Raw genomic sequence first — 51,767 nt, 5'->3', positions numbered from 1 at the left:
GGCCCGGACGCACCATTACGTTGGATAATATACAGTCTGCGGCAGGGTTGGTTGAGGGGTACCTATTCTTAATGCTATCACCTGAGCATCAGCTACATTGGAGTTCATCCAACGTAACTCAGCTCCATTGCCGGCTATTGCGCATAATGTTGGATTCTATCCAGTAACTTTCGCCACAATAAGCTACTTTCAGATAAATAAGCTGATTCTGCTGGAGGAATTCCAATGTAACTTTAGCTACTCGGCCCGGACGCACCATTACGTTGGATAATATACAGTCTGCGGTGGGAGTGAGGAGGATTTAACCTCAAATAAAAAAGAGCTGTCTCAACAGTCATAACTAATGACTGTTGAGACAGCTCTTATTGTTTATTTCAAGTTAATCGTGACCTGCTGCGACTCCGAAGAGCGGCGGCAGATCATTCGATACGGAATCGTCATGCGCACTGGCAGCGAGTATTGACCATCCAAGTAGTCGAGCAGCAGCTTTACAGCGTACATCCCCATCTCGATCTTCGGAACATGAACCGTTGTCAGCGGAGGTGATGTGAATTCAGAGATCTCGATATTATCAATGCCAACGACGGCAATATCCTCCGGAATACGAAGCCCCCGCTCCGAAGCCGCACGCATGGCAGCGATCGCCATCATATCGCTGGCTGCAAATATAGCAGTTGGCGAATAACCTTTTTTCTCGAACGCCTGCTTGGTCAGCTCATAGCTGAGAGATACATCCCACTTCACATCAATAATCCAGTTGTCATTCAGCTCAAGGCCCGCTTCATGCATCGCACTCTTGTAGCCAAGGAACCGCTTCTCCATACGGAAAGGATCATTCAGCTCCGGGCCGCCGATATATCCGATCTGTTTATGACCTTGCTTGATCAGATGCTGCACAGCTTCCTTCGCCGCAGCCTCACGGTCATAGCAGACAACCGGAATACTCCGATCCGCCAAATCTACACCAACAATAGCTCTTACATTTTGCTTGATCCACTGGTAAGCATCCGCATCAATTCGCTCGACAATAATCATGCCGTCAATCCGATGCTCCTTCACCAGCGCTTGCAGCTGCTGAATATCCGCCTGGTTCTCGATACTGTATACAAACTCCAGCCGGAGGCCGGTTTCCGTCAATGCTTTCTCAATGCCTTCCAGAATAACCGAGAAATAAGGATTATTATATTTATTCTGAGGAATAGCAACGACGCAGCCGATATGAACCATCAGCTTGGCATCGGATTTGCTGCTTTTCTCGGAACGGTTCGCCTTGTAGCCGAGCTTCTCCGCAGCTTCCCAAATTCTTCTGCGGGTCTCTTCGCTCACGGAACGGGTCGAATCATTCTTCATTACTCGCGATACCGTCGAGATCGATACCCCAACCTGCTCTGCAATGTCCTTCAACTTGGCCATCATACGTTCCTCTCTATTCCTATATCGAATATATGCTCTATATAATTGCGGCAACTCTCAAAAAGTTGCGAAAAGTTGCGGCAAATCCATTGTATAGCGCTATCCTTCAATAGTCAAGAAACACCGCCGTTTCAAGCTTCTTAGCTTAAGCAAAAAAGGGAAAGAAGCGATCAAAACGCCTCTTCCCCTGTTGTACCATGTACCTGGTTTATTTCAGTTTCGACTCTAGATCCTTGATAGCCGCATCCACGTCACCGTCGCCTGCAAGCGGATTTTTGAGCGATTGCTCACCGTATGTCCATACCAGATCCGTTTTCTTCACAGTAAACGGAGAGATGATACCGAACTGCTGCGCATCAAGGAAGATTTTATTTGCTTCGCCTACTTTAGCAATGTAAGCATCGGACGCTGCTTTATTCGCTGGGATCGAATAACCTTGCTTCGCAAGCTCCGATTGACCTTCTGGACCAGCGAGCCATGCGAGCAGTGTGTAAGCCGCTTCTTCATGCTTCGTATTATGCGAGATCGCCATGCCGGCTGGCTGTACAACCGTTTTATTTTCTTTGAACTTCGGCAGGTACGTAATACCGTAATCCACTTTTGCTTCTTGGAAGTTGGTTGTGTTCCAGCTGCCGCCTGGGTTCATCGCTACTTTGCCTGTAGTAATACCCAGGTTTACTTGACCACCAAGACCCTCGATCTGTGCTGGGGTCGTATTGATATGTTTCTTCGTTGCATCAATAAAGAAGTCCAGTACTTCACGGGCTTCAGGAGTATTAAGAGCAAGGGAACCATCATCGTTCACAAGCTTCGCTCCATTCGACCACAGCTCTGGCTCAAGGAACCAATCCATCGTCGAACCAGGTGATACGGACATACCCCATTGCACGACATTGTCGGCATCAAAGCCGTCTTCACCAGGGTTTTTGCCGTTTTTGTCCAGGGTCATCTTCGTTGCAATGTCCAGGATTTCAGTCCAAGTTGGCTCAAGGGAAGGAACTGCTGCACCTTTTGGATTTTTCGCCGGATCGGCAAACATCGCTTTATCGTAGTACCAGACAATCACGTTTGCATCAATCGGAAGAGATACCTGCTTGCCGCCATATTTATGTAATCCAAGTAAGCTTTCGTCAATATTGCTCAGTTCAAAGCCGTTGTCCGCAAGTAAACCGTCCAGCTCTTTGAAGATGCCAAGCTCAGCGTATTTCTCAATAAACGCATAGCTCGTTTTGAATACGTCAGGCAATGTACCGCCAGCTGCATTTGCCGTCAAGCCGTCCCAGTAGCTGCCCCAGTCTTTGCCTTCCAGCTTCACGGTAATGTTCGGATTAGCCTCCATGAATTTGTTCAGTAGCTCCTGCGTCCGTTGCAGCTCTTCCGCTGTTCCCCACTGCGAGTAGGTAATGGTCACGGGCTCTGCAGGCTTCTCTGTCTGCTCAGCGCTGCCGTTATCGCTCTTCTCTGCGTTTGCCGCTGTGCTTGGGCTTGCATTAGAGTTACTATTATTGTTGCTGCCGCAGCCGGAAATGATAAATACCATTGATAATACCAGCGTAAAAAGACCCAATAACCATTTTCTGTTCGTTTTCATATCCAGTTCCCCTTTAGATTAATTTGAAAACAGCAGTCACTGATCATCTTATGTCTACCCATGCAGTTCGCCTAACCCTTCGAACCCGTGAGCACCACCCCTTCCACGATGTAGCGTTGTGCGAACAGGAACAAGAGACCAATCGGCACAATGCTGATGAATGCCCCTGCGGCAAGCGCAGGGAAATCCTGGCTCGTCTGGCCGATAAGCATCTGCAGACCAACGCTGAGGGTGAACATATCATTACTCTTGATGTAAAGGAATGGTCCAAGAAAATCGAGCCATGAATTCACAAAAGCAAAGATAACGGTTGTAACAACAATGGGTTTGGACAGCGGCATAATGACTCTCGTAAACACCGTCCAGCGGTTCCCTCCGTCAAGGTAAGTCGCTTCATCCAGCTCCTGCGGGATCGTCATGAAAAATTGCCGGAACAAGAAGATGTAGTACGCGCCGCCGAGCCATGCTGGAACGATAAGCGGCAGCCAAGTATCTACCCAATGCAACTTCGTAAATAACACGTAAGACGGGATCATCAGGATAGACGGCGGAATCATTAGCGTCATTAAGACGATTGGGAATAGCCGATCTTTGTATTTGGTCGAAAAGCGCGAGAAACCGTAAGCTACAATGGAGCTCGACAGTACCGCACCAATAACAATAAGAGCTGATATAGTGAAGGAATTTTGGATCCATCTCCACATAAGCGGCTGTACATCAAACAATCTCTGGAAAGCTTCGAAGTTAAGCGACTCCGGCAAAATCGTTGGAGGAACCTTATACGTCTCAGCCTTTGTCTTCATCATTGTTGACAGCATCCATACGAGTGGTCCAGCGAACAACACCAAGGCGGCTGTAAGCAGGACGTATTTGCCAGTTTGCTTCACTATACGGTTAGACTGACTCATCGTGATCCCCCCCTTATTTCTCGCCTTCATAGTAGACAAACCGTTTGGACAACTTCATAAGCACAAAGGTGACAAGTGAGATCAGCGCAAACAGGAAGATCGATTGCGTCATCGCCATGCTGAATTTCAAATCCGTAAATGCTGACTTGTAGATGTTGTAGACAAAGGTGTAGGCCGCATAATTGGGTCCGCCCTTCGTCAGCAGCAGCGCTTCGGTAAACATCTGGAAGTTATACATCGTTTGAATAATGACAACGAATAGGATAGAAGGGCTGATCATCGGCAGCGTCACACGGAAGAAGGACTGAACCTTGTTCGCTCCATCGATGAGCACCGCTTCATACAGATGTTTTGGCACATTTTTCAGAGCCGCCAGGAAGATTAGCACCCCACTCCCCGATATCCACACCTGCAGCAAAATGATAACCGGCTTAATTAACCCCTCACTCCCCATCCAATCGGTCTTGCCAATTCCAAGCTTCGCAAGGCCTGCATTCAGAATGCCGAATTCCGAGTTGAACACGAGCCGCCATATAATGACGGTTGCCACAATCGGTACAAGGGTAGGTAAGTAATAGAAGGTCCGGTAAAGGGCGATGCCTTTGACGTTCATATTAAGCAGTAAAGCTATCAGCAGCATTCCGGCCGTTACGACGGGCACACCAACAATAACGAAATAGCCGGTGTTTTGAAGGCTTTTGCTGAAGATCGGATTGTTGAACATATCCACAAAGTTAGATAACCCAACGAAGTTGTAGTCCACCGCTCCCGGCAGCCTGGCATCAGTAAACGCATAAAACACAGAAGTACCAAAAGGAACAAGAAAAAAGAGCGAGAAACCGATTATCCAAGGGGATATAAATAAGAAGAAAACGAGTGTATCATACTGTCTCAGCTTGTTTTTCATCCCGGCACCCCTTACTTCATTAGTTCATTCACATATACATAGCGTTCTTCTACAATCGATTTCTCTGCCGCCAATGCAATCAGCAGTGCATCTCGGCCTATATAAGCGGAAGCAAAAGGCTGCGAGCCTTCTTTAACACTCTTAACAAATTCAATTCGCTGCGTCTGACCGCCGGTATGTCCTCCCATAATCGAATCGGAAGTTACATCGATATCCAGATGATCACGGGTGAAATTCTGCCCGCCGACAATATCGATCGTCTTATCATTCTTCGCAACCATCTGGCCGCCATTTTCCCCGATTAGTCCAATCTCCAGGCCGTCCCCCATCAAATTGCGGGGCTTCAGGTACATGCACAACCCCAGATTCGCCTTGCTTCCATTCTCATATTCAATGGTTACCCAGGCATGATCCACGATCGAGACATCTTCAATTGGCTTAGGCGGATAATGGCTGTACGAATTTGTAATCATATTCGGCTGACCCTGCTTCATCACATGCTGTCCGCCAGTTGCGAACACCCGAAGCGGCTTCGAACCAATCATCCAGTTGAAAATATCAAAGTGATGGCAATCCTTCTCAACCAGCGCACCGCCCGACTTGTTCTTGTCATAAAACCATTCCGTTGGGGGGAACGGATCGCGGAATTCTTTGCACCACATCAGCTTCACATCGCCAAGACGTCCCCGTTCCAGCTCCTCAGCCATTCTGCGATAAACATTGGAGTAGCGATAGACGAGACCGATCTGCAGGATCCGGTTATTCGCTTCGGCTGCTTCAATAATGGCATTACAATCTTCCAAAGTGTGTGCAACCGGCTTCTCCAGGAACACATGCTTGCCAGCTTCGAGGAAAGCAACTGCCACCTCCCGGTGCATGTAATTCGGTACGCTGATCACAACCGCATCAATATCTTCTTTATGTAAAAGCTCCTTATAGTCAGTCAGGATAACCGGACTGCTGTTCTTCAGTTCCGCCAGCGTACGGTCAACGTTCGCCTGGTTCATATCGCAGATATAGTTCACTTTGCAATCCGGCAGCAGATCAAAGCCGATACAATGATGCGAGCCCATATCTCCAACGCCGATAAATGCCATTCTCAGTTTCTCCATGTCTACACTCTCCATCAATAATTTTGCGCCAAATATGCTCCAATTCATTACCGGTATGGGGAGCAATCGTTTTACATGATCTGATAATAACGCAGCCTTCACAACAAGTCAACAATTTTTGGGTAAAATATTTTATTATTTTGCGCCAAATATTTTGATTTGAGTTTTTTCAGTTATAACGCGGGTTAACAGTATTTTTCATTCGGGTTTTAGCTAATAAGAATTGGCAATTAGGCATATTTGTTTAAAGTTTTTAATAAAATATTTGCGCCAAAATTAAATCAAATAGATCAAATAAATTACTGGATTTTCCTTACATTAAACTTTAAGGCAAAAAAAGAGACTGCCTGGCATCCCAGACAGTCTCCCGCCAACCTTTATTTCGGCAGTAATCCCAATAACCGAACCACCATAACCGCAGCTTCCGCACGTGATACACTGTCCTGCGGACGGAAACTGCCTTTGGTGTCACCAAGCAGCAAACCAAGCTGACGGGCCTGACGTACACCATCCTCTGCCCAACCACTAATGCTGTCGTTATCTGTATATGGTTCTGCGTTACCCTCACCGTTCAGTTCCAAAACAATGCCAGCTTCTGCCGCCGCCTTCTCAACGGCTCGAACAGCCAAGACAGCAAGCTCCTCGCGTGTAATCCCTGCTTCCGGCTTGAAGGTATCACCATAACCATTAATCAAACCAGCAGCTAATACATCAGCCAACTCCTGCGTATACCAGGCATTAGCCGGAACATCCTTAAACGGAATAACCACATCACTTCCTTCACTTACCCCAATTCCCGGTATTCTGGCCAAAATAGCGGCGAATTCCGCACGCGTGACGGAGCGGTTTGGTGCAAACCGATCCGCATCAACGCCATTCATAATCTTCTTCGCAGCCAGCTCCTGAATCGCCTTGGCTGCCCAATGGCTGCTTGGCACATCCGTATATGTCTTGTGGTTTGGCACACTGTTATCTTCTGGAACCGGCGTTGGCTTTGAAGGCGTACTGCCGTTTCCACCGCTCGATGTAGAACCAGTTACGTTCAAACTGCCTACTTCATACCGGCCATCAGAGCGCTCCCCATCAATCGCCAGCTTCATTCCAGGTGCATTCGTTGCTGGATCAATTACAGCAATCAGCAGTTTATAGCTGCCTGCAGCAAGTGAATTAGGCACATTAATTTTGTTGCTAAGAACATACCTGCCCGGCAGCAGCGTGCGTAAATCCGTATCCTGCTGCTGTTTGTACACAACGGTTCCATCCGTCGCAGCAAGGCTGTATTCCAGCTTCCAATCTTGATAGAACGGTGCAACACCTTTATTATTTATAACGGTTTCCACATCGGCTGATGCACCACGCGGAACCGATCCCACATGCTTAATCGCTTCTATAACATAGCGGTAGCCCATCATTTTTTGCATCGTCTCGATATTGGATTGAATCTCTGTGCCATACGCCGTACGTGCTGGTGAAGATGGCCCAAGCCATGACGTATGGCTGACCCTCAACTGGCGCAGCGACTCCATAATCGCATCATCCGTCAGCCAGCTCTCCGGATTACCATTGGCAAATTCGCCGCCCGAATACGCATACTTCCAGAAGTCCGGCATAGCAGATGCAGCCTGCTGGGCTGCAGCATCTGCCGGATTATCCAGGGACTCGCCAATACCCGCCCAGCCATTTTGGGTCCAGCCAACCCATTCATCCGTGCTGGATTTGATGCCAAACACATCGTTAAACAACCCCGTTTGCTGCTCGCTTGCGATCGGGAACGGCTTTCTCATGCCAATCTGCTTGTGGGTGAAAGCATTCAAATAATGCTGAACATATTGATCCGATATACTCAGCTTAGGGAATACGCCCGAGCCGCTTGGCCAAGTATGCCACTCTCCCCAGTGACCTAGACTTCCGAGCTGAACGTAAGCAATCCGCTCATCTGTGTCGTAGCGCTGCGCAACCTTAGCGATCATCCGCTCATGTTCAGCAAGAAGCGTTGAACTATTGTAGTTTGGACTAAAGCCCGAGCCTACTTCTTGCGTATCATACCAGGTTCCGGCATCCCCCTCGGCAGCCAGCTCATCATACAGCCAATCCGGAATATCCTTATGCGCTGGATCTGAAGTTGGCGTATCCAGCACAATTCGCAGATTGATCCGTTTGCCCTGCGAAGCCCAATAGTTGAATTGATACTTCTGTTCAATGGCTTCCCAGTCAAACTGACCTTTCACCGGTTCCAGCTCACGCCATGTTATACCCGCGTACACCAGACTGTGCTGCTGAGGATATGGCGTTCCATCCGGCTTCGATGAATCCTTCGCCCAAGCTACCCAACCCATATAAGGGTTATTCAACAGCTCGAAGCTTTGTCGCGGATAAAACACACCAGAATCCGCATGCGTTTGAACCGTCTTATCTACGGTCAGCGGTGAAGTACCGCCAAGCGGGAGCTGAAGCATCTCACGGTTTACGAAGCCCAGCTTAATTGGGGCTGGCGCAGCAAGACCCATCTCATCCAGATAAACATTAATTTCGAGGGAGTCGTCCGATGCGGCCAAATAGACCGGTCCCTTCTCTTCCCAATCTCCATCCTGCTGCTGGTATTTATACAAGTTGCCACGGTCGATTTTGTAATCAAAGCCTTCTTCAGCCCACAGACCAGCCGTCGCACCAGTTGCTGCATCTCCGTCTGTATTCAAATAATAAACGCTGCGCAAATCCAGGTTCTGCCCCTTCACCCGGATATACAGCTTCTGTTCATCCTGAACAGCATCCAGCAGGTACGGCGCACCACTTGCAGAGGCACCAATCTCCACCTCACTCCAATCGCTGTCATCTCCGTCAACGGTAATAATAGAATCACTGCTGCGCAAAGGGATAACAGCAGGATCACCATTCGCTTCAGGGGAGACATAGCTGTTACTCAGGAATCCGGCATGAATGGACTGCTCATCATCAATGCCAAGCCTACTCAGCGGCACCGACCATTCGATCACTTTATGATCGCCTGTTCCGGTGCTGATATAAGGAAATACGGTATCGGTCTGATCCCAGCTGCCGCTTCCATTCGAAGCATATAGGATAGCGGTCTGCACCAAATATTCAGCACCAAGCTTACCTGCCCAAGCCCAGCTGGAGGTGCCGGTAGCAGGATTCTTATCGGTATCGAGGAACAGATGCTCCCACAAACTTGGAAACTCCGCATTATCAATTCGGCCATCAATGAGTGCATACAACTGCCCATCCGCCACATAAGTCTTCACTGTAGTCAGCCCGTCAGCCGTTACCGTAAGCGGCTGAATACCGGCCCAATCCGATGTGTCGCCATCAACGGATAATTGTGGCTTCGCAACAAGACTGATCTCAGCGGGATCACCTGCTGGATCTGGCATGGCGTAATTATTGCTCAGGAAAGCAACGTGAACGGCTTTCGTATCCTCTACACCTAAATCCGCAAGCGGCAGACTCCATTCAATCGTTTTGGCATCTCCTGTTCCTGAACGGGCATAACTTAAATCGGTAACCGCCTCCTGCCAGCCGCCGCTGCCATTCGCCTGATAGAGTAAACCTGACTGAACGAGGTATTCCGAGCCAAGCGTGTTTGCCCATGCCCACATGGCCGTTCCAGTTGCCGGTTTACGGTCGACATCAATCAGCAGATGCTCCCACAAATCAGGGAACTCGCCATTATCGATACGCCCCTCAATCAGCATATGTAAAGCATCCGCTGACACCGCATATTTCACTGTTGTTTTCCCATCCGCGCTGCGCAGCAGCTCGGGCACATCCACCCATTCGGCACCATTCCCATCAATCGCCAGATCAGCCGGCGCAGGGGGAGCTTCCTGTACTGCCCCGCCAGATGAGGATGGCTGCACAGCAACCATAAGCTCTCCAAGCTCCGGCAGCATCGCACCATCTGACAACAATCCAACCTTGATCTTGCCAGCAGGATCAGCCGCAGCGAGTGCTGCTAGATCAATCTCATATTCCGCAACTGTATCACTGTCCTGCAACGACACCTGACCCTTCTGTACCCAATCCCCATTCTCGAAAGCATACACATCGCGCTCTTCAATCTTGTAGTCGATTCCAGCTGAATCCTTCCATCCCGCGATATTTGCTCCTGTCGACGTATCATTATCGGCATTCAAATACAGCGTCTTGGAGCGATCCATCTCCTGTCCGCTTGCCATGACATAGAGCTTTCCATCCCGATTAACCGCCTTAATCCGTTCCATCCGATTAGTTGCTTCTGCCTGATTCGTAACTCCGCCATCCCAATCCTCGAAATTACCGTACGAACTTGCATCAGATGCCGCTGCTGTCACAGTCGGTATTCCTGCATTTGGCAGCACCCCAATCATCAGCGCCATTGCAGCCAAGGCTGTCTTTCTCCCCACAGTCCAACCATTGCCCATCGTTTCCCCATCCCTTCTTATATCGCTTGCCTTTGAAGTGATACCTGGAATGAACTCCCCTGAACATGACCCTTTGCAGATACTGCCTCCTTCTTCCGTTTAAGCGCGAGGCGCTCATTGTCACATATTCTAGTTAATGTTTACGCAAAATTCAATATAATTTAGGAAAATATTTAAATATATTTGCGGCAAATTAAATCACAGGATTCCCTTTGTCCCTAAAATAATTAACCTCCTTAATCCTTTTCTTAAATCATTTAGCTTCTAGTGAAAGTCGAAAACTTCTTGTTGTATTCGCTATTACGCTGGATTATAATGGCGTCGTTGGCGTAATGCGTTTGTTTACTATTTGATTATATATACATAAAATTTGCGCCAAATATATCAGACCTTAAGGTGGTGAATATTCGGAATTTTCTGATCTGATTAAGCATTTAATGAGAAAAGGGAGTGACTATTTTGCCTACAGCCTTTTATCGTTTGGCTAGACGAATGCTCGCTGTTTCACTCGTACTTCTACTGCTATTTCCCGCCTTCAAAGTCCCATCTCTTACGCCAACCGCTCATGCGGCAATAGGAAAAGATCCGCTGTACGGAAAGGTACCCGGACTGAGCGAATACAGCCGGGTAATGATCTGGTACGGCACTAACACCGCCACCCAGACACAGCTGGATTCCTTGAAAACCTATGATCTTGTTATCCTTGAGCCGACCATCCGCATTATTAACGTCGCGAATAATCAGTTCTACTTCGAGACGTTTACCCCAAATCAAGTGAACGAAGTAAAACGAGGTGTTGACGGCATCCTTGGCACCACTGATGATGTGATCGTGCTCGCTTATATGTCAGTCGGGGAACTCGCCACCTCCAGCGTATTCACTGGTTTTACCGGTGACATGACGATCCAGAACGGCAAGGATGTTGGCTTGCTTCCAGCGAATTACAGCGGACCAAGTGGACCTTTGCATGGCCCTAATCCATGGAACTACAACAGCTCCGGCAGCTATATTAACGTCGAGGGTGGAGCAACACCGGATGGGACTGCTAATTCCGGATACAACAGTTATACCGGTATATCTATTGCAAACGATTATTCCTCCACAGGCAATCTGCTCAGTTGGAGTAATAACGGTCTTATGCCCTGGTATCTGGATCAGCAAGGGACGTGGATCAACGATACCCGTTATATGTACGGCGGGTATTGGAAGAACGGAGATGGCGTTCCTGACAAGAACAAAACCTACGGGGGCGGCTATATTAACGGTGGAGACCCAACGTGGAAAAAACTCATTACTTTTATGACCGATAAGCTGGAGCATGATGCCGGATATGACGGCGTATTCCTCGACACCGTTGATACACCTGATCCCATTGGCGGCGCCGGTCCAACAACCTCCTGGGGACCACGCGGCAACTTTGGTTTTACGGCCAAAGGGATGGTCGAGCTGGTTGAAGCGGTAAAAGCCGTTGACCCGACTAAAATCGTGGCTGCAAACCGCGGCTACTGGTATTTCAACCCGGATGAAGGAACCTCCCAATTCGCCGAGCGCTACCGGCATGCGATTAACATTTTCCTGACAGAATCCTGGTATTTTAACCCCTACATTACTTCAGGCTCCAAGTTCTATGATGAGAACCCGGCTTTCGCAGACAACTGGAATACTAACCCCGCCTCACCTACTTACCGCAGCCGTGACAACTTCGGAGGCTTCTGGAAAGACTACATGAACGCTCAGGCGAATCAGTCGGACGGCTTCAACATCATCATTTGTGACTTTACAATCCCATCAACGAGCACAAACAAATGGATGAACGAAATTGTAAGCAACAGCCACTACATGGGCTATGATGTCAGCGGCGCTACTGCTTTCTCCACTATGTACCACGACGCTAAGAATTGGTTAGATGCCAGCGGCCAGCCTTCTTCCTCCCTCACCGGTATGCACCCAACCGATTTGTACGGCGGATTCAACATTGACGGCCAGTTCAACGACTGGGCAAGTGAAACGCCAATCTACAGCGATCCTGCCGGCAGCAACGCCAAAGGGATTACGAAGGTATACACCAAGTTTGCTGGTGACAAATTCCTCATGAAGATCGATTCGTTATCCGCATTAAATATGCAGGGCGAAATGCTCTATTTCGATTATGACAAAAAAGGGACTACAGGCTGGCAAGGCGTATCCTGGCCAATTACCCCTGATTCCCGCATCTACTTCGAGAACATGAACAAAGTGTATCTTGCCCCACATGTAAGCGGGCAGGGCGATGTGTTCAAGTTCCCAACTACAACAGTCGGCAACAACGGCTGGCCGGTCATTGCGAAACAGTCCGGTAACTCGGTAGAGCTAATGTTTGACTCGGATTATATTTTCGGAGGTGCGCTAGCCGGGCAAGAAATATGGATGTGGTTCCGGACAGCCAACTTTGGCGGTCAGTCCATCAAGTTCACCGTTCCAGGCGCACCTGCGGTCCCAAGTACGCCAAGTGGTCTAACTGCATCGCCGGGCAATGGGCAGGCCCTTTTAAGCTGGGGCCCAAATTCAGAGACTAATCTCGCAGGCTATAACGTTTACCGGGGTGGAACGAAGATCAACAGCTCGCTCGTCACAAGCCCTTCTTATACGGCAACAGGACTAACAAATGGCACCAGCTACAGCTTCCAGGTTGCTGCCGTCAATACGAGCGGCGTCCAGTCGTCACTAAGCACAGCTGTATCTGTGACACCTGCCGCACCTGTTGCGCCACCAGCGCCAACTGGACTTACGGCCACTGCTGGCAGCGGCCAAGCAGCACTGAACTGGACAGCTAGTACAGGCGCCAATATTTCAGGGTATAACGTATACCGGAATGGTGTGAAGGTTAATGGTGCTTTAATTACCGGAACCTCCTACACCAATACCGGATTAACGAACGGTACAGCTTATAGCTTCCAGGTATCCGCTGTGAACAGTGCCGGTTTGGAATCTTCACTAAGCTCTTCCGTGTCCGTCACCCCAACAGGTACGTCCACAACTGTCATAACGATCGATGGATCAGCTTCTGATTGGAACGGCGTCACCGCTCTTGCTACCAGTACTTCCGATGTTCAGGCTTTGAAAGCAGCCAATACAACAAGCCAGTTGTATCTGCTTGTCCAAGGCAATAACCTGAACGTCAAGGGACAGCTGTTCCTCGACACGGATAACAATAGATTGACCGGTTACAACGCCGCAGGCTGGACTGCTTCCGGTGTTGAAAGCGGCGCCGAATACATGATCGAGAACAATATTGTGTACCACAATACGGGGGCAGGCTGGTCGTGGACCAACGTCCGTACGCTCAGCACCTCCGAATTCCAGCGGAACAACAATGTCGTCGAGCTGTCTATCCCTCTTTCCACGCTGAGTCTCACGAATGGCAGCACGATTCGTGCAGGCTATATCAGTAACGACTCGACAGTTAATAGATTGCCTGGCAGCGGAGGCATATTGCCAAGCTATACACTAGGCAGTAGCGGAACAGGTGGAGGCGGAACAACACCGGATACGACGCCACCAGCTGTACCAACGGGACTAACTGCATCCGCAGGGAGCAGTCAGGTTACCCTTTCCTGGTCGGCTAACACCGATTCCGACCTGCAGGGCTATAACCTTTACCGAGGAACAACGAAGCTAAATACAACGCTTATCTCAGGGACTACCTACACAGCAACAGGATTGACCAACGGCACCTCTTATTCGTTCCAGGTTAGTGCCGTTGATACAAGCAGCAATGAATCTGCTAAAACAACTGCCGTCAACGCCACCCCACAAGCGTCTACCACGATCACCATTGATGGCAGCGCAAGCGATTGGGGAGCAGTATCGGCGTTGAACAGTAGTGCAGGCGGAACGATCACTGCTATGAAAGCAAAGAACGACAGCACTAATCTGTACCTGCTTATTCAAGGCAGTGGCCTCAATACCAAAAGCCAATTCTACTTGAATACAGACAACAACACCTCGACAGGCTACAATCCAGCCAACTGGGCAGCCGGCGGTGTTGATACCATGCTCGAAAATCAAAACTTATTCGCGTACAGCGGAATAAACAACGGCTGGACTTGGAGCCTTGCCTCTACGATTACCACAGCCCAGTTCATCCGCAATGATACGGTTATCGAGCTCGCGATTCCACTGTCTTCGCTGGGCTTAAGCTCGGGCAGTACGATCCGGCTAGGCTTTATTACGAATGATTCAACGGCTAACCGGCTTCCAGCAGCAAACGGATCATTACTAAGCTTTACTTTGTCTTAACGCAAATCTCATCCGCCGCTGAAGTATGGCTTGGGAATGGAGGCAACCATCCTAAGTTAGTTAGTATCATTGAGCGGCAGTCAGATGACTGCCGCTCATTACTGCTCTAATGGGCCGTTAATTCACACATTTCTACAGGCTTAGGCAATGGATCACGGAATGAATTCCAGTCCCGCTTCATCTCCGAGTCGGTCAACAGACAATCATCAAGACAAGCTGTCATCCTCTCCTGGTCCATCTGAATACCGATAAACACCACTTTATTGATCCGGTCTCCAAATTCCGGCGACCAGCCCGCTAATAATTCAGGCTCCTCTTGCAGGTACAGCTTCTGTTCATCCGGCGGCAGTGCGGCAATCCAGTAACCTGAAGGTCCAAACTGGATAGATGGTCCTGCTTGACTGATACTATGACCGATATCGTTACGCGTAGCGATCCACATGATTCCTTTTGCACGAACCACTTCAATGGGCCAATCCTTAAACCACTTCATCAACCGGCTCGGATGGAACGGTCTGCTTCTTTCGTAGACGAATGAAGCAATCCCGTACTCTTCCGTCTCCGGAGTATGAACCGGCTTGTCCAATTCCTTCAGCCATCCCGCGGATTGACTTGCTTCATCAAAGTTGAACAAACCGGTATTTAAGATTTCTACAGGATCAACCTGACCCTTCACCGTCTTGATCAGCTTGGCTCGGGGCTGCAGCTTCCTAATGACTGCCTCCAACTGCCCAAGCTCATCCGGGTCAATCATGTCGCATTTATTAAGCAGCAGCACATCACAGAATTCAATCTGATCGATGAGCAGATCGGCAACTTCGCGTGTATCGTCTTCGCCAACTGCCTGGCTTCTTGCCAGCAAAGAATCCCCCGAGGAGAAGTCATGCCAGAACCGATAAGCATCAACAACCGTTACCATACAGTCAAGCCTGCACATCCTCGATAAGTCGATGCCCTGCTCTTCGTCGATGTATGTAAAGGTTTGTGCAACAGGAACCGGTTCTCCTACACCTGTCGACTCGATCAGAATATAATCAAACCGGCCATCTTCAGCCAGCCTCTCGACCTCACGAAGCAAATCCTCTCGCAGCGTACAGCAGATACAGCCATTAGACATCTCTACGAGCTTCTCATCTGTCCGCGAGAGTCCTCCTCCATCCTTAATAAGCGCCGCATCGATATTAACCTCGCTCAAGTCATTAACGATAACAGCAACCTTCAAGCCCTGCCGGTTATTCAGCACATGGTTCAGCACCGTTGTTTTGCCTGCTCCCAAATAACCGCTCAATACCGTTACCGGAATTTTAGTCATACTCATCTTATTCCCTCACTTCCTTTAATCGTAATCATTACGTTTAAGAAGCATAACAGAATCTATTTTTTCAGTCAAATCTAAAAACTAAATTTTTTTTCGGAACCTGTCGATTTCGTTAATTCCCGTTCGTTGTCCTTATAGAGACTGAGTTAACAGTCCAATTCAAGTGATGAGAGGATGTTAGGAAGATGGCTAGACACACTACTTATTTGATTTCAGAGGATGCAAGAGCTCAAGCGGAGTTCTACACAGAGGCGCTCGGCGGGGAGATTTTATCAATTATGACGCATGGACAGCTTCCCGAAGCGAACGAACAATTGAAGGACAAAGTCGTAAACCTAAGTATGATCGCCGGAGGAGTTACCTTCCTCATGTCCGATGCTGTATTCGAGCCGGTGATCCGGGGGAATGCCATTAATTTGAGTCTAGAATTTGGGACGGAAGCCGAAGCCCGTGATGCTTTCAATAAGCTGGCCGAAGGCGGCGTTGTAAAATGTCCGTTAGAGCCAGCGTTCTGGGGAGCCCTCTTCGGACAAATCGAAGATAAATTCGGCATTATGTGGATGATTACTACCGCTGCTTAGATTACAAAAAGGATAGTTACATCCTATAAGACCCTGCCAGGGCTTTATATAGTGATCGTTAGATAAAACTAGTATTAATAAGACCTTGCGAGGGTTTTATTTTTTTAATATTGGTAGAAAACTAAGCTGCTTTGAACACCTAGAGGTGCAATAAGACCCTGCTGGGGCTTTATACAGTGGTAGTTCAGTGAAATCATTAATCATAAGACCCTGTGAGGGTCTTATCGTTGTAAATAATATAAAGGAGCTGCCCCATAGTCATTTAAATGACTTATGGGACAGCTCCCTTCTTTTTCTTCAGGACTTTCGTCTCGACCAAATAATGACCGGTATAAGCAACAATGCAAGTGCTCCACCGCCAAGCGACAGCGTTGCATAGCTGGTAGATGATACAACCATGCCAGACAGCACTCCACCTGAGGCGCCGGACAAGGCAACGAGTACATCGATTGTTCCTTGCGTTTTGGCACGGGTGACCGGATCTGCTGAATCAACGATGATCGCCGTCCCGCTAATTAGGCCAAAGTTCCAGCCAAGCCCAAGCAAAGCTAAAGCAATAATAAGTACAACCATCGAATCTGGAGGAGCCGCGGCGGCAACAAGACCTGCTGAGAGCAGTACTACGCCAGAAGCAATGGACATCGCTGTACGGCCCATTTTATCCGCAAGAACACCTGTAATCAGAGAAGGAAAATACATGAATCCAATATGAATGCCAATGACTAATCCTACATCACCCAAGCTATGTCCGTGATGCTTCATATGAATAGGTGTCATCGTCATAATGGCAACCATCACAATTTGAGTCAGAATCATAACAGCCGCTCCAACAATCAAGCCTTTATTGCTGCCTTTACGAATCTTATTAGCCTCATTAACAGCCTGACCCTGAGCGACGGATTGGGCATCGTGTATGGCTTTGGCCACTATAAACGGATCTGGGCGGAGGAAAATAAAGAAGACCAAGCCCGCAAGAATAAAAGCTGCTGCCCCCAGCATAAATGGACCCGCGAGTGCCGGTACGCCAACGGAAGTTGCAAAATCACCCGTTACATCTACCAGATTAGGACCGGCCACGGCTCCTAAAGTAGTAGAGACCATAGCAATACTAATCGACTTGGCCCGCTGATCCGGCCTCGCCAAATCTGTTCCCGCATAACGAGCCTGCAGGTTGGTTGCCGTTCCCGCTCCATAAATAACAAAAGAGATAAACAAGAGCCACACACTATTATTAACTGCTGCTAATATAACACCAAGTGCTCCTATCCCTCCTGTAAAAAAACCAGCAGAAAGTCCAAGCCTCCGCCCGTATTGCTGCGAAAGACGCCCAACCAGCATGGCAGCTGCTGCTGAACCAAGAGTGAATAAAGCGGAAGGAACACCAGCAAGACTTTCCGATCCCAGCATATCCTGCGCTAGAAGCGCCCCGACAGTCACACCTGCGGCAAGTCCTGCACCACCAAAGATTTGCGACAGTACAACGATGAGTAGCGACCTTTTATATAGCTTTTGCTGCATATCCACAGAAGCAGCGTATGGACTCAACCTGCTGTCTGTATTCAATTGCGGTTCATGCGTCATCGCTTAGAACCACCTTTCTATTTTCCATTGTTGATGCGTGCACCATAGAACTAAACTATTTTATCATCTGTTGCTATGTAATGGTTATAGATTTGTTTTGCCATGTTTTTCACCCTGTCAGCTACTAATACAGGCTCCAGCACCTGAACATCCGGTCCATAGCTTAACAGCATGCCATACGTCCAGTGATTATCCGGATAGCTGACTCTCACCAGCAGAGATCCGTCCACCAGGTTCTCGACCTTATCCAGTCCAAAAGCCTCCTCTGCCCGTACTCTCATTCGAGATGTGAATCGTAATAATAGATGCAGCAAAGGACCTGACTCCTTATTCCCCCAACGAGCATCAAGCTCTTCCATACGAATTCCCCGGCTTTTAAATAGCTCTAAAAGAATCCTCAGACCACTCATTCTGGAGAGCCTAAATGTCCGGTAATCGCCTCTCAGCTGGCAATAAGCGTATAAATACCAGGCATAACCCTTCCACGCCAGCCCTATTGGCTCAACCTCCCGCTGTTCACCTATTCCTTCTGAATTGGTATAGAGAAAAGTGACGACATTCCGGTTTTTGGCCGCCTGCCGAAGCGAAGTAAGCATAGACTTATCCTTTAATCCTCCGCCATGCCAAAGATTTGTATCGAACATCAAGGTATCACCAAGCTCTTCCATCTGATGCTGCTCAGATCTTGCTACTAATGCTTTAATCTTGGTTAACAAGCTATCCATCTCTCTATCATCTAATGAGGCCTGAACGCCTCTTAAAGCAATCAGAATAGACTGCAGATCTTCAAAGGTTACGATTTGCCGATCGATTCGGAACTGCTCCATAATCTCATAGCCCCCATCTGTGCCGGTGTAGGACACGATAGGAATTCCTGCCGTATTAATCGTCTCCAGATCGCGATAAATGGTCCGCAGCGAGACTTCAAATTTATCCGCCAAAGTCTGAGCGTTAACCCGCCGCTGGCTTAATAAGATCATCGTAATCCCAAGTAAACGTTCTATTTTCAACTGCTCTCCCCCGCTTCCTTTGACCAAAATTTTACAGGTTATAGAAAAAGAAGTCGAACAATTTTTATTTCCGTCTCTGTAGGTGGCCTCATTGTAAACGAATAAAAACCCCAGCAAATAGGATCATTTGCTGGGGCCTTCACCTCTTAACTCTTATAACTCAATCGATCGCTTTTCCTCGCTTGAGCGAATGACCGCATCGAGCACCTCTTGATTGCGGTAGCCGTCCATGAAGCCCGGAAGGCTCTCCGCAGCTGTGCCATCAAGCAGCGACAAGAAGTCGCCGTACTGGGATACTTTGCACCGCTCCGGTACGTCGATGACTACTTTCGCCAACTGGCCCGGCGCTTCCTCGCGGATCCAAATAATCTGATCCGGATTCAGCGTTGACGCGTGCAGCGTCCCCGCATCACCGTAGATCGATACTTCATGCTGATTGCCTGAGCCAATTGCATTACGGGATGATTGGAAGATACCAACCTCATCCCCAGACATTCTTGCTTGGAAGCTAACGAAATCGTCAACCTCGATCTTCACCATTTGGCCAGTCGCCGGATCCGGACGCTCAGGAACGAGCGTGCGCATTTGTGCCGACAGCTCCTTAAACTCTCCGAAAAGGAACCGAGCCAAGTCGATCATATGTGAGCCTAGATCACCAAGCGTACCTGTACCGGTAATGTCTTTATTAAACCGCCAAATATAAGGCGTATGGTTTGATACCGCTCCCCAGCCCTGCAAGTATTGGATCGAGAAGCTTCGCACCATGCCAAGCCTTCCCTCCCGCACTAGCTCCCGAGCATAGCGGAAAGCCGGTGTGTAGCGGTAGCTGAATCCGACCATGCCGCTTACCGGCTGCTGTTCATACAGCCCCAGCAGCTCGGATGCCTCCTCGAAGACACGGGTAAACGGTTTCTCCGCTAGAAACGGCTTTCCTGCATGCAGACAGGCGCGAACGATATCCGCGTGAACGTTATTTGGCGTCACCGATACGACTGCATCTACGTCTGGATCACCAATTAGCTGGACGAAATCGCCGTATCTTTTGCCAGTCGGAATGCCGAGCTGCTCGCCTCTTTCCGTTAATGCCGCCTCATTCACATCGCTTACCGCAACAATCTCATAACGGCCTTCTTCCGCCATCCACCTGATATGCGAATGCGACATACCGCCAAGACCAATCAATCCGATTCGAAACTTTTTCATATATCCCCAACTCTCCCTATGACTCTACTAAGCTCGCTACCAGCCCCTTATCTTATAGCAGCACCAATCTGCTCAAGTGGCTGCACATTCCCGCGAATAGGAAGCTCCCGCTTCACAGGCTGCGCCCACTTCGCTGCGTTTACGATGACGCGCTGAATTGCCGGGTTATGATAGGTTGGGTATGTTTCATGGCCGGGTCTGAAATAGAACACCTTGCCGCTGCCACGTGTATACGCACAGCCGCTGCGGAAGATCTCGCCACCCTCGAACCAGCTTGTGAAGATTAGCTCATCCGGCGCAGGAATATCAAAATGCTCGCCGTACATTTCCTCTTCAGGCAGTTCAATATATTCGCCGATTCCTTCAGCAATCGGATGACTTGGCGCAACAACCCAGAGGCGCTCCTTCTCATCGGCTTCCCGCCATTTCAAGCTGCAGCTCGTTCCCATCAGTGCTTTGAATATTTTAGAATAATGACCGGAGTGAAGAACAATTAGCCCCATGCCATCCAGCACACGCTGCTGCACCTTGCTGACGATCTCATCCTGCACTTCGTCGTGAGCGAGATGCCCCCACCAAATAAGCACATCCGTACTCGCCAGCTTCTCATCGGTCAAGCCATGCTCTGGTTCATCAAGTGTCGCCGTCCCAGCATCCATTCCCGCTTCTGTTAAGAAACGTGCGATCGCTTTATGGATACCGTCCGGATAAATCTCCTTCGCCTTCGGATTCGTCTGCTCATGGCGGTTCTCATTCCATACCGTTACTCGTAAATGGTTATTCATATTTGGTTCCTCCTAAAAAGAATTAGTGCGTTCTTTGCGATAATTCTTACTTCGTAAGCATACGCCTAGAATCCCATGCTGTTATTGAACGTTCATATAGCGGTTGTATGCGTCATCGTAGATTTTGATCAGCTTAGCAAGGCCCATATCGTTCAGCTTCTTCACATAAGCATCCCACTCTTGGTCGATGCCGCCCTTGGTCACCCATTTGGCGCGTGTACTCTTAATGTAGCTTTCGATATCTGTAAGGAGTGTCGGCAGCTCGGCATACTCCTCAACCGTATACATTACATCCGGGAATGGCGTAGTGACATAGTCCTTGCCTAGGCTGTCGAGCTGCAGCTTCAGACCATCGCCGCTTGCAGGATCCAGCTTGATACTCTTCTCGAATTCAGGACTTGCGTATTTTGGTCCAAAATCCCGTAGAGAGCCATCCCAGTACCATGCGTCTGCGCTTGTGCCGTCCGGCGGATCCATAAGGGTATAGGTGCCGTCGGCGTTTTTCTCAATCGTAGTGCCAATTGCTCCCCAGAAGTTCTGGATACTCGCTTCGCCGGTGTAGAACTCATCTGCCCAACGTGCAGCTACCTCAGGATGTTCGTTAGAGGTTGTAATCAGCACCTCATTGCGGCGGAAGCTCATGCCATTCGGATCGCCAATCTGATATTTCTTCCCGTCCGGTCCAGTAATCGGTGCGATCGTCTCATATTGCTTGCTCCATTGGCCAAATACAGCGTCCGGTGTCCATTGATACGAGAACCCGATCAGAGCAGCGTCCGGATTTTGTCGTTTCGCTGTCAGCATCGTATCGTCCTGTGTGAACGTTTCTTTATCAATCAAGCCTTCCGAATACAATTTATTCGTCCATGCGATCCCCTCTTTATATTCTTCCGATGTTGGGAAGTACTCCGGCTTACCGTCCTTCAGCACCATATGGTTGCCGCGGATATCCGTAATGCCGAATGGGGCAAGCAGATTCATATCTATATCCTTCGAATCTGCATAAGGAATTTCATCGGCCTTGCCGTTGCCGTTCGGATCTTTTTCCTTGAATGCTTTCAGAACGTTGTACAGCTCATCCAGTGTTTCCGGCGCCTTCAGTCCCAATTTGTCCAGCCACTGTTTGTTAATGACCGGCTGCACAGAGGAGTAAGGACGTGATGGCAGTCTTGCAGGCAGCGAATAGATCTTGCCGTCCGGGAACGTGCTCAGCTTCTTCAGCTCCGGCGTCTCAGCCATAGCCGCCTTCAGATTCGGCATATATTTATCAATGTAATCGTCCAGCGGACGGAAAATACTAAGGTTGTTCACGATATCAGAATCCCCAAATGCAATGTCACCAATAATCATATCCGGCAGCTTGCCGCTTGCCAGCATAACCGATTTCTGAGCATCCCAATCACTGGAGGATATGATCTGCCAATTGATCTTCACGTTCGAGTTTTTCTCCAGCTCCTGCAGCCAAGTGTTCTTCGTAAAAGTGTCACCCATGTTACCCCAACGAATGGTCAGGACGTCCAACGTCACCGGCTTGTCGACGATCGGCATGCCTTCCTGATGGAAGTTGCTGTCTGATGCGGCATTCCCCGTGCTATTAGAAGGTGCATTAGTGTTATCCTTATCACTGCTGCAGCCTGCAAGCACCGTTGTGCCCAATATGGAAACCAAGGCCAGGCTCGACAGCATTTTTCTCGTATAGCTCTTCGAATTGATATTCATTGTCATGTCTAACTCCCCTTATAACATGATAAGTGCATTAACTTGACGATCCCGCAGCAACAGCTATTCCTTCACGGCGCCGATCATCACCCCCTTATTAAAGTGCTTTTGCACAAACGGGTAGATGCACATGATCGGAACCGTAGCGACGATAATAACGGAATAGCGAAGCAAGTTGGCAAGCCGCAATGCGATTTGAGCAGCTTCTCCCGTCCCAAGCGCGGTCTGCATCTGATTTGTCACCAGTATATCCCTTAGAATCAACTGCAGTGGATACAGATTCTTGTTCTGCAAATAGATAAGCGCATTGAAGTAAGAATTCCATTGGCCAACTGCAAACCATAATGCCAGCACAGCAATAATAGGCTTCGAGAGCGGCAATACCATTTGAGCATAAAAGCGAAGATTACCGCAGCCATCAATTTGCGCCGCTTCCCATAATTCCGTCGGAATTCCCGTCCGGAAGAACGTACGCGCCACGATAATATCGAACACGGCAACGGAGAATGGCAGTACCATAACCCAAAATGTATCATACATATGGAAATCACGAATGGTCAGGAATGTTGGTACAAGCCCCCCATTGAAGAACATTGTGAAGATGAAGAATAGCGATAAAAACTTACGTCCGACAAGATCCTTCCTCGACAAGGCATAGCCGGCAGAAATGTTGACGACAAGCCCGATCAAGGTGCCAACAACCGTATAGATGATCGTGTTTCGGTAGCCGACCCAAATATTCGAATGATTCAGTAATTCCTTATAACCATCGAGTGTAAACCCTTTCGGGATGACCCATACCTGCCCGCTTCCGACAGCCGAAGGATCACTGAAGGATGCGATAATAATAAAGTAAAGCGGATATAAGACAATAATAAGTACAAGAATAGCCCAAATGTAGAGCATCGTCTCCATGATCTTATCGCTGTTGCCTAATTTCTTCGGTTGCAGAGTTAATTTCGTTGCAGCCTCCATAGCTGTTTGACCTCCTTTTAAAATGAATTGCGTAGCAATTCATACTTCGTAAGCATTTGCTTACCAGAGACTGTTCTCGGAATACTTTTTCGATATATAGTTGACCAGAATCAGCAGTGTGAAATTAATAACGGTATTAAATAGATTAATTGCCGCTGAGAAGCTGTATTGGGAGCTGAGTAATCCGATCTTATACACATAGGTCGAGATAACCTCGCTGCCGGATATATTCAAATTGTTTTGCAGCAGGTATGCCTTTTCGAAGCCTACACCAAGCAATCCGCCGATTCGCAGAATCAATAACGTTACAGCTGTCGGAATAAGCATCGGAATATCGATGTACCGGATTTTCTGCCACCGGCTTGCCCCATCGACTGTTGCTGCTTCATACAAGCTTGGACTTACCGAAGCAAGAGCCGCGAGATAAATAATGCTGTCCCATCCGGTATGCTGCCAAACATCAGACCATACATACAGACTGCTGAACATGCTGGCCGATCCCATCAGGTTAGGCGCTTCAGCGCCAAACAAGCGGTAGATGCTGCCGATCAGCCCGTTCCCAGGCGACAGCAGAATCATCATAAGTCCAACAATAACGATGGTAGAAATGAAATGCGGCATATAGGTGACCGTCTGGAACACCCGTTTGAACCGGTTCGCCCGCAGCTGATTCACAAGAATCGCGAATATAATCGGAAGCGGAAACGTTACGAAGCTGTACAAGCTGATAAATATCGTGTTCTTAATGGTGACCGAGAATTGGTAGGAGTGAAAAAACTTTTCGAAGTATTTGAAGCCTACCCATGGACTGTCCATAATACCAAGCGCCGGCTTGAAATCTTTAAACGCGATAATAACCCCGTACATCGGCTTATAAGTAAAACAAAGCAGCAGAACGACAGCCGGCAAGAGGAGCAGGTACAAGCCCCAGTTTCTGCTGATTCGATGCATTTGACGCTGCAAGTTGCTGCTAGATGAACTGTTTATCAAGAATTTGAACCTCCCTAAAAGAATTGTGAAGCAATTCTTGCTTCGTAAGCATTAGCTTAGCTGTGTAGCTAATCTTACAGTTCCTTGCTTTCTCTTCTAACGACTTCAGTATACTTGCAGCAAGCGATGCGATTTGGACATCCTGAATCACACATTCCGGACTTTTCGATGGCGAATGTCGGGATTCTCTCTCGATCCAAACGGAATGACATACAATCCAGACTTTCTGCTGTCACATTCCAGACATTCGGTTTATTTGAGGCATGCAATCGGTTGCATTTTCATAATGCGGCATTATAATTATCAGACATGGATTTCGAATACTAGAGGCTGATAGCGAGGAGTTACGGGGGCACATGGCCAAACAAGCGGAAAACAAGCTCTATCCGATCCAGCATTACGTCAAAATCATTCTCGTCATTTCCTTTTCCGCGCTTATTCTGGATTTCATCATCAGCTTCGCGTCGATCACAATCGTCAAGCAGCAGTCTGCAAGGGATTTGCGTGACACCGCTTATTTGTACATTAATCGGATCAACAGCGACTTCTCCTATATCAATCATTTCATGGGCTGGACGCTGGCGAACGACGAGAATGTAAAGATCATGGATATGCATGATACGAACGAGACCGAATTTATGAAAGCGAATGATACGATATACCGGCGGTTCGTCGAGCTTCAGAAAAGCTATAATCCCAGCTATAATTTCTTCCTCTTCTTTAATAAGAAAAAACTGATGCTCAACATTGCACCTATGGCGGTCACGTACAAGGTATACCGGGAGCTTCAGAAACAGATCAATGTCTATATTGAAGATAAAGTCATTTATGAGCAGTTCTATTCCCGATGGTCTACCATCCAGCTGGCCGGAAAATTTTATATCGTTAATATCGTTCCTTACCACGACAGCTACATGATTTGCTTGATCTCGGCAGATGATCTTATCCGCCCGCTTCGCCAGATTAATCTCGGTGAGAACGGCTATGCCTCCTTGCGTGCCGAAGACGGCAGTCTTGTCACTAGTCCGATCTCGAATAAAGGGAAGCTGCTTAACATTGAGCATGAACAGAACCAATCCTCTCTCTTGAACCCGCTCCAGACGAAAACAACGGTCAACGGAGAGTTCGACAATGCTTCGTTCTTCGTTAAACTCGTCATTCAATTCGGCGCCTTCGAGAAAATCATGATCGTCCAGCTGCTGATTATGCTGCTCGCCGTCATCGTCGCCTGCAGCCTGAGCTTCATTATGCTTTATTTCAAGAACAAGGTGCTGCAGCCAATCAAGAGCTTCTCCTATAACCTCGCCTTCTGGACGGAGGATGGCGAACCCATTGATAGTACAAGCAGCAAGATTGTGGAGCTTGAGAAGGCCAACAAGCAGTTTGCACAACTGGTAACGCAGATCAAAACCTATAAGATCGATATTTACGAGCGCGAGCTCGAGAAACAGCAAATTCAGCTGGATTATATGAAGCTGCAGATCAAGCCGCATTTTTTCCTGAACTGCCTGACAACCATTCACAGCATGGCACAGATGGATATGACCGAGGAAATTCAACAGATGGCTTTATCGACATCCGTCTACTTCCGGTATATTTTCCAGAATGGTCAAGACTTCGTACGCATGGAGGACGAAATTGAGCATGTCCGTGTTTATCTCGAAATTCAGAGGAATAGGTATCAAGGCTCCTTCCTCTATCGAATTGAGCAAACCGAACTAACGAGGGACACTCCAATTCCGCCGCTTGTGCTCCAAACCTTTATCGAGAATGCAATCAAATACGCGGTATCAAGGGACAAGCAAGTACTGATCGAGCTGACTGTCGAAGAGCAGCTTATCGAGGACGAGACAATGACTGTCATCCAGATTACGGATACCGGCCCGGGCTTCCCGCCTGATGTCCTGGAGAAGCTGCAGCAAGGACAACCGCTCGACCAGACGAATGGCACGCAGATTGGAATCATGAATACAGCTTCGCGGCTTGAATATTTGTACGGTGAACGAGCGGTGATCCGATTCTCAAATCGGGAAAACGGTGGCGCATGCGTCACCCTATATCTGCCGGAGCTTCCGGTAAGTCCAATCGAGAATGGAGTGCAGAGACGATGAATGTATTACTCGTAGATGACGACTACTTTGTCGTGACCGCGCTGGAGAAGAAGATCGACTGGATATCGCTTGGCATTGAGTCAGTCTATACCGCACATAATGTCGCCCAAGCGCGCGAAATTCTGATAAACCACAAGGTCCAAATTCTTATATCCGATATCGAAATGCCGCAAGGCAGTGGTCTGGAGCTGCTAGCGTGGATTCGTGAGGAGAACTACAACGTGCAGGCGATCTTCTTAACCAACTACGCAGATTTCAACTATGCACAGAAAGCAATTGAGCTGCGCAGCTTTGAATATTTCCTAAAACCCATTCAGTTCGATAAGCTGATGCTCATTATCCGGAAGGCCGTTGAGCGTGCGAAAGAACAGCAGCAGCAAGAGAAAGCGATTCAGGAGGGCTATTACTGGCAGCGCAATCAAGCGAAAATTCTTGAGCATTTCTGGCGCAAGCTGATCAGCAGCAGCGTCTCCTTCCCTCTTAAGCCATCGGACATCTCGCGAGCTGTCGAGGAACAGCATCTATCGTACGGCATGACTGACCTTATTCAGCCCGTGCTGCTTAATCTGTTCCCTCACGACGGTAGTATGGGCATCGAAGAAAAAAATCTGTTCGACTTCGCGCTGCTCAATGTCCTTTATGAGCTGTTTCAGCATCCGCAGTTTACGGTGGAAACTGTGCTCGAATACAGTGTCCATAACTGGATCGCCGTCTTGAAATGGAAAGGAGCGCCTGACTCTCAGACGCTTGATGAGTTATGTGCCGCCTTCATCCAACAGGCGAACCGCTCACTGAAAAGCGATGCGTGCTGTATTGTGGCTATGTCAGGCAAGCTTGAAGGCATCAGTCCAATCATCCGGCAATTACTGCAGCTGAATCAGGACATCACCAAGCGACGCAATCAAATTTTCTTCGCAGAGCATGGTCTTAAGTCCGCTGATGATTCTTACAGACCACCAGATCTGGCGCAGCTGGAGGAGCTTCTGGAGCGGAACCTGCCGGAAGAGTTTTTACGTGAAACGACAGCGTATTTGAATGATTCTGTACAGCAGAACCATTGCTCCACCTCTGAGCTTGGCCTATTCCGTCTCGACCTTATGCAGCTTGTCTACTCCTTTCTCAAGTCGAAAGGCATTCAGGCTCATCAGCTGTACAAAGGAAAGTCCAATGAACGACTGCTCGCCCATTCCTTGCACTCGATTGAGGATATGGAAGCATACATGCGATACCTGGTACATACGGCCATGTCGTATCGTGATTTCGCCGAGCAGCCCAAATCTGTTGCGGAGGAAATCAAGCAATATATCCATGCACATTACGGAGAAGACCTCACCCGACTCAGTCTGGCTGAAGTTGTCTATCTCCATCCCGACTACCTGGCCCGGTTGTTCAAGAAAGAAACAGGGGTATCGCTTGGTAACTATGTGATTGGAGCGCGAATCGAGGCTGCTAAGCAGCTTCTCCGATCGACGCAGCTGTCGGTGTTCGCCGTGGCGAAGAAGGTTGGTTACGCCAACTATTCCTACTTCGCAAAAATTTTCAAGCAAGAGGTTGGTATGACGCCAAATGAATATAAACAAGGTGAGGCAGCGAATCCAATGTAAAGCAATCCTTTAACTTTGAGGCTACACTGGATTATATACAGCATAATTCTGTTCAAGCGCCCCTTAGCTCAAGCTAAGTTGGATTCGATACAGTATAATCAACTCAGTTTAAGCAATATAGCCTAATTCCGTGAAATGTATTGGAAGAAATCCAATATAGCTACTGCCTCGTCACTTAGTCCTTGATAATACTGGAGAAAATCCAACGTAGGCCAGCTGCAGCAGGAGCCTAGAATAAAACAGGGGCTGCCCTCATAAGTCATCTTGAATGACTTATGAGGGCAGCCCCTTCTTTTCTTCGAAAGTACTATTCCTTCACGCCTCCAAGCGCTACACCCGCGATAATATAACGGGACAACAGGAAGTAAATCACAAACAGCGGTAATGCCGTCAGGGCCAGCCCCATATAGATCGAGCCAAACTCCGTCTTGTAAATATCACCACGAAGCAAACTTACCATTACCGGCAGTGTATATTTAGATTTATCCGTCAGCAGAATCAGCGGCATGAACAAATTGTTCCAGCTGCCAACAAAAGCAAAGATAGCTTGCGTTGCCACAGCCGGCATCATGATTGGCATGATGATCTTGTTGAAGGTAGCGAACTCACCGGAGCCGTCTACACGAGCTGCCTCTACGATCTCAAGCGAAAGTGTCGCAAGCAGGTATTGGCGCATGAAGAATACAATGGCCGGCGCTGCAATCGAAGGCAGAATCAGCGGCAGGAAGCTGTTCGTCCAGTGCATTTGATACATGAACTGATAGAAGCCAATCGCACTTGCCTGTGCCGGTATCAGCATCACACACATAATAAAAGTGAAGAACGGCTGACGCCATTTCCAGTTGTACACGACAAGCCCGTAAGCTGTTAATGATGAGAAATAAACCGCGCAGATGGTCGAAGCACCAGAGATGGTCATCGAGTTCAGGAAACCTTTTAAGGGATCAAAGCTCTTGCTGACGAGAACATCCCAGTTGGTCATGAAGTGTGTAGATGGCAGCAGGGATAGACCACTTTGAATTTCCGCCGTAGAACGTGTGGCATTGACGAACATAATCCAGAACGGAAGGATACTAAGCAGCGACAGGCCTATGCAGACGATGTAGATAATCGTCTTGTTAATGCCCCGGGATGTTTTCTCAATATTAATATTCGCCATGAATTACATCCCCCTTGCCGCTGCTTTTGCAGCTTTATTGATCATCTTTTGTTGTTTCTTAAGCTTTGCCTCACTGCGATCACGCATCAGGTAGAACACTATGAGGGACAGTACAGCTGCAATGATGAACATAATCATACTAGCTGCTGCGGCCTTATTATACATATAGCTGCCCTTAAATGCCTGCCCGTAGATAAACACGGAGGTGGTAAGAGTAGCATTGTCTGGTCCACCAGCTGGAGTGATGAATAGCTGCGGAATATCAAACATTTGCAGACCACCAATCATCGACGTAATCAGCGAGTAAAGTAAGATCGTGCGAAGACTCGGCAGCGTAACGCGGAAAAAGGTTTGAATTCCGTTGGCACCGTCAATGGAAGCCGCCTCGAAGAGCGCTGGGTTAATACCCATAACACCTGCAATAAGGACAATCATCGTATTACCGTACCACATCCAGAATTGGATGAAAGAAACAATACCCCGCGCGGTATTTTTGTCCTGAAGGAATTGGATCGGTGCGTCCGACCACCCCAGCGCGTGAAACAAGCTATTCACAGGACCCATCGGATAAGCGAACAAGGTGCTGAAGAGCACGGCTATCGTACTCGCCGTGATTATATTCGGCATATAGAGCAAAACTTTGAATGCGCCTTGTCCTTTTACATTAAGGCGCCGGTTAGTAAACCAGGCGGTGAGCAGAAGCGCAAGCACGATTTGAGGTATGAAGTTGGCAATCCATAGGATTAAGGTATTAATAAGAGACTGTCTAAACGAGACATTCTCCATAATGAGATCTTTGAAGTTCTGAAACGGATTATCCATAATGTGAATCGGTTTCGGTATGACACCCTTCATATCCGTGAACCCAATGACTGCGGTGTATAGCGTTGGATATAGGGAAAAAATCAGAAAGATAATGATAAAAGGAATACTAAAAATATAGCCGTATTTCGAGTAGTTGACTCCATTGCGGCGCATGCTCTCACCTCATCAATTGATATGAAGGGGCGGGAAGCTCTCCCACCCCTTCGGCGCCAAATTATTCGCTTTCGATTCCGAGCTGATCTGTAACGGTTTGCTTGAAGTCTTTGAGCGCTTGTTCGCGGCTCTTGCTGCCTGAAGCATATGCACGAACTTGATCACGCCAGATCAGGTTGATCGATTCGTCATATTGAGTCAGGTTTTTGCCTGTAGCGTTAGCGTTAGCTGGAACAAAAGCTTCGAACATGTTTTGTCCGCCAAGCAGCGGAACTTCGCCGTTAGACTTCGACATAACTACAGAGGATGCAACGCTGTCCTTCGTGCCTTGCTCGCCCTCTTTCATCGTGCCGTTAGCCCAGTAATACTGGAGACCTGTCTCGGACGTATCAAGCGTAACCCACTTAACGAAGTCAGCAACCGCTTGTTTCTTAGCATCGTCCTTCGTAACATCTTTGTTAGCAAGCAGCCAAGTACCACCCCAGAAGAAGCCAGTCGTTGGCTCCGTAACAGCCCAGTCACCATTCGTGTCTTTCACTTGACCATTCATCACATAGTTGATCAGCCAAGCTGGACCAAAGAATCCGAAGACCGGTTTCGGGCCTGTGCCGGACATATCTGCATACCAAGCTTCCTGCCAGTCTTGTGTTCCATTGCTGTAGCCGTTGTCTGTCAGCTTCTTGGAGAAATCAAGGAATGCTTCACGCTTAGGATCGATATGAAGCTTACCGTCAACGATCCAGCCCTTGTCGGAGCTGTTCTCAATTGCGTGCCAAATATCGCCGTCGCCGGAAACAATCGCGTAACCTTTTGCTTTCAGCTTATCAGCTGCAGCGAAGTATTTATCCCATCCAGGACCAACCTCGTTTTTGATTGCTGCAGGATCATCCGTTCCAAATACATCTTTTGCAATTGAACGACGATAAATGAAGCCGCCTCCTGTTGCTTGATAACCAAGAGCTTTTAGTTGACCGTCTTTGCTGCCGATATCAACCGAATATTGCGCGATGCCCGCGTCCTTCACCAGTTGGTCGTCAAGACCAAGGTCAGCATAGTTTGCTGCATAGCTGGATGCATCACCTTGTGTATACTTAAGTACAAACGCCGCTTCAGCTGCGAAGATGTCCGGAGCGTCCTTGCCGCCGCCGGCCAGAGCTTGGTCAAGAGCTGGCTGATAAGCACCGTCTGTCGTTGCGATTACTGTCGTTTTAAACTCTACATTTGCGTCAGGATGAGTTTCCAAATACTTTTTCGTCATGTTCGGAATTTCATCAGTGAAGCTCCAGAGATTAATCGTGACTTTCTTGCCATCATTCGTTGCTGGCGCCTCTGATGCAGTAGCAGTAGATGTTGTTGGGCTTGGGCTAGATGAGTTTGAGTTCGAATTCGAGTTGTTGCTCGAGTTCCCACACGCTGCAAGAGCCGTTGTCATTACAAGCATTGCAGAGATCCCCGTTAAAGCACGTTTCATTCGTTTCATACTTTGCCTCCCTTTTAATTAAGCCTTGTTTTTGTGTGCGTTATCTTGTAACCGCATTCATAATTATATGTCCAAAAATTGTCAGCCGTAAGGATACCATTGTTGGTAAAAATTCCACTTTTATTGGTTTATTGTTCCAAAGTCGTATGTGATTGGATCTCTAAATAAGTCTTTCGCCTCAAACAGCGAATAGTTCGCTCGGTACCTTAACATTTGACCTCATCAATAGGTAACGCAAAAAAAGGTACCCATCGTCAACTAATAACGATAGATACCTTTTTCGATATGAACTATTAAAGCCACCAAATGAGTGGTATGCAAAATATAGGCGTCAATATGCTCGACAGCCCCATTGCGAATGCGCTGATGCCGCCTTGGATTTCGGAATCACGCATGATGCGCGCTGTACCAATACCATGTGAGGCCGTACCCATAGCCGCTCCAATGGCTATATCACTACGAAACTTGCACAATTTAAGAATGCCGGGTCCAATCATACTGCCTAGCAGCCCTGTCAGTACGGCGAATACACCAGCTAGTTCAGGGGTGCCGCCTAATAGATCAGCAATTTCAATCGCAATTGGTGTTGTGACCGATTTGGGCAGCATGGTGAGCATGATTTGTTTCGAGCCATGAAGAAGACTACTTATTCCCCATACGGCAAGCAGACCGCAAATCAATCCCGCACTGACTGCTGTAACGATAGGGACAAGCTGATTTCTTAGATTTTGAAAATTCTTATAAAACGGAACCGCAAGAGCAACCGTAGCAGGCCCAAGGAAAAAGGTAATGACGTCCCCCCCTGCACGATATGCCTCATAAGGAATATCGCTGAGCAGCAGCAGTACAATAATGCCTCCTGATGTTACAAACAAGGGATTTAACCAGCGGTATCGACTGTTAAGGAGTTGAGCCCCCATATAAAAGACTACAGTAATCGTAATTCCAAAGAGCGGCTGCTCAAACCATGCCTCATTCATAGGTACGTTCCTTCACCTTTCCAGACTGCCTTGCCGCAACTCCAGCAGTAACGAGTAGAACAATAATAGTTGCAACAATTAAAGTAACCAACACTACTAACCACTGATCTCCAATCACTCCAAAGAACATCATCGTTCCAACGATGACAGGTGCGAAAAAAATCATCATATGCTTTAAAAAAAATTGTGCGGTCTCCTCAATCCAAGCGAGCTTAATCCATCCTGCAAACAAGCTGATCACTAGCAACACCATCCCAATGACATTCCCCGAGATCGGTACGGACAGTAAGGTGTGAATGGCATTCCCCAATAGCGTATACCCAAGTAATATGGCTAATCCTCTCATAAGCTGGTCATCTCCTTTATATATGAGAATAATATCCCTTACCAGGAGATAAGCGCAATTGTTGAATGTATAAGTTAATACCGTCAATAAGTAACATGCAAAAAGGCACCTACCGTTAACTAACGATAGGTGCCTTTATTAAGTGGTGATCAACTCTAGTAAAAATTATCTCAGCTTAACAGGTAGTCCCGTTCTCGCTGATTCATTAGCCGCCATCGTTACTCGATGAGTCTCCCATGCATCCTCATAGGTGGACAGAATTCTGCTGCTGTCTCCTGTTCTAACGGCATGAAGGAAGGCTTCATTTTCCCTCACGTATGGATTATTCGACGCTTTGTACTCGGTCTTCTGGTCGGTTTCGATATCAACAAGAGCATCTCCTGTGATCTGAAGAACCCCTGTATTTGTATAAATCTGCAGGCCTGCAGAACCACCGGCTGGAATCGCACACGTATTGCTGATTGTAGCAACCGCACCGCTCGCCAGCTTCATCGTTACTGTTCCTACATCAGGAGCCGTAACTCCCTCTTCCTTGCTTGACATGTACCGATCTCCATAAGCCGCATAAACTTCATTCACGTCACCAAGCAAATAGCGCATCAGGTCCACAATATGTGTCGTCTGCTCGACAAACTGACCACCGGAGGTCTCCATATTACGCCACCAATATACGCCTGGCATCGAGCCCATCCATTGTCCGAGTGCCATGAGTGGTGTCCGGTTAGCAAGAAGCTCCTTTGCATGATTGGTGCTGTCCATGTACCGGAAGTGATAGCCAACCGAAGTCAGCAGTCCTTTCTCCCTAACGGCCTGACGGATCCGATTTGGCGTAGCTTCATCAACACCAATCGGTTTTTCAACCAAGAATGGAATACCCCGCTCCACAAGTGCAAGCTCAATCTCACCATGTGCAAAAGGAGGCGTGCAAATATAGACTGCATCCAGCTTGCTATCCTCTAGCATAGCCTCTATAGAATCGTAACCACGTGCATCACGATAAGGCTTTGCCGCCGTTTCGGCCTTCTCAAGACTTGTCCCGCAGAACGCGCTGACGCTAATATCCTCCATCGCAGCAAGCTTTTCCGCATGCATCCGTCCAAACCAACCTGTACCTGCTATACCAATTCGAAGAGTCACTTAATCTACCACCTTACGTATGGGTTATTAATACTCTTCCCCATTGTTGACCTGCCTCCGAAGGATGTCAAGTAAAACCCTGAATACCTCCGTCTAGACCACCGTAATGGTCCCATGGTACATATACATATCGCAGTCGAATTGATAGGTTCCCGGCTTAAGATCCTCTAAAGTTGTGAAATTATCACCTTTCTTCAAATAGACATCAAATCCCAAACCTTCTGAATCCACAGCTCTTATACAGGTCAAGCTGGTTGTTTTGATGAAGTTGATCTTTGTAGGAACTCCTGCCTTAATCTCCACATGATCAGGGTAGAAGCCATCTCCTTTTGCCTGAATAGTAACAACTTGATAACCATCTTGCTCAGTTACTGCAGCAGGTGCTTCTACGGACGACTGGCCATTCGGATCATAAAATAAGACGAAGAATAAAACACATATAATAAATATGACTGAAATTAACCATGTTGTTTTCGATCTGATTATGCTTTTCATCATAAATTGTACCCCTTCCGTGCCAACTACTTCAAAGTGTGACTAGGTTGATTATACACCTTATCATGTGATTAGTTTGGCCTGCCATATGGCTGTTCATTGAAGGAATGGTGAAAGTTTATTTACATTTATGAAAATAAAAAAAGCTCGCTGATCAACAGCGAGCTTTAATATATATGATTGCTCTTTCCTTACTCGACCGTTACCGATTTTGCAAGGTTACGAGGCTTATCAACATCATGCTCAAGTGCAAGCGATGCATAGTACGAGATCAGCTGCAGCGGGATAACCGACAGAGCTGGTGAAAGAAGTGGCAATGTCTTCGGAATCGCGAACAATTCGTCAACGGATTTAGCTACTTCTACTTCGTTACCTGCGTTTATAATACCCAGTACATGAGCGCCGCGGGCTTTTACTTCTTTAATGTTGCTCAGTGTTTTCTCATACAGCTCTTCCTGGGTTATCAAAGCAATAACCGGAATACCTTCCTCGATCAGAGCTAGTGTACCGTGCTTCAGCTCCCCTGCTGCATACGCTTCGGAGTGAATGTACGAGATTTCTTTCAGCTTCAGCGAGCCTTCTTGTGCGACTGCATAGTCGACACCACGGCCGATGAAGAACAAGTTTTTATGATGCGAGATCGACTCAGCTACTTGCTTCAGCACTGGAGCATTCTCAAGGATGATCTCCACTTGCTCAGGAAGCTCGCCTAGCGCTGTGATAATGCCTGCTACTGTCGCTTCGTCTTTCGTACCCAGAATGCCAGCAAGGTGCAGACCAAACAGGTAGAATGCAATCAACTGCGAAGTGTAAGCTTTTGTCGATGCTACCGCGATTTCTGGACCTGCCCAAGTTACGAGCACATCATCCGCTTCACGAGCAACCGAGCTACCTACAACGTTAGTGATTGCCAGAACACGAGCACCATTGCGTTTCGCTTCACGAAGCGCTGCAAGCGTATCTGCTGTTTCGCCCGATTGGCTAACAACGATAACCAGCGTGTCAGGTGTAATGATTGGCGAGCGGTAACGATATTCCGATGCTACGTCCGTCTCAACCGGAATGCGTGCGAGCGATTCAATAACGGTTTTACCAACCATACCTGCATGGTAAGCCGTACCACAAGCAACAATATGCACTTTGCGAATCGACTTCACATACTCAGCTGTCATCGAAAGCTCAGTCAGGTTAACCGACTTGCCGTCATCCGCGATACGGCCAAGCATTGTATCACGATATGCCTTTGGCTGCTCGTGAATCTCTTTCAGCATAAAATGATCAAATCCGGCTTTCTCCGCTGTCACAAGATCCCAATCGACATGGTATATTTCCTTGGAAATAAATTCGCCCTCTGTCGTCATGAGTTCGACACCATCACGTGTCAATACAGCCATTTCGCCGTCGTTCAAGATGTACACATTTCGAGTATGCTCCAAAATTGCCGGAATATCCGAACCAATGAAGTTCTCGCCTTCGCCAACGCCAATAACAAGCGGGCTTGCAAAACGAACTGCAACCAGACGCTCTGGTTCGAATTCTGTTAATACGCCAAGCGCAAATGCGCCGCGCATACGTTTTACAGCACGTTGTACTGCTTCGACAATGTTGCCGTCATATTCGTCAGCAACCAGGTGCGAAATAACTTCAGTGTCAGTCTCCGACACAAAACGATGGCCTTTAATCGTTAATTCCTCTTTCAGATCCAGGTAGTTTTCGACAATGCCGTTATGCACGACCGAGAACTTCGCCGAGTTATCTGTATGAGGATGCGAGTTAACGTCAGATGGCTTACCATGAGTTGCCCAACGTGTATGACCGATACCAACCGAACCTTGCAGCGGCTCATCACGCAGTTTATCCTCAAGCACAGCCAGACGGCCTTTAGATTTCTTGATCTCCAGTCCGTTCGTTGTGAATACCGCAATACCAGCGGAGTCATAACCCCGGTATTCCAGCTTCTTCAACCCTTCGATCAAAATATCCTGAGAATCACGTTTACCAATATATCCTACAATACCACACATATAATAAAGACCTCCGTTTAATCGATAGTTGTCTCTCAACTATGAATACGGATGCCAGCCGATATGTGGCACAGGCGTATTACCCCTCTGCCCGTGCCAACCTATCAGGCGGCACCATAGACATACGGGAGCATGTTTAATTCCTCGAATGAATGCAATAAATCAAAACAACAAGTGCAGCCTGCCGTACGTTTGTAAGATCGGTCGCCCAATCCCTTTGCGTATCGGCTTTCGGTTGGCTTTGATAACCGGAAGGTCCCCGCCGAATAATTCGAACACCTTCACCTCGTCAGCTTCCCGTATGATCCCTCATGCTCGTAACTCCATAAGGCAAATCATCACGCAAGCTCTGGCGCTTATATTACTAGTTACAACCACTATCCTCGCTTTCCTGCTGGAATCATACTTTCTATCATATTCACTTTCGACTGGTTTCGCAACCTGAACTTTAGGCGCAGGACGAACAACTCCGGTAATTTCTCCTAATAATATCCGCTTTCTCGTCCGAAATGCCCAAGCCCGGCCATACATTTGCCCCAACTTTTGAAGCAAATAAAATCCCTTACATTACCTATATATTCAATCGCCTAGCCGCAAATACAAAAGTCTCCACGGAATCGTGGAGACTTTTGTATTTGTCGGCAATTAGTCGGCAGTAGACTTAAGCCCGCTAACTTTTAGCCTAATTGCTGTTTCACCACATCAACGATTCGAGCCACATAATCCTCAATCTGGTCTTTCTCTGGGCCCTCGGCCATAACACGGATCAGCGATTCGGTTCCGGACGGGCGAACGAGTACACGGCCGTTATCGCCAAGCTCCTGCTCAACTTCCTCAACCGCTTTAACGATAGCTTCATTACCCGCATATAGGCTCTTATCCTCTACACGAACGTTCACCAGCACTTGCGGATATTTGCTCATCAGGTTTTTCAGATCACTCAGCTTGCGGCCCGAAGCTACCAGCGTATCAACCAGTTGTAGAGCCGTCAGAATACCGTCACCTGTTGTATTGTAATCGAGGAAAATAACATGACCGGACTGTTCGCCGCCAAGGTTATATCCGCCCTTACGCATTTCTTCCATTACGTAACGGTCTCCAACAGCCGTCTGAGCCGTTTGCAGACCAATACGCTGCGTTGCTTTGAAGAATCCGATGTTCGCCATTACAGTCGTTACAACGGTATCATTTTTGAGCTTGCCAGCCCGCTTCATTGCATCGCCGCAAATGCAAAGGATATAGTCGCCATCGACTTCCTCGCCTTTGTCATCAATAGCAATCAGACGGTCAGCATCGCCATCGAACGAAAGACCCAGGTCTGCACCATGCGCCAGTACTTGCTCACGCAAGTATTCCGGATGCGTCGAGCCCACGCCAGCATTAATGTTGCGGCCGTCCGGCTCCGCTCCAACTGTAATAATCTCCGCACCAAGCTCCCGGAATACTTTTGGTGCCAGCTCATATGCCGAGCCATGTGCACAGTCGAGTACGATCTTAAGGCCCTTGAAATCACCATTAATTGTCGTTTTCAAATAATCAAGGAAACGATATTTCGCATTATCATCATTCGTTACGGTGCCGATTTCGCCGCCGATTGGACGAGGTAGTTCATCGACCTCAGCATCGATTAGACGCTCGATCTCAAGCTCTGTTTCATCAGACAGCTTGAAGCCGTCCCCGCCAAAGAACTTAATGCCGTTATCCTGAACCGGATTATGGGAAGCAGAAATCATAACACCTGCATCTGCTTTTAATTCGCGTGTAATATAAGCAACTGCTGGAGTCGATACGACACCAAGTCGAATAACGCTCGCACCAATCGACAGAAGACCAGCAATCAGCGCAGCCTCCAGCATCGGACCCGAGATCCGTGTATCCAGACCGATAACTACCTTCGGCTTATCCGCCTGGCCTGTTAAGACATAACCGCCGCAACGGCCGATTTTATAAGCAAGCTCCGGAGTCAGCTCTAGATTAGCTACTCCGCGCACGCCATCCGTACCAAAATATTTCCCCATATTTTCTCATGCCCCTTTTGTCGTTAAATCTGCTGCTGCAATGGCCTATTCCTAATCCTACTCGATCTGAGGCCGCTTTTGAACTACTTTTAACTACCGCTTTTCCCGCTTCCACTCATACATTCCATTATGGAGTAGTACTTGGTTCCTCAGCGGGATCTTCATCTGAATCAGGAGTGGTAGTAGAACCGGAATCAGCTCCCGTACCTGAGCCAGTACCATTACCTGCATCCGATCCCGTATTTGTATTCTTATCAGGAGGAGGTTCGGTTGCATTACCGGATGAATTTGAATCGGTAGGCTGGCCGCCAGCCGGAATATCCCCGGCTCCCTCCGAGTTGCTGTCGCTTGCTGCATTCTTATCCGTGATATCAAGCTTAATCGTTGGTTTTTCCTCTGCCAGATCAATAAATCGCGGCAGTTTAACAAGGAGCGGAACGGTTGTCGTTCCAACCTTGGCATCACTCAAATCTGCTGACAGCTTCACATCGTCGTTCTGCAGAGCTGCAAGCATATTAGGCGCACCACGAACCGTTATCGATACATGACTATCCCCAGGGTCCTTGAACGACGCCGTGAGTCCTTCCGGCAGATCATTTAATTTAACGGTACGGTCAAGCGTTAACGTCTGGGAAGCCACTACCTTAACCTCTACATTGATTTCAGACGGTTCTACCATCTTCACGTCACCGACAGCTGTAACCTTCGCTTTCACCGTACCGGATTCCTTAATCTTCGATAGGTCGATGGTTACGCCGCCCGTGTAGGTTTCCATCGAATCCAGCAGATTCTGATCACCGTACACGGCGACTTTATCGATATCCGCCTTCACCGAGCTGACACTTAAACCATCCGGCAGACTTCCCGTAAATCCAAGCTGCAACGGCATTGTCTTCAGCGGCGGTGTGACTGGAACCTCAACTTCTACTGTGGAAGGACGAACAATCGCATGCTCCATCGCTTCCCCTTCGGTATCGTACACAATAACCTGTGCTTTCTTGTTCACAACTGACTTTTCTGCACCCTCGATATCAACGGTTGTACGAACTGCTCCAACAAGAGCCATCTCGTCCTTCGGCAGTGTAATGTTCACGATTGTACCTGATTTCACGGATGGAGTACCGGCAATATAACCATTCGCAGGTGTCCCTTCCGTTGCGACCCCAAGATCAAATGTCTTCGTCTCAATCTCTACAATATCCACCGTAATGGAACGTGGCGAACTTTCCACAAGGGTAATACCTTTAGGCAAATCATAGGTCAGCGGCACCACATGCTCACCAGCTGTAATATTGCTTAAGTCTGCATGTACAACATAATCCTCCTCATTCAGCGTCAACAGGCTTGCTTTCCGCCCTTCAACGACCAGCCGAACGACAGTTGGCTCTACTTTTACAAGTGCATATTTCGTTTCATCTAGATTTGTCGGAATAACCGAGGCCGCCTCAATGACTTTTGTATTCAAAGAGGAGGTCACGGTAGCCGGAGTCGATTCCGGATCAAAATGCACCATTGCCCATAAGAGCAGCGCAATCGCAACAGAAAGGATCTTGAGTATCGTCGGATGACTTAACCACTTATCCATCGCGGCCTCCTTTCCGCTTCCAGAACGAGAACGAGGATACGGTTGCCCGCTCCTTACTACTCGTCTGTTTTGGCGTCAGCTCTTCGAACAGCTTGGAGATCAGCGATTCTTCCTTAATATCACGAACAATCATCCCGTTAATAGCAAGGGAAACTTGTCCTGTTTCTTCCGATACAATAACAGCAACAGCGTCACTAACTTCGCTGACCCCAATAGCAGCACGGTGACGGGTCCCAAGCTCTTTGCTGATAAATGGATTCTCCGAAAGCGGCAAATAACAGCCAGCGGCCATAATCTGATTACCCCGGATAATAACCGCCCCGTCATGCAGCGGTGTATTAGGTGTAAAAATGTTCATGATCAGCTCGGACGTAATCCGTGACTCCATCTGAATCCCGGATTCAATCAGCTCGGTTACTCCTGTAGTACGTTCAAAGACGATCAATGCCCCGATGCTTCGCTGAGCCATATGCTGAACAGCCTTCATGACACTTTCAATCTGTTCGGCAACAATATCGCGCTCCAGCGTTGAGGTACGAGCAAACAGCTTGCCGCGCCCCAATTGCTCCAGCGCACGACGAAGCTCTGGTTGGAAAATAATAAGTACCGCCAAGACGCCAAATGTGAACATCTGATTCATCAGCCACTTCAGCGTATAGAGATTAAACCAGGTGCTGATCGCCCAGGTGCCGACCAAGACCAATATCCCCTTAAGTAATTGAACAGCCCTTGTGCCACGCACGAGCAAAATCAATTTATAAATGATATAGCTAACAATGCCAATATCAATAATGTCCTTAATCCAGCCATTCCAAGTCAAATCATTGAAATAATTCACAGATCAACCCCCAAACTGCCGACGACAATTATCTTTAAAATATAAGAATGTATATGATCTTTCTATTCTGTGCTTATACTTCATCCGCGAAACGTATGCCGCTATTTATAATAACGGTTCCACCGTTTACACTTTATCTGGTCTTAACTTTATTGTTTTCTAGAATTGCACTTGGAAACCCTTTTTTTCAGAAAAAAAAATAACTGCCTCTCTGCAAGAGAGGCAGTTCGTCCTAAGAAGCCAATCCGCTGAACGTTTCCGTCACTTTGTACCAGAACCAGTCTAGCGCCTGATCAATGGTCCGGCTTTGTCCTGTAATGTAACCAGTCGATGCAAGATTCAGATTGCCGTCGATGACCGTTACATTGCCATCCACTTCACCTTTCACATCGGCAGTTCCATTCTCAATAACCAAATTACCCTTCACATGGGCACCTTCAGGAACCGTGACCGTATTTCCGTTAATGACAACCTGCTGCAGATCTTCACCGGATACAATCAGCTTTGAATCCTGATCCCACATCGAGGTGAAGCTTCCAAGCATAACAAGCACGAACAAAGCAGCAGCTGTAAGGCCCGGATACTTATAAATGTACCGCAGCAAGCCACGACGCTCTTTCGATTTTGCCGGCTTAGGCAGCTCAGCCATAATACGATTGGTCAAAGCTGATTTATCATAATCGGGAATGGAAACGGTATGCTCTAACGTGCTCAGCATCATCGCTTCCGTCTTCTCCAGCTGTTCAAAGCGGGCTAGGCAAGCGGGACATGAGCTCAAATGAGTCTGTAATTCTCGTGCATCTTCACGCGGCAGATCGCCGTCTAAATAATCATGCATCCATACACCCGCGACGTTGCAATTCATAGCAGCCAGTCCTTTCTTTCGTTTGCTCGCATAAGCTCTCCTCATTTATAGAGTACGTACAGCTCGCACATGATGTTTCACTTTTTTGTGAAAATTGAACTACAGCTTATGCTCCAGTTTTTTTCGTAAAAACTCCCTGCCTCGGTGAACACGAGTCTTAATCGTCGTTACCGGCATATCGAGTACATCGCTGATCTCCTGCAGAGACATCTCCTGAATATATCGAAGCATCATAATCGTCTTATACTTCGGAGGCAGCGAGTCAATCGATTCATGAATAATACGCTGGGTCTCTGTAAGTAAGAGCTCTGACTCTGGCGTACGGTTATCGCTTGGAATCATGGAGTAGCCATCAAGCCCCTCATGATCTGTTGATTCTGCATCAAGAGAGTACGAAGGCTTCCGTTTCCTAAGCCGATCGATACATAGGTTTGTTGCAATCCGGTAAATCCACGTGGAGAATTTAAGCGATTCGTCATATCGCTCCAGATTTTTATAGACCCTCAGGAAAGTTTCCTGAACGACGTCCTCCGCCTCTTGGCGGTTATATAACATTCGGTAGGCCATATGGAACAGCTTGTCCTGATACAGCCCTACAAGCTCAGCAAATGCCCGCTGGTCGCCTTTAAGTGCTAATCGAGCTAGGCGGGCTTCCAATACATTCACTATTCATCCTCCCAAAAAGAATTATCACATGATTTTCGTGATAATTCTTACTTCGTAAGCATGGTACAGTCACGTGCTTTTCGTGATTCTTACTTCGTAAGCATGGTTCTACGTTTGAATGGTTGGCTGACGTAAGCGTGAACCATACTCAGCAAGCACAATACCGCCTAGAATAAGTACGATGCCGGCAATACCGCCAAGCGATATCGGTTCGCCTAGAATCAGCCAGGCACCAACGACCGCGAAAGGCAGCTCCATCGCTCCAAGCATGGACGCAAGCCCGCTTCCGATTCTCGGAATACCGGCTGTAAAAAAGACCGTCGGCAGAACCTGTCCGATTAGTCCAAGCGCAATTCCCCATCCGATAAGGCCCCATTCTCCTTCAAGGCCGCCATCAAACGTCTTATATCCATACATATTTGCAATAACAACAAAGCCAAATGACATCATAATTGCAGATTTATAAACGGGATCATAACCCGGCGCCACTCTGCCTGTCAGGAGCAGGAATAAGCTATAAGTTACCGCAGAGCCAAGGCCAAACCATACACCTGCCCAATCCATATCGGTGAGCTTATTCTCAAACAGTCCGGCCGCGAGCACCGTCCCTGCCATCGCCATCACAATCGCTGCCCATTGCCATTTCGTGGGCCATTTACGTTTCCACAAACTTTCTAGCAAAATCGTAATCCACATGAACTGAAAAAGCAAGACAATTGAGAAAGAAGCATCGAGTCTTTCCAAAGTCTGATTATATAAGACAGTCGTCATACTTAGTCCAAAAATACCGGTAAAAGCTAAAGCCCCCCAGTGCTTCCAACTGAAAGCGAGCTTACTCCATGTTCCTGGTCTTATCAGGACCAGCAGCCAAAGTAATATCGCACCGGCCCCTACTTGATGAACTGTAATTTGCTGAAAGGTATAAGCTTTCTCATAAGCGAGCTTTAGAACCGATGACATAATTCCGTAGCAAGCCGCAGCTATAAGGACCAAAATAACCGCTGTCCAATAGCCAGATGAAGTTTTCATATTACAAAAATCCTCCATTCACACCTGGTCTATTATATCGGTTCTGCCCTTATATAGCAAAGCGGAAGGCACGTCAGTCCTCTTCGATTCTGCCCTTATTATAGAAGAAGCGGAGAGGCCCGCATGCCTCTCCGCTTCAGATAATTTATCAAATAATGGCTTTATACATTATGACCAACGAGCTGTTTAAGTGTTTCTTGAATCGTACTTGTCGGAATGGCGAAACCAATACCTTGCGCCTCAGAGTTCACAGCAGTGTTAATCCCAATCACTTGGCCGCTCGCATTCAGCAGCGGACCACCGGAGTTACCTGGATTAATCGAAGCATCAGTTTGCAGCAAATGCTCGTACACATGATCACCGTCTTCATCACTGATTGTGATTGGACGCTCCTTCGCGCTTAGTACTCCAACCGTCATCGTATGATCGAAGCCATATGGGTTACCAATTGCGATCACCCAGTCGCCAATAGCCGTTTGATTCGAGTCACCGATTGCGAGTGTGGGGAATGCCTCTGTTCCACTGATTTTGAGTACGGCCAAATCCTGTTCCGCATTCTCCCCTACCACCTCTGCAATGAACGGCTCATCATAGCCTTCTACTTGAACCTTCACCTGCGACGCATCTGCTACAACATGCTGGTTAGTTAGGATATAGCCGGATGATTCGAAAAAGAATCCTGTGCCCGTTCCAGCCAGTTCAAGCTGTGAGCTGTCTGTCGAACCTGACTGCCCACTGTCCTCTTGTGTCTGCGGGACCTGTCCAAACCCTTGGAATCCACCTCTTCCTCCATACCCTCTGCCGTTGCTTTGTACCGGCTGCGTGTAGTTCTCAATCTTTACTACTGCAGGAGATGCTGCTTTATAAACATCTGCGATAGTGGCATCAACACTAACTGATGCTGTTGTTACACCTGCTGCCTGCTGCGCCGAGTTACTTGCGGTCGTTGTTGCTGCTGTAGAAGCTTGCTCGTTACCTGTGAACAAGTTTGTCCGGTCCGATGCATACATGAAACCACTGATGACCACGGCGCCAACTAGAAAAGCGGCCACCATCGCTTTTGCCTGCGACTTCTTCTTACCTGGTTTCTTGCTTCCCCATCCTGAATTCCCTTGTTCCCCGCCTTCATCAGTCAACTTCATTAACTGATTCTCGTAGGCTGTCCTAAGAGTAGATGCAGAACGATTGGGTCCGTAAGTATAAGTGTAAGGTTTATGTTCCGCTGTGGATTCCGGCTTATCTGTATCATTTACGTTATTATGGTTATTTTCATATTCATTGTTCATCTTTATCGCTCCTTTTCATTACGACCGCGATTTGCGATTCATGTCCCTTGCTTGATTCCTATCATGAGGCATGTACCTTAAATCAAACTTAAGTGAATTTAAAAGGAGGATAAAGAAATAGACAAATACACAAAAAACCGGACATTCGACTTGTAATAAGCCAAATGTCCGGTTTTATCCATATTTCTATTAGCCTGTATTTCTCAGACCAGCTGCAATTCCGTTAATCGTAAGAAGAACTTCACGGAGCAGTTCAGGATCATCTTCATCCTTCGCACGAAGCTCCCTCAGCTCTGTGAGGAGCTGAACTTGCATGTAGCTGAGTGGATCAACGTACGGATTACGCAGACGAATCGATTCTTGAATGACTGGTACGTTATCCAGAATCTCATCTTGTCCTGTAATGCTCAGAATCATATCCGAAGTCAGCTTATACTCGTTCTCGATTTGAGTAAAGATACGATCACGAATCGTGCTGTCGGAGATCATATCCGCATACTCCTTCGCAATCGTCAGATCTGCTTTAGCAAGTGCCATTTGCAGATTGTCGATCAGCGAACGGAAGAACGGGAATTTCTCATACATCGTCTTCAGTGTTGTCAGACGCTGTTCATCCTCACCCGTGTACTGCTTAAGCGCAGTACCCGCTGCATACCATGCAGGCAGCAAGTAACGGCTTTGCGTCCAAGCAAATACCCAAGGAATCGCACGCAGATCCTCAAAGCGATCGCTGTTCTTCCGTTTCGAAGGACGGGAACCAATGTTCAGTTCGCCTACCTCAGGAAGTGGAGTCGACTCTTTGAAGTAAGTCAGGAAGTCTGGATCACGGAAGATCAGATCCTGGTACTTGTTCAATGCAGTCTCGGAGATGGAACGTGAAATCTCTTCCCACTCTTTCAACACGGCATCATCTTGAGCTTGTGGATATTTCGCAAGACGTGCTGCTGTAATAAGCGCCCACGATGCTTGCTCAAGGCTGCGATATGCAATGCCCTGCATTGAGTAACGCGAAGACAATACTTCGCCTTGCTCTGTAATCTTAATGCCGCCGCCAACCGTATGTGGAGGCTGTGCCAGAATACTGCGGTTAAGTGGCATACCGCCACGGCCAAGTGCACCGCCGCGTCCATGGAAGAACTTCAGCTTAACGCCATGTTCACCTGCAGTTGCTGTAATATCATTCAGGGCTACGCGCAATTCCCAGTTCGCTGTTACCGCGCCGCCGTCTTTATTACTATCGGAGTAACCAAGCATGATTTCATGCAGGTCGCCTCTTGCCGCTACAGCTTGACGATAGATTGGCAGTTCGAAGAGCAGCTTCATGATACCAGGAGCAGCATGCAGGTCATCAATTGTCTCGAAGAGAGGTACCGATTGCAGTGTGCAGCGAACGCTGCCGTCTGCTTCTTTACGGAACAAGCCTACCTCTTTCGCAAATACCATAACCTCCAGCATGTCGCTAGCACCTTGCGTCATACTAATCAGATAAGTCGAAATACATTCTGGTCCAAACTCCTGCTGTGCTTTGTAGACCGTTTGATATACGTCCAGGCACTCACGAGTCGATGGAGAATAATCCAGATGCGACGAAGTAAGTGGACGAGGGTCCTCCAGCAATTTGCTGAGAAGAGCAATCTTCTCTTCTTCGGAAAGCGAGCCGTAGTTCGCTACAACATTCATCTTCGCCAAAATTTCCGACATCGCATTCTCATGCTCTTGGCTGTGCTGGCGGATATCCAAAGCAAGCATATGGAATCCAAACAGCTCAACTTGACGGACAAGCTTACCGATATGTGTATCGGCTACGTAATCTGCAAAATGACCGCGTAAGCTGCGGTCGATGATATGCAGTTCATCAAGCAGTTCGCTTGCGCTGTTGTAACGCATAGGAGAGCCTTTGAGGGACTCATCACGAGTGTTAGCCAGCTTCTCAAGCATAAAGCCGAGCTTAATGCGGTATGGCTCTTTCGCATTACGCCACAGGTCAATACATTTCAGTTCGACATGCTCACGATCTTTCTTGATCGAGTTGATCAGCTCTTCCGATACCTCAACAAGGTTTGTGCTGAAGCTCAGAATGCTGACAAGCTCATGCAATTTCTCTTCATATTTCTTAATAGCAAGCTGGCGGTTAAGCGTCAGCGTCTCCCATGTTACCTTCGCAGTTACCGACGGGTTACCGTCGCGGTCTCCGCCGATCCATGAGCCGAAGCGCAGATAGCTTGGTACATGCCATTTCTCGCCTGGATAGTATTTAGTAAGATTGCGTTCCAGTTCTTCATATACGTTAGGAAGCACTTCGAACAATGTCTCGTCGAAATAATACAAGCCATTGCGTACTTCATCAATAACAGTTGGCTTACGGTCACGAAGCTCATCAGTTTGCCACAAAATAAGCACTTCATTCAGCAGCTTGTCCCGAAGGATCTCGCGTTCACGGTAAGTCAGAGTCGGATTATCAAGTTCCATTACATCTTCAGCAATCCGCTTATGAATATCAAGCACGGCACGACGTGTCGCTTCCGTTGGATGCGCAGTCATAACGAGCTCTAGTGAAATGTTGCTCAAGATCTCTTGAACACCTTCAATATCGATATTACGCTCCTTCAAATCCGAAATAGCGCTCTCGATGGAACCGCGTTGTACACTTTCCCCAGCCGAACGCTCATAATCACGTTTGCGGCGAATACGATGATTCTGCTCTGCAATGTTGACCAATTGGAAATAGATCGCAAAGGCACGGATCACCTGATGGCGAATTTCCGGGCTTAACGATGCAACCGTCGTCTTAAACTGTTCAAAAAGCTCAGGCACAAATTCTGCGCGCAAGGCTTTACTTGTTTCACGAATTTGTTCAACAATATCCAGCAGCTCACGGCCACCTTGATGGACGAGCACTTCCCCGAGTATGTTGCCTAGGAAACGGACGTCTCTGCGCAGCAAATTGTTAGCCTGCGGCCGGTGTTGTGCCGATAAAGTCGATGTTACTTGGTCCGACATACTGATCCTCCTGTACTTTAACGCATTTTCATCTTCTTTTCATCATACTACAAAATGACGCTCGGTTGAAGCCCGAAGCGCCCACTTTCTTTTTAGAACGCAGGAAAGGCAGCCCCCGCAAGGGCTGCCAATGTTAGGATATAAAATATAAAAACTCCTTCCGAAGAAGGAGATTGTTTGAAAATCTGGAGCGGGTGATGGGAATCGAACCCACGCTATTAGCTTGGAAGGCTAAAGTTCTACCATTGAACTACACCCGCATATAAGTGGTCGGGATGACACGATTTGAACATGCGACCCCCTGGTCCCAAACCAGGTGCTCTACCAAGCTGAGCTACATCCCGACAAGTATAAGTAAGTATTTGAGAAAAATTGGCGCGGCCTAAGAGATTCGAACTCCTGACCTTTTGATTCGTAGTCAAACGCTCTATCCAGCTGAGCTAAGGCCGCACATTATGGAGCGGAAGACGGGAATCGAACCCGCGACCCTCGCCTTGGCAAGGCGATGCTCTACCGCTGAGCCACTTCCGCATGTTACTTTCGCTGTCGTCCGTTCCGTTTATCATCGCGGCGACAAGTAATAATATATCACCTTCAAAAACAAAATGCAACTGTTTTATAAAAGTTTTTTTGAGATTATTTTAGAGGACCAAGAAAAGTAAAAGCCGTGCTTACTTAGCACGGCTTTCTCAAGCTAATCATTATGCCCCTGCTGCAGTCAGAATACGTTCAGGCTGTGCTGTTACCAACACTTTATCAGCAGCCGGTTCACCAGCCAATGCATAAGGTAAGCATAAAGGTACACCAGTACGCGGGTCCGGTACAATGTCTGCCTCGATGTTGAACACCTCACGTAAAATATCCGGTGTCATAACTTCGGCTGGCGTACCTTCACCTACAACTGTACCTTTCTTAATCGCAACCATATGGTGAGCGTAACGGGAAGCATGGTTCAAATCATGCACAACCATGACAACCGTACGATTATTCATCTCATTAAGCTTCTGCAGCAAATGCAGAACTTCAAGCTGATGGGCCATATCCAAAAACGTTGTTGGCTCATCAAGGAACAATATATCTGTCTCTTGCGCAAGAGCCATCGCAATCCATGCACGTTGACGTTGGCCGCCCGATAATTGATCTACTGGACGTTCTGCAAATTCACCCATCCCGGTAGCTTCAATTGCCCATTGAATAATGCGGCGGTCTTCCTTAGTCAATGAGCCAAAGCCCTTCTGATAGGGAAAACGTCCATAAGATACGAGCTCTGCAACGGTAAGACCGTCTGGGGCCGTCGGATTTTGCGGCAAAATAGCCAGCTGCTTCGCCACTTCCTTCGTTGACTGCTTATGAATTGATCTACCGTCCAGCAGTACACTGCCTCCTGATGGATGCATTAAACGCGCCATCGTCTTCAGGATGGTCGATTTGCCCGATCCATTGGAGCCTACAAGGGCTGTAATCTTACCTTGAGGAATAGCAATATTTAAATTTTGAACGATGAGACGATCATCATAAGCAATGTCGAGATTCGAAGTCGTAAGACGAATCATGTGACCTGCACGCTCCTTCCGATGCCGTAAAGCGGCCCGTTTCCGTTATTATGCGCTAACAGCGCGTCCGTGATAACAATTATCAATTAACTAGGTATAATGATAATCGTTCTCAGATGAGATGTCAATGACAGAAATGCGATACTTGTCCACATGCATTGACAGTCATGTTTCGGTTCACGATCGGCACATAAACTTATTCGAGCTCGAATCCTTGCTTCTGTAGGAAGGAGCGCATATGCATACGTACTGGCCCTGCCTTGGCTGCCATAGCCTCCGACCAGGTTGTGCCTGCCTTTCCATTTGATCTAGCCCTCATATAATTGCTCATCGTCTCGTCATAAGCATCAATATTTGAATCTATAGTACTCGTATTATAGCTATTCTCGTAATAAACAGCTGAACGCGGCAACCGTGGCCGATCAAGCGGAGATTGATCTGGAACACCAATACACATCCCAAACACCGGATACACATGTTGAGGAAGCTCTAAGAGCTCAGATATTTGTTCTGGTTGATTACGTATGCCGCCAATATACACGATACCGAGCCCAAGTGACTCCGCCGCAACAGCAGCATTTTGAGCGGCCAGAGCAGCATCTACTGTTCCAATAATGAAGTTTTCTGTTGTACTAAGTATTTCCTCATCATAATGCCGCTTAGCCGCTTGTTCCCAGCGGTACAGATCCGCACACCAGACGAGGAAGACAGAACTCTCTTCTATATAAGCTTGATTGCCTGCAAGCTTTGCCAGCTCACTGCGAAGCTCCTTATCAGTAATACCAATAACCGAATAGGCCTGCATATTGCTTGAGGTCGACGCCTGTTGTGCTGCCGTTAATATCGCATCCAATTGTTCAGCAGTAACCGGATCCTTCGTGAACTTCCGAATGGAGCGATGCTGCTTCAGTAAACCTATCGTTTCATTCATCATTATTCTCCCTCATTTCTTAAGTCGTATGGCTATAATGTAGCACAAAAAAACCTTCAGGACATCTCCTGAAGGTTGAGTGTTAAGTATGGTGCGCGTAGAGGGACTTGAACCCCCACGGTTGCCCGCCAGATCCTAAGTCTGGTGCGTCTGCCAATTCCGCCATACGCGCATGGGTGAAACTTATTAAGAAAAGTGAGCCATGAAGGACTCGAACCTTCGACACCCTGATTAAAAGTCAGGTGCTCTACCAACTGAGCTAATGGCTCGTAATAAATGGCTGGGGATCAAGGATTCGAACCTTGGAATGACGGAGTCAAAGTCCGTTGCCTTACCGCTTGGCTAATCCCCAAAGCTGTAATGGTGGAGGCTGAGGGGATCGAACCCCCGACCCTCTGCTTGTAAGGCAGATGCTCTCCCAGCTGAGCTAAGCCTCCACAGGCAATTTACTTCCACCAACACAAAAGAAATTATGGTGACCCGTAGGGGACTCGAACCCCTGTTACCTCCGTGAAAGGGAGGTGTCTTAACCACTTGACCAACGGGCCTTACAAAAACTTCTACTGGAGCTCTCAACCGGGATCGAACCGGTGACCTCATCCTTACCATGGATGCACTCTACCTACTGAGCTATGAGAGCAAATGGCTCCCCGAACAGGACTCGAACCTGTGACAACTCGATTAACAGTCGAGTGCTCTACCAACTGAGCTATCAGGGAATACATTCAAAGCTTGAGCCTTGAAAACTGGATGCGAAAGTGAAACTTCTTAAGCGATGTTTATGAATGAATCATAAACCGTTTTAGGATAAGCCCTCGACCGATTAGTATTCGTCAGCTCCACACATTGCTGTGCTTCCACCCCGAACCTATCAACCTCGTCGTCTTCAAGGG

Annotated in this window: 36 protein-coding genes, 11 tRNA genes and 1 rRNA gene; 4 read left to right on the top strand and 44 right to left on the bottom strand. The window is 47.8% G+C overall.

Annotation, left to right across the window (positions count from 1 at the left end):
* Positions 1-369: 369 nt before the first annotated feature.
* The 6 genes from FHS17_RS13680 to FHS17_RS13655 all read right to left on the bottom strand — a co-directional run bounded on the left by FHS17_RS13680 (position 370) and on the right by FHS17_RS13655 (position 10,349).
* On the bottom strand, positions 370-1,416 hold the full coding sequence (locus FHS17_RS13680; protein WP_167278982.1) for a LacI family DNA-binding transcriptional regulator: 1,047 nt from the start codon (positions 1,414-1,416) through the stop codon (positions 370-372).
* Between the two features lie 205 nt (positions 1,417-1,621).
* Complete coding sequence (locus FHS17_RS13675; RefSeq protein ID WP_167278981.1) at positions 1,622-3,004, bottom strand: ABC transporter substrate-binding protein; 1,383 nt, start codon at positions 3,002-3,004, stop codon at positions 1,622-1,624.
* Positions 3,005-3,075: 71 nt separating this feature from the next.
* Positions 3,076-3,912 (bottom strand): carbohydrate ABC transporter permease, encoded by an 837-nt coding sequence (locus FHS17_RS13670; protein ID WP_167278980.1) that lies wholly within the window; start codon positions 3,910-3,912, stop codon positions 3,076-3,078.
* A 13-nt stretch (positions 3,913-3,925) separates the two neighbouring features.
* On the bottom strand, positions 3,926-4,819 hold the full coding sequence (locus FHS17_RS13665) for a carbohydrate ABC transporter permease (protein ID WP_167278979.1): 894 nt from the start codon (positions 4,817-4,819) through the stop codon (positions 3,926-3,928).
* Between the two features lie 11 nt (positions 4,820-4,830).
* Positions 4,831-5,931, bottom strand: a complete 1,101-nt coding sequence (locus tag FHS17_RS13660) for a Gfo/Idh/MocA family protein (protein WP_167278978.1) — start codon at positions 5,929-5,931, stop codon at positions 4,831-4,833.
* A gap of 377 nt (positions 5,932-6,308) precedes the next feature.
* Positions 6,309-10,349, bottom strand: a complete 4,041-nt coding sequence (locus tag FHS17_RS13655) for an S-layer homology domain-containing protein (protein ID WP_167278977.1) — start codon at positions 10,347-10,349, stop codon at positions 6,309-6,311.
* A gap of 459 nt (positions 10,350-10,808) precedes the next feature.
* Here FHS17_RS13655 and FHS17_RS13650 point away from each other — a divergent pair, with 459 nt between their 5' ends.
* Positions 10,809-14,627: a fibronectin type III domain-containing protein gene (locus tag FHS17_RS13650; protein ID WP_167278976.1), complete on the top strand. Its 3,819-nt coding sequence runs from the start codon at positions 10,809-10,811 to the stop codon at positions 14,625-14,627.
* A 106-nt stretch (positions 14,628-14,733) separates the two neighbouring features.
* Here FHS17_RS13650 and FHS17_RS13645 read toward each other — a convergent pair whose 3' ends face one another.
* Positions 14,734-15,945: a GTP-binding protein gene (locus FHS17_RS13645; protein ID WP_279590356.1), complete on the bottom strand. Its 1,212-nt coding sequence runs from the start codon at positions 15,943-15,945 to the stop codon at positions 14,734-14,736.
* A 185-nt stretch (positions 15,946-16,130) separates the two neighbouring features.
* Between FHS17_RS13645 and FHS17_RS13640 the strand changes: the two genes are divergently transcribed.
* On the top strand, positions 16,131-16,526 hold the full coding sequence (locus FHS17_RS13640; RefSeq protein WP_167278975.1) for a VOC family protein: 396 nt from the start codon (positions 16,131-16,133) through the stop codon (positions 16,524-16,526).
* A 297-nt stretch (positions 16,527-16,823) separates the two neighbouring features.
* Here FHS17_RS13640 and FHS17_RS13635 read toward each other — a convergent pair whose 3' ends face one another.
* The 7 genes from FHS17_RS13635 to FHS17_RS13605 all read right to left on the bottom strand — a co-directional run bounded on the left by FHS17_RS13635 (position 16,824) and on the right by FHS17_RS13605 (position 24,750).
* Entirely contained in the window at positions 16,824-18,107 is a 1,284-nt protein-coding gene (locus tag FHS17_RS13635) for an MFS transporter (protein WP_167278974.1), read from the bottom strand.
* 50 nt (positions 18,108-18,157) lie between these two features.
* Complete coding sequence (locus tag FHS17_RS13630) at positions 18,158-19,117, bottom strand: helix-turn-helix transcriptional regulator (protein WP_167278973.1); 960 nt, start codon at positions 19,115-19,117, stop codon at positions 18,158-18,160.
* A gap of 153 nt (positions 19,118-19,270) precedes the next feature.
* Positions 19,271-20,320 (bottom strand): Gfo/Idh/MocA family protein, encoded by a 1,050-nt coding sequence (locus FHS17_RS13625; RefSeq protein WP_167278972.1) that lies wholly within the window; start codon positions 20,318-20,320, stop codon positions 19,271-19,273.
* 47 nt (positions 20,321-20,367) lie between these two features.
* Positions 20,368-21,105 carry a ThuA domain-containing protein gene (locus FHS17_RS13620; protein ID WP_167278971.1) on the bottom strand — a complete coding sequence of 246 codons (738 nt, stop codon included), beginning with the start codon at positions 21,103-21,105 and terminating at the stop codon, positions 20,368-20,370.
* Between the two features lie 81 nt (positions 21,106-21,186).
* Positions 21,187-22,791 (bottom strand): extracellular solute-binding protein, encoded by a 1,605-nt coding sequence (locus FHS17_RS13615; protein ID WP_415639824.1) that lies wholly within the window; start codon positions 22,789-22,791, stop codon positions 21,187-21,189.
* A gap of 96 nt (positions 22,792-22,887) precedes the next feature.
* A complete protein-coding gene (locus tag FHS17_RS13610; protein ID WP_167278970.1) occupies positions 22,888-23,799 on the bottom strand; it encodes a carbohydrate ABC transporter permease in 912 nt (303 codons plus the stop codon).
* A 60-nt stretch (positions 23,800-23,859) separates the two neighbouring features.
* Positions 23,860-24,750, bottom strand: a complete 891-nt coding sequence (locus FHS17_RS13605; RefSeq protein WP_167279486.1) for an ABC transporter permease — start codon at positions 24,748-24,750, stop codon at positions 23,860-23,862.
* Between the two features lie 395 nt (positions 24,751-25,145).
* On the opposite strand from FHS17_RS13605, the gene FHS17_RS13600 reads away from it, so the two are divergent.
* Both FHS17_RS13600 and FHS17_RS13595 read left to right on the top strand, forming a co-directional pair.
* Complete coding sequence (locus tag FHS17_RS13600; protein WP_167278969.1) at positions 25,146-26,900, top strand: sensor histidine kinase; 1,755 nt, start codon at positions 25,146-25,148, stop codon at positions 26,898-26,900.
* Positions 26,897-28,504, top strand: coding sequence for a response regulator transcription factor (locus tag FHS17_RS13595; RefSeq protein ID WP_167278968.1), 1,608 nt, complete (start codon positions 26,897-26,899; stop codon positions 28,502-28,504). The genes FHS17_RS13600 and FHS17_RS13595 overlap by 4 nt, the downstream gene beginning before the upstream one ends.
* A gap of 307 nt (positions 28,505-28,811) precedes the next feature.
* Here the strand turns inward: FHS17_RS13595 and FHS17_RS13590 are convergent, their stop codons facing one another.
* From FHS17_RS13590 to FHS17_RS13445, 30 genes are all read right to left on the bottom strand, one after another.
* Entirely contained in the window at positions 28,812-29,663 is an 852-nt protein-coding gene (locus tag FHS17_RS13590) for a carbohydrate ABC transporter permease (protein WP_167278967.1), read from the bottom strand.
* 3 nt (positions 29,664-29,666) lie between these two features.
* A complete protein-coding gene (locus FHS17_RS13585; RefSeq protein WP_167278966.1) occupies positions 29,667-30,641 on the bottom strand; it encodes a carbohydrate ABC transporter permease in 975 nt (324 codons plus the stop codon).
* 61 nt (positions 30,642-30,702) lie between these two features.
* A complete protein-coding gene (locus tag FHS17_RS13580) occupies positions 30,703-32,121 on the bottom strand; it encodes an ABC transporter substrate-binding protein (protein WP_167278965.1) in 1,419 nt (472 codons plus the stop codon).
* 293 nt (positions 32,122-32,414) lie between these two features.
* Positions 32,415-33,101, bottom strand: a complete 687-nt coding sequence (locus tag FHS17_RS13575) for an LrgB family protein (RefSeq protein WP_167278964.1) — start codon at positions 33,099-33,101, stop codon at positions 32,415-32,417.
* A complete protein-coding gene (locus FHS17_RS13570) occupies positions 33,094-33,447 on the bottom strand; it encodes a CidA/LrgA family protein (protein ID WP_167278963.1) in 354 nt (117 codons plus the stop codon). The genes FHS17_RS13575 and FHS17_RS13570 overlap by 8 nt, the downstream gene beginning before the upstream one ends.
* A 165-nt stretch (positions 33,448-33,612) precedes the next feature.
* The gene (locus tag FHS17_RS13565) at positions 33,613-34,584 is read right to left on the bottom strand and encodes a Gfo/Idh/MocA family oxidoreductase (RefSeq protein ID WP_167278962.1); all 972 of its coding nucleotides are present in this window, start codon (positions 34,582-34,584) and stop codon (positions 33,613-33,615) included.
* A gap of 93 nt (positions 34,585-34,677) precedes the next feature.
* The gene (locus tag FHS17_RS13560) at positions 34,678-35,082 is read right to left on the bottom strand and encodes a cupredoxin domain-containing protein (RefSeq protein ID WP_243865350.1); all 405 of its coding nucleotides are present in this window, start codon (positions 35,080-35,082) and stop codon (positions 34,678-34,680) included.
* A gap of 188 nt (positions 35,083-35,270) precedes the next feature.
* Positions 35,271-37,103, bottom strand: coding sequence for a glutamine--fructose-6-phosphate transaminase (isomerizing) (glmS, locus tag FHS17_RS13555; protein WP_167278961.1), 1,833 nt, complete (start codon positions 37,101-37,103; stop codon positions 35,271-35,273).
* Between the two features lie 677 nt (positions 37,104-37,780).
* Positions 37,781-39,121 (bottom strand): phosphoglucosamine mutase, encoded by a 1,341-nt coding sequence (glmM, locus tag FHS17_RS13550; protein WP_167278960.1) that lies wholly within the window; start codon positions 39,119-39,121, stop codon positions 37,781-37,783.
* Between the two features lie 127 nt (positions 39,122-39,248).
* Positions 39,249-40,706, bottom strand: coding sequence for a CdaR family protein (locus tag FHS17_RS13545; RefSeq protein WP_167278959.1), 1,458 nt, complete (start codon positions 40,704-40,706; stop codon positions 39,249-39,251).
* The gene (gene cdaA / locus FHS17_RS13540; protein WP_167278958.1) at positions 40,699-41,544 is read right to left on the bottom strand and encodes a diadenylate cyclase CdaA; all 846 of its coding nucleotides are present in this window, start codon (positions 41,542-41,544) and stop codon (positions 40,699-40,701) included. The genes FHS17_RS13545 and cdaA overlap by 8 nt, the downstream gene beginning before the upstream one ends.
* Positions 41,545-41,776: 232 nt before the next feature.
* Positions 41,777-42,409 (bottom strand): zf-HC2 domain-containing protein, encoded by a 633-nt coding sequence (locus tag FHS17_RS13535; RefSeq protein ID WP_167278957.1) that lies wholly within the window; start codon positions 42,407-42,409, stop codon positions 41,777-41,779.
* A 99-nt stretch (positions 42,410-42,508) separates the two neighbouring features.
* Complete coding sequence (sigW, locus tag FHS17_RS13530; protein ID WP_167278956.1) at positions 42,509-43,075, bottom strand: RNA polymerase sigma factor SigW; 567 nt, start codon at positions 43,073-43,075, stop codon at positions 42,509-42,511.
* A 108-nt stretch (positions 43,076-43,183) separates the two neighbouring features.
* Entirely contained in the window at positions 43,184-44,104 is a 921-nt protein-coding gene (locus tag FHS17_RS13525) for an EamA family transporter (protein WP_167278955.1), read from the bottom strand.
* A gap of 161 nt (positions 44,105-44,265) precedes the next feature.
* On the bottom strand, positions 44,266-45,390 hold the full coding sequence (locus FHS17_RS13520; protein ID WP_167278954.1) for a S1C family serine protease: 1,125 nt from the start codon (positions 45,388-45,390) through the stop codon (positions 44,266-44,268).
* Positions 45,391-45,579: 189 nt separating this feature from the next.
* Entirely contained in the window at positions 45,580-48,390 is a 2,811-nt protein-coding gene (gene ppc / locus FHS17_RS13515) for a phosphoenolpyruvate carboxylase (RefSeq protein WP_167278953.1), read from the bottom strand.
* Positions 48,391-48,576: 186 nt separating this feature from the next.
* Positions 48,577-48,650 (bottom strand) — tRNA-Gly (locus FHS17_RS13510).
* Between the two features lie 7 nt (positions 48,651-48,657).
* Positions 48,658-48,734 (bottom strand) — tRNA-Pro (locus tag FHS17_RS13505).
* Positions 48,735-48,763: 29 nt separating this feature from the next.
* Positions 48,764-48,840: transfer RNA gene (locus FHS17_RS13500), tRNA-Arg, on the bottom strand.
* A gap of 6 nt (positions 48,841-48,846) precedes the next feature.
* A tRNA-Gly gene (locus tag FHS17_RS13495) sits at positions 48,847-48,921 on the bottom strand.
* A gap of 170 nt (positions 48,922-49,091) precedes the next feature.
* Positions 49,092-49,943 (bottom strand): ABC transporter ATP-binding protein, encoded by an 852-nt coding sequence (locus tag FHS17_RS13490; RefSeq protein ID WP_167278952.1) that lies wholly within the window; start codon positions 49,941-49,943, stop codon positions 49,092-49,094.
* Between the two features lie 196 nt (positions 49,944-50,139).
* Positions 50,140-50,874, bottom strand: coding sequence for an oxygen-insensitive NADPH nitroreductase (gene nfsA / locus FHS17_RS13485; protein WP_167279484.1), 735 nt, complete (start codon positions 50,872-50,874; stop codon positions 50,140-50,142).
* Positions 50,875-50,963: 89 nt separating this feature from the next.
* Positions 50,964-51,046 (bottom strand) — tRNA-Leu (locus tag FHS17_RS13480).
* A gap of 24 nt (positions 51,047-51,070) precedes the next feature.
* Positions 51,071-51,143 (bottom strand) — tRNA-Lys (locus FHS17_RS13475).
* Positions 51,144-51,151: 8 nt separating this feature from the next.
* Positions 51,152-51,226: transfer RNA gene (locus FHS17_RS13470), tRNA-Gln, on the bottom strand.
* Between the two features lie 9 nt (positions 51,227-51,235).
* Positions 51,236-51,311: transfer RNA gene (locus FHS17_RS13465), tRNA-Val, on the bottom strand.
* A 36-nt stretch (positions 51,312-51,347) separates the two neighbouring features.
* Positions 51,348-51,422, bottom strand: a tRNA-Glu gene (locus FHS17_RS13460).
* A gap of 16 nt (positions 51,423-51,438) precedes the next feature.
* Positions 51,439-51,514, bottom strand: a tRNA-Thr gene (locus FHS17_RS13455).
* Between the two features lie 3 nt (positions 51,515-51,517).
* Positions 51,518-51,593 (bottom strand) — tRNA-Asn (locus FHS17_RS13450).
* 84 nt (positions 51,594-51,677) lie between these two features.
* A 23S ribosomal RNA gene (locus FHS17_RS13445) occupies positions 51,678-51,767 on the bottom strand; the annotation flags it as partial.

Origin of the sequence: Paenibacillus lupini (assembly GCF_011761355.1) — a bacterium.
Lineage (GTDB): Bacteria > Bacillota > Bacilli > Paenibacillales > Paenibacillaceae > Pristimantibacillus > Pristimantibacillus lupini.
Note: the sequence above shows the minus strand (reverse complement) of the source record. Positions and strands in the feature narration are given on the sequence as shown.

What these genes read in the sequence shown, in the direction of transcription:
- FHS17_RS13635 (WP_167278974.1), bottom strand. Translation starts at nt 18,107, where the DNA reads ATGACGCATGAACCGCAATTGAATACAGACAGCAGGTTGAGTCCATAC.
- glmS (WP_167278961.1), bottom strand. Translation starts at nt 37,103, where the DNA reads ATGTGTGGTATTGTAGGATATATTGGTAAACGTGATTCTCAGGATATT.
- FHS17_RS13600 (WP_167278969.1), top strand. Translation starts at nt 25,146, where the DNA reads ATGGCCAAACAAGCGGAAAACAAGCTCTATCCGATCCAGCATTACGTC.
- FHS17_RS13680 (WP_167278982.1), bottom strand. Translation starts at nt 1,416, where the DNA reads ATGATGGCCAAGTTGAAGGACATTGCAGAGCAGGTTGGGGTATCGATC.
- nfsA (WP_167279484.1), bottom strand. Translation starts at nt 50,874, where the DNA reads ATGAATGAAACGATAGGTTTACTGAAGCAGCATCGCTCCATTCGGAAG.
- FHS17_RS13655 (WP_167278977.1), bottom strand. Translation starts at nt 10,349, where the DNA reads ATGGGCAATGGTTGGACTGTGGGGAGAAAGACAGCCTTGGCTGCAATG.
- FHS17_RS13525 (WP_167278955.1), bottom strand. Translation starts at nt 44,104, where the DNA reads ATGAAAACTTCATCTGGCTATTGGACAGCGGTTATTTTGGTCCTTATA.
- ppc (WP_167278953.1), bottom strand. Translation starts at nt 48,390, where the DNA reads ATGTCGGACCAAGTAACATCGACTTTATCGGCACAACACCGGCCGCAG.
- FHS17_RS13535 (WP_167278957.1), bottom strand. Translation starts at nt 42,409, where the DNA reads ATGAATTGCAACGTCGCGGGTGTATGGATGCATGATTATTTAGACGGC.
- FHS17_RS13615 (WP_415639824.1), bottom strand. Translation starts at nt 22,791, where the DNA reads ATGCTGTCGAGCCTGGCCTTGGTTTCCATATTGGGCACAACGGTGCTT.
- FHS17_RS13675 (WP_167278981.1), bottom strand. Translation starts at nt 3,004, where the DNA reads ATGAAAACGAACAGAAAATGGTTATTGGGTCTTTTTACGCTGGTATTA.
- FHS17_RS13520 (WP_167278954.1), bottom strand. Translation starts at nt 45,390, where the DNA reads ATGAACAATGAATATGAAAATAACCATAATAACGTAAATGATACAGAT.
- FHS17_RS13560 (WP_243865350.1), bottom strand. Translation starts at nt 35,082, where the DNA reads ATGATGAAAAGCATAATCAGATCGAAAACAACATGGTTAATTTCAGTC.
- FHS17_RS13580 (WP_167278965.1), bottom strand. Translation starts at nt 32,121, where the DNA reads ATGAAACGAATGAAACGTGCTTTAACGGGGATCTCTGCAATGCTTGTA.
- FHS17_RS13670 (WP_167278980.1), bottom strand. Translation starts at nt 3,912, where the DNA reads ATGAGTCAGTCTAACCGTATAGTGAAGCAAACTGGCAAATACGTCCTG.
- FHS17_RS13490 (WP_167278952.1), bottom strand. Translation starts at nt 49,943, where the DNA reads ATGATTCGTCTTACGACTTCGAATCTCGACATTGCTTATGATGATCGT.
- FHS17_RS13640 (WP_167278975.1), top strand. Translation starts at nt 16,131, where the DNA reads ATGGCTAGACACACTACTTATTTGATTTCAGAGGATGCAAGAGCTCAA.
- FHS17_RS13625 (WP_167278972.1), bottom strand. Translation starts at nt 20,320, where the DNA reads ATGAAAAAGTTTCGAATCGGATTGATTGGTCTTGGCGGTATGTCGCAT.
- FHS17_RS13575 (WP_167278964.1), bottom strand. Translation starts at nt 33,101, where the DNA reads ATGAATGAGGCATGGTTTGAGCAGCCGCTCTTTGGAATTACGATTACT.
- FHS17_RS13545 (WP_167278959.1), bottom strand. Translation starts at nt 40,706, where the DNA reads ATGGATAAGTGGTTAAGTCATCCGACGATACTCAAGATCCTTTCTGTT.
- FHS17_RS13645 (WP_279590356.1), bottom strand. Translation starts at nt 15,945, where the DNA reads ATGAGTATGACTAAAATTCCGGTAACGGTATTGAGCGGTTATTTGGGA.
- glmM (WP_167278960.1), bottom strand. Translation starts at nt 39,121, where the DNA reads ATGGGGAAATATTTTGGTACGGATGGCGTGCGCGGAGTAGCTAATCTA.
- FHS17_RS13605 (WP_167279486.1), bottom strand. Translation starts at nt 24,750, where the DNA reads ATGCATCGAATCAGCAGAAACTGGGGCTTGTACCTGCTCCTCTTGCCG.
- FHS17_RS13610 (WP_167278970.1), bottom strand. Translation starts at nt 23,799, where the DNA reads ATGGAGGCTGCAACGAAATTAACTCTGCAACCGAAGAAATTAGGCAAC.
- FHS17_RS13595 (WP_167278968.1), top strand. Translation starts at nt 26,897, where the DNA reads ATGAATGTATTACTCGTAGATGACGACTACTTTGTCGTGACCGCGCTG.
- FHS17_RS13660 (WP_167278978.1), bottom strand. Translation starts at nt 5,931, where the DNA reads ATGGAGAAACTGAGAATGGCATTTATCGGCGTTGGAGATATGGGCTCG.
- FHS17_RS13570 (WP_167278963.1), bottom strand. Translation starts at nt 33,447, where the DNA reads ATGAGAGGATTAGCCATATTACTTGGGTATACGCTATTGGGGAATGCC.
- FHS17_RS13590 (WP_167278967.1), bottom strand. Translation starts at nt 29,663, where the DNA reads ATGGCGAATATTAATATTGAGAAAACATCCCGGGGCATTAACAAGACG.
- FHS17_RS13585 (WP_167278966.1), bottom strand. Translation starts at nt 30,641, where the DNA reads ATGCGCCGCAATGGAGTCAACTACTCGAAATACGGCTATATTTTTAGT.
- FHS17_RS13620 (WP_167278971.1), bottom strand. Translation starts at nt 21,105, where the DNA reads ATGAATAACCATTTACGAGTAACGGTATGGAATGAGAACCGCCATGAG.
- FHS17_RS13665 (WP_167278979.1), bottom strand. Translation starts at nt 4,819, where the DNA reads ATGAAAAACAAGCTGAGACAGTATGATACACTCGTTTTCTTCTTATTT.